Consider the following 55288-nt stretch of genomic DNA (forward strand, 5'->3'; position numbering starts at 1 on the left):
GCGGCAGCCGCCGAGTGCGGCACGGCGTTACGGACCAACAAGTCGACCATCGAGCACTGGATCGGCGGCGTCGTTCCCGCAGGCGACACCGGCCGTAACCTCGCCGTAGCGCTCTCCCGACAACTCGGTCGCCTGCTCACCCTTCATGACCTGGGGCTCGCGCCGCGTGACGAGGAGGACGACAGCCTCGGGCTGTCTCTCGGTGAGGATCCACTGGACACCCTGCTGCCGATGTGGAGGCACGAATTGGACCGGCGCGGCTTCCTCAACACGTTCGCCTACTCGGTCGCAGCCGCCGGCCTGCCGCTGGCGTACATCCGAGAAATCGCCGATCGCACCGCCGCCGCCGGCACGGGCCAGGCCATCGGCATGGCCGAAGTCGCCGCGGTCCGGGACATGGTGAGGCTCTTCTCCGAGATGGACGAACGTCACGGCGGCCAGCACGGCCGCAGTGCCCTCGTGCAATACCTGCGCGACGACGTCGCCCCCCTGTGCCGGGGCCGCTTCCGAAGCGAAAACATCCGCCAGCACATGCTCTCGGCCGCCAGCCGCGGCGTTCACCTGCTCGGTTGGAAGTCCTACGACGCGGGGCAGCAGGGTCTGGCCCAGCGCTATTACCTGCAGTCCTATGCTCTCGCCGTCGAGTCCGGTGTTCCCGGACACGACGGGTTCGTGATGCGCACGATGGCCATGCAAGGGCTCAAGCTGCACCGGCCCGAGCACTGCCGGGCCCTGGCTGAGACCGGCCTGAACCGGGCCAAGGGCAACGTCGACGTGCAGACGGAATCCCTGTTCCGCGTCGTGCACGCCCACACCCTGGCCAAGTCCGGGCAGCGGCGGGCAGCCATTGCCGAGGCTGAGCGGGCGCGGACCCTCCTGGCCGCCGACCGGGGGGACGAGGTGCCCTTCTGGGCCCTCGCCTGGGGGCCGCCTGCCGCGTCGGTCTATTCGCGCAACGCGAAGGTCTACGAGACGTTGGGCGACCGAAAGACAGCAGCGGAGCAGTACGCGCGGGCCGCCGCATCCCGCCCAGCAGGCTATGCGCGGATAGTTGCCCTCGACCTGGTGGCGAGCGCCGAAATGCAGATCAAGGGCGGCAGCATCGAGGAGGCATGTGCCACTTGGAATCGGGCGATGGACCACATGGACGGTGTGCGATCCGTCCGCACCCGCAAGGCCGTGACTCGGATGCGCACAGATCTCGCCCGCTTCCGCGCCCGCGGCGTGCGCTGTGCAGCAGACCTGGACGAGCGGGCTATCGAATTCCTGCGGCCGAGCTGATCAGTTCGCTTCCCGTCAGACTGGAATGCTGGCCAAGGCGAGTCACGACCTGGGGTGCCCACGCCGGCACCGGCTTCCGCTGCGTGAAGAGATCGCCGTCTTCAGCAATCACCGGTCACTCGCCCTACCGCGGTAAGCCGACCGGGGTAGAACCCGCTGGCATGTATCCGGTCAGACGCAGCAGTTCACGCCTGTCGCTTCGCGAATTCACTGTCGATGACGTCAACGCCGTCCACGCGATCTACGGAAGCGCCGAGGTCACCGAGCACCTGAGCTTTACCCCACGCACTCGCGACGAAGTCGAGAGCATCCTCGCCCGATCCATCTCATCAGCAGCCTTACCCCGGCGCGAAGAGTACGCCCTCGCCGTCATCAAAAACGACAGCGAGGAGCTGGTCGGATTTTCGCGCCTGGCCATTGATCCGCACCAACAGCGGGCAGCCACCCTCGGCTTCGCTCTGCGCGCGGACGCCTGGGGTGTTGGTTACGGCAGAGAAACCGTGCAGCTGCTCTTGGGACTCGCCTTTATCGACCTGGATCTACATCGCGTCTGGGCAGCGCGATCCCCACTGAACGTAGCCTCGGAAAAGACTCTGCTAGCTTGCGGAATGACCGAAGAAGGCAGAATTCGCGGACACGTTCACGTGCACGATCAATGGCGAGACTCGATCGTCTACGGAATTCTCCGCGGCGAGTGGAATGACGCAAGAGAAAAACCCGTCACTTAATATTCGGCAGTCGAATGCAGTCGAATATTTCGCACTAGCACGGCCTGGCTCCCGCCGGGCAACGGCCCGAGGCGATGACCGGTGCCCACACGCGCATCAGCGATGCGCGCTCGACGGGCCGCGCTGGCCCCTGGCGACTGGGCATGTCCTCGGCCCCTCGACGCCGGAGAACGTCCGATGGAGGCCCGGGTCAACCTGGCGGTTCTCGTCCGCGAGGAACTGGCGGACGAGAACCGCCACGGACCGCATCGCCCCGAGCCTCGGCATGAGCGGCACACTGCTCGACGTTCGCGGCAAGAACGCTTCGTCCGCCTCGACGAGGCCCGCACGCGGGGCCAGTCGCCGTACTGCGAAACATTGGTCGTTTCCTGGTCTGCCTCTCTCTGTTTGCTGGGCTCGCTCTGGAGCGCGGATTCCTAGGGTCATGGCTGTCCCCCGGAGGGCCGGTTCACGGACCTCCGCATCCCCACTGACCTGGAGACATCCGATGCGTGCTCTGCCCCGTCGTGCCCTTCTCGCCGCTCCCGCCGCCGTCCTGATGTTCACCCTCGTCGCCTGCGGTGGCGGTTCCGACGACAGCTCCAGCAGCTCCAACGCCGCCGACACCCAGCAGTCAGCCCCGAGCACGGGCGGTGCCGAGGCGGGCGGGGAGGCCGGAGGCGACGCCGACGACAAGAAGGAGCCGCCGCTGACCGGCGAGATCAAGCAGAAGGCCGAGGCCGCCGCGCTGGCCAAGTACCCGGGCACGGTCCTGAAGTCCGAGGTGGATGCGGAGAAGCCCGGCATGTACGCGGTCGAGGTGCAGAAGCAGGACGGATCGACGGTCGAGATCTACCTCGACAAGTCGTACAACGTCACCGGCACCAAGCAGGAGGGCACCGAGGAAGAGGAAAAGAACGCCGGCTGACGGCCGAGGGCCGAGGGCGACCCGCCGGAAGGGAGAAGCACATGTCGAGCCAGCCCCGGGTGAAGCCGGCCACCGAGACGACGGCCGTCCTCAACGTCCTCAACCAGTCGGAGGGAGCCTACGGTGCTCGCTTCGACGAGGACGCGTACAACTACCCGTCGCCCTCGGCCTCCCAAGCCTGGCCCGGCGACGAGCCGCCGCCGGAGCCCGCGGATGCCGCCGAGATCGACGAGCCGGACGCGGCGCGGCACGCACGCGACCGCAGCCACGAGCGGGAGGCGGGCGGGTGGCAGCAGCTGCTCGCCCGCCGCCGCCCGGTCCTGGCCGTGGCCGCCGCGCTGATGGTTGCGGGCGGCTTCGGCCTCGCCCTGTCGGCGGTCAGCGACACGGTCTCCTCGGACCCGACGCCCGCAGGCACCGCGCGGGTTCCCGAGCCGAAGTCGCCGACCGAGCAACCCCCGTTGCCAGGGGCGACTGCCTCCGCAACGTCTCCTCCCGGCGGTGGCGCCAGTTCGCTGCCGGCCACCGGTGACCGGCACGACGACGAGGAGGACGAGGAGCACGAGGAGGACGAGGACGGCGACCGGTCCGGCGATGACTGAACTCCCCCGGCCGGACTCCTCATTCCATGCCCCTCAGGCCCCAGGCGGGTTCTCGTGAACACCCCGACTCCCGTGGCACTGCTGTGCGAGCCTGTCGCCATGCGGCTGCTGCTGATCGAAGACGACGACCGGATCGCCGGACCGCTCACCGAAGGGCTGGGCCGCTACGGCTACACGGTGGACCGGGCCCGTACCGGCGCCGCCGGCCTGGCGGACGCCGCGGCCTCCCCGGACCTGGTGCTGCTCGACCTCGGCCTGCCGGATATGGACGGGCTGGACGTGTGCCGCAGCCTGCGGGCGAAGTCCGGCGTGCCCATCATCATGATCACTGCGCGCGGCGAGGAGGCCGATCGCATCGTCGGGCTCGAACTCGGCGCCGACGACTATCTGGCCAAGCCCTTCGGCGTACGGGAGCTGGTCGCCCGCATCCGTGCGGTCACCCGGCGCACCACGGGCGCCCTGCCCGTCGACTCGCCGGAACCCGCCGGACCGCCCGCCGGGCCGGGGGGCGGCGCACAGCGGCTGGGGCCGCTGGAGATCGACCGTCGAACCCGTCAGGTCCGCCTCGACGGTGGTGAGATATCCCTGACTCCACGGGAGTTCGATCTGCTCTCCTATCTCGCCCAGGACCCCGGCGCCGTGCACTCACGCCAGCAGATCATGGACGCGGTGTGGGACCCGCACTTCTTCGGCCCCACCAAGACCCTCGACGCCCATGTCGCCGCGCTGCGCCGCAAGCTGGAAGACCCCAGGTGGATCACCACCGCGCGCGGGGTCGGCTTCCGCCTCACCGACCCCGCCCAGGACATGCCGTCCGAGGCGTCGGGATGACCCGCCGCCTGCTGCTCAGCTACCTCGGCCTGGCCCTGCTGGTGCTGGCCGGGCTGGAGATCCCGCTCGGCGTCATCTACGCCCGCGCCGAGGTCTCCCGCGCCTCCCAGATCGTGGAGCGCGACGCCTCCATGCTCGCGGAGGTCACCGAGGAGAACATCGAGAAGGGCAACCTCGACGCGCTGCCCGACGTGATCGGAGACTACGCCACCCGTACCGGCGGCCGGGTCGTGGTGACCGACCGCACCGGCATCGTCCTCGCCGACTCCCAGACCCGGGCCGGCACGGGCACGGATCTCTCCGGCGAGCCGGACATCGCCCGCGCCCTGCGCAACGAGCCCACCGTGGTCGCCGGGGACGACGTCCTGTCGGCCACCATGCCCGGCGCCTCCGGCACCACGATCCGCGGCGCCCTGCGCCTGACCTACCCGATGGCCGAGGTCACCGCCCGCGTCCACCGCATCTGGGGCGCCCTCGCGCTGGCCGGCGCCTGCATCCTGGCCGGGGTGGCGCTGGTCGCCTTCACCCTGGCCCGCTGGATCACCCGCCCCTTGCGCACGCTGGAGGCCGCCACCGCCCAACTCGCCGACGGGCACCTCGCAAACCCGCCGGACGCGAGCACCGGCCCGCCCGAACTGCGCCGCCTGGCCGCCTCGTTCACCCACACGGCCACCCGGTTGCAGCACCTGCTCGAGGCCCAGCACGCGTTCGCCTCGGAAGCCTCCCACCAGCTCAAGACCCCGCTGACCGCGCTGCGCCTGCGGCTGGAGAACTTCGAGCCCTACCTCGACCCTCGCGCCCACGGCAGCCTGGAGGAGTCCGTCGGCGAGGTCGAGCGCCTCGGCCGTATGGTCCAGGGCCTGCTCGCGCTGGCCCGGCTCGAGAACGCGGCGACCACCGCCGAGCCGGTGGACCTGGACGCGGTCCTGACCGAGCGCGCCGCGATGTGGGAACCGCTCGCCGCCGAACAGCACGTCGCTGTCAGCATCACCGGCGTACCAGCGGGCCGGGTATGGGCGATTCCAGGCGCCCTGGAGCAGATCATCGACAACCTGGTGGCCAACGCCCTGCGCGTCTCACTGCCCGGCACCACCATCGCTCTGGCCCGCACCCCCGGCGCCGAACTCCACATCGTCGACCAGGGTCCGGGAATGTCCGCGTCCGACCGCGAGCGCGCCTTCGACCGCTTCTGGCGCGCCTCCGACACCCACCACGACGGCACGGGCCTCGGCCTGCCCATTGTCCGCCACCTCGTCCGCGCCTCCGGCGGCGAGATCACCCTGCACGACGCTCCCGGCGGCGGCCTGGACGCCCGAGTCCGCCTGCGTCCTATGGTCGGCGGGCGGTCGCGCGCAGGGAACGGAGCGTCGCGCTCGGCGCAGACAAGACGGCGGCAGCACGCTGATCACGGTACGTAGGGTGCGAGCGCCGCTCGCGCCCGCGTGAGCTGAGAGGAACCTCAGTCTGCTGTTCCGGACGGCACAACCCATCGCGTTGGCTGCCCCGTCACGGCTGCGATCATGTCGTAGTCGCCGTCGTAGTGCAGGACGATCGCGCTGTGACGTTCGGCGGTCGCCGCGATCACGAGGTCCGATACCGAGAGAGCCTTCCAGTTACCGGCCGCGATGAGCTGGGTCTGCACATCCAGGGCACGGTCCCATGCCTCATCAGGGGTCGGAAGCCAGTCGAAGCCGCGCATTTCGTCGCGGATGCGTTCCGCGTCGGCCTTGGACCGCGCACTGTGCAACACCTCGAGTTCAACCGCACCACACACGGCGAGCAGGCCCGCATTGTGCAGCGGCTCGATCACCGCACGAACGGCTGGCTTCGGGTAACGGGCAAGTGCGGACTTGTCGATGAGGTAGAAATCGGTCATGCGGCCTGGTGCGGGTCAGCCGGAGTCTCGACGGGACCCGTCAGGTCCGGCAGGCCACCTTCGGCAAGCCAGTTCAGGAACGATGCCCGTTTGCGGCGCTTGATCGCGTCTTCCAGCGCGGCGTTCACCGTGGCGACCTTGGTCGTGGTGCCAAAGATCTCCGCGGCCTCGGCAAGCATCTCGTCGTCGACATTGATGACGGTTCGTGCCATGAGTCCTCCTCCAAGCCAACGCCCACGACCTCCGAGGATATCAAAATTCACGCCACCAGATATCACGCCGCCGAGGATCACCCTTCCTTCCTGACCTTCGCGACTCGCATATCGGAGCCCATGCCGGTCAACTCCCGCACAACCAGCTCGGCTTCCTGCGGATCGCGGGCGAACTTCCCAGCCATCGGCTCGTGACCTCCCCCGTGAGATCTTTACGTGATGGCACCACTGGATAACCTGCTGCCAGGCCGGCACGCGGGGTGCCGGCCGGTGGGTGATTGCATGAGGAGCACGGTTGTGGGGACGGATTCCCAGGGGGCCGGGCGGCTGGTGGCCGGCCGGTACCGACTGGCAGGCGTGCTGGGCCAGGGCGGGATGGGAGTGGTCTGGAGGGCGACCGATGAGCTGATCGGACGGGTTGCGGCAGTCAAGGAGTTGCGTACTCCGCCAGGGCTGTCAGCCGAGGAACGGTCGACGTTCAGCGAACGGGCCTTGCGCGAGGCCCATACGGCGGGTCGGCTCAACCATCCCGGTGTTGTGGCGATCTACGATCTCGTGCCGGCGACGCCCGAGGACGACGCTGTCTACATCGTCATGGAGCTGGTGGAGGCGCCCTCGCTGGCGGAGCTCCTGGAGTGGTACAGGACCCTGCCCCAGGAGCGAGTGGCCCGTATAGCCGGTCAGTTGCTGTCCGCCTTGAACGCCGCGCACTCGATCGGACTCGTGCACCGGGACATCAAGCCCAGCAATGTCATGGTGCTGCCCGGCGACCACGTCAAGCTCGTCGACTTCGGCATCGCTCACGCCATGGACGACACCCGCCTGACCCGCGACGGCGTCGCCGGCTCGACCGGCTATATGGCCCCGGAACTGTTCCAGGGCGCTGGTCCCTCTCCCGCGACGGATCTATGGTCGCTCGGCGCCACCTTGTTCCACGCCGCAGAGGGACACGACCCATTCGCCCGCGAGACCCCGGCCGCCACCCTGCACGCCATCCTCCACGACGACCTGCCGCCGCTGAACAGCCACCCCCCGCTCTCCTCACTCATCACCGGCCTCCTCACTCGCGACACCACCGCCCGGATGACCAGCGAGGCAGCCGGCACCCTGCTCGCATCCGCCACCACCGCACCGCCCGCGGCAGAACCGCCCCACCCAGGCCAGGCGACGAGTGAGAGCCACGCCACCGCTGCCAGGCCGATGACGACACCACCGCATACGCCGTCAGCTCCACCAGCACACTCCCCCCAAGCCACCTTGCAGGGCCACCCCACCGCCATCGGACAGCACGCCTACGCCGCCCACGCGCCCGGCCCCATGCCGTACGCCCCACCGGCTCACCCCCCGACCCCGACGCCCGGGGCGGAGAAGCAAGGGGCCATGTGGATCGCCCTTGCGGTGGTGGTGGCGCTTCTTCTGGGAGGTGGAGCCTTCTTCCTCCTCAGAGACGACTCCGACAACGACGCAACGCGTGAACAGCAGGCGGAAAAAGCTACGCCCACATCCACGTCCACGCCCACGTCCACGCCCACATCCGCGCCCACGTCCACGCCCCAGGGGGCTGGGGCCGCCGGTGAGAAGACGTGGTCCAACCTGAGCCAGAACCACGTCGCCGACCCGGTCAGCTACCCCATGACGCCTCCCGCCGGCGGCGACCACGACCCCGCCTGGCAGAACTGCAACGGCGACGTCTACAGCAGCCAGATCCGCGACGAGAACGCCGTGCACTCCCTGGAACACGGTGCCGTCTGGGTCACGTACAACGACAAGGCCGCCCGCACGGACCTCACGGCGCTCGAGGCCAAGGTGGCCCAGACGCCGTACACCCTGATGAGCCCCTACAAGGACCAGTCGTCACCGATCACGCTGACGGCCTGGGGACACCAGCTCGACGTCCAGAACGCGTCCGACGCGCGGGTCGACGAGTTCCTCGACAAGTACGTCCAGGGCGCACAGACCCCCGAGCCAGGGGCTGCCTGCACCGGGGGCGTGTCCTCGTAGCCGCTGCCGGAACAGCTCGCCAACCTGCGGTAAGACCGGCGTGCGGGGCACCGACCGGTGAGCGACGTCGCCCGGTCCGGCTACGGCGCCCCGCGCGACCGGCCGCCCTCCGCCCGCACGGTGCGGCATGCCTGGCTGAGCGAGGCCGCTGGAGGCGCCGGAAGGCAGCCCTGGGTGCGCCTCGACAAGTAACACCCGCCGCCAGACATAGTGGATCATGTATATTGATATATGCCGCCGTATATACAAGGGAGGCGCCATGAGCCGCACCGTGATCGATCTCGACGACGAGGCGCTGGAGGCCGCCGCCAAAGAGCTCGGCACCACGACCAAGCGCGACACCATCAACACCGCCCTGCGGGAGGTCACCGCCCGCTTCCGACGACTGCGCGCGCTCGAAGAAGCTCGCGAACTGGTCGCCGAAGGCGCCCTGGATATCGACATCCTCCTCGACAAGAGCAAGCACCGGCCCACCGGCGGGCCGGACGGTGTCCGCAACACAGGAGCGGATGGGTGACCGTCGCCGACTACCTGATCGACACCTCCGCCCTCGCCCGCGTCCTCATCGGCCGGACCACGGCCGAGTGGGACGACAGGATCGGCGCGGGACTCGTCGCCCTCTGCGACATCACCGAACTGGAAGTCCTTTATTCCGCACGCTCGGCGGCGGACCGGGAACGCGTGAAGCGCACACTGGACGCCCACTACACCTGGTGCCCCACGCCCGAGGGCATCTACCGACGCGCACGCGTCGTCCAGGAACTGCTCACCGCCAAGGGCGAGCACCGCAGTGCGGGCCCCGTCGACCTGTTGGTCGCCGCCGCCGCGGAAGAGGCGGGGCTGACTCTGCTTCACTACGACCGCGACTTCGAGACGATCGCCCGTACGACCGGACAGCCGGCACGGACGATCGATCTCAAGGACTGATCGGTCTCAGGGACCGAGAGACGCCGCCCAGCACGCAGTGAGCGGGCGCAGGGCCCGCCCCCACTTTCGCGAGCCCCTCCGGCATGTTCGGCTGTCAGGGTGGGGTGATCTCACTTCGGGCGAGCATTGGCCGAGCTGACGATCTCGCTGGACGCGAAAAGCCCCCACGCGAGCGGGGGCCTCCACGTTTCCGCAGGTAGAACGGCTTCTGCCCGCGTAGCATCCGGTGGGGCGGGTGGGACTCGAACCCACGGCCGACGGATTATGAGTCCGCTGCTCTAACCGGCTGAGCTACCGCCCCGTAACGGCGCGTCGCGCGCATCCGCGCACGCCGTCTGCCGCAGCATAGCCGCTCATACGATCTGTTGCTTCGGGGGGCCGAAGTTGGGTACACCCATGCCCGCGCGCGGATGTCGGCCACACTGACGCGTGTCACTGTGCTCCGGAAATGAAAAAGGACCCCAATGGGGTCCTCTCCCTCTGCTCCCCCGACTGGACTCGAACCAGTAACCCTCCGGTTAACAGCCGAATGCTCTGCCAATTGAGCTACAGGGGACCGAGCTCCCCCGACTGGACTCGAACCAGTAACCTGCCGGTTAACAGCCGGCTGCTCTGCCAATTGAGCTACAGGGGATTGCTCCGTGTGCATCGACCGTGACCCCGTCCGGGGCTTCCGGACGGCGCTCGCTCGCTGCGACACATACATTAGCGCAAGCAGGGGGGTGCTCCGCCAATCGGTAACCTCGTGGGTGTCCACGGCGGGCCGCGGGTGATCTGCGGTCGGGACGGGTAGGCGCAGCGCGACCCCAGGGTCCGATGCGAGGGACAACCAGAAGGGCAGGTCGATGCGCTACCGGCTGACGTTCATCACGGGGCTGGCCGTCGGATACGTGCTCGGCACGCGGGCCGGCCGCGAGCGGTACGAGCAGCTGCGCACCTGCGCGCGGCAGTTCGTGGAGAACCCGGCGGTCCGCAATACCGCCGAGACGGCCGCGCTGGGCGGGCGGCAGGCGGCGACCAGGGCGTTCGAGCGGGTCAAGCCGCTGCGCGAGCGGATCGGGCAGCGGGAGAAGGCCGCCGAGGGCGAGGACGACTGGGGGACGAGCAACACCTAGCCCCCGCCGGTGGCATCATCTGGTCCATGGGGATAGTCGCCGGGTTGGACAGCTCGTCCGAGAGCACACGAATCGTCGTCTGCGATACGGACACGGGAGCCGTACTCAGGCAGGGCTACGCCCCGCATCCCGCGCCCTCCCCGGGGGGCTCGGCCGCGTCGCCGTACGACGTGGACCCCCAGTCCTGGCTGCTGTCGCTCGGCGAGGCGGCCGAGGGCAAGCTGCTGGAGGGCGTGCAGGCCATCGGCGTATCGGCGCAGGGGCACGGGCTGCTCGCCCTGGACGCGGGCGGGGGGCTCGTGAGGCCCGCGCTGGTGGGCAACGACAAGCGCGCCCAGTCCGCGGCCGCCGACCTCACCGAGGCGCTCGGCGGCCGCGCCGCGTGGGCGCACGCGGTCGGCTCCGTGCCGGCCGCGACCCAGGCGGTGGCCAAGCTGCGCTGGCTGGCCCGCACCGAGCCGGACGCGGCGCGGCGGGTGGCCGAGCTGATGCAGCCCCACGACTGGCTGGTGTGGCAGCTGCTGGGGCGGCCCGTGCGGCGCACCACCGACCGGGGTACGGCCTCCGGCACGGGCTACTGGTCCGCCGCGACCGGCTCCTGGCGCCCCGACCTCATCGAGCTGGCGCTCGGCCATCAGGTGCGGCTGCCCGAGGTCATCGGCCCGGCCGAGGCCGCCGGCCACACCCCCGAGGGGCTGCTGATCTCCGCCGGGACCGGCGAGACGATGGCGGCGGCGTTCGGCCTCGGCGTCGGGATCGGCGACGCGGTGATCTCGCTGGGCGCCTCGGGGTCGGTCTTCTCCGTCCACCATGAGGCGCTCGCCGACCCCTCCGGCACGATCATCTCGTACGCGGATGCCACCGGCATGCATCTGCCGGTCGTCCATACGCTCAACGCCGTACGGGCCCTGCGCGGTACGGCGGAGCTGCTGAGCGTCGATCTGGAGGGGCTCTCGGCGCTGGCGCTGAAGTCCACGCCCGGGTCGTACGGGCTGGTGCTGCTGCCCTACCTGGAGGGCGAGCGCACCCCGCATCTGCCGCACACCGCCGGGACGCTGACGGGTCTGCGGCGCGAGAGCATGAAACCCGAGCACCTGGCCCGCGCCGCCTTCGAGGGCATGCTGTGCGGGCTCGCGGACGCGCTGGACGTGCTGCGCGGGCGCGGCGTCGCGGTGCGGCGGGTGTTTCTGCTGGGGCCCGCGGCCGATCTCCCGGCGGTGCGCGCCGTCGCCCCCGCGCTGCTGGGCGCCCAGGTCGTGGTGCCGCAGCCCGCGGACTACGCCGCGCTGGGCGCCGCCCGGCAGGCCGCCTGGGCCCTGGGCGCCGCGCACGGCACCCTCTCGCCGCACCAGCCGCCGCTGTGGCCCGCCGCCGCGAGCCAGGTCTTCGAGCCGGGCGACGAGCTGGCGGTGGGGCAGGCGGTGCGGCAGCAGTACGTCGCGGTCCGCGAGCAGACCCACCCGGGCGCGTTCGAGGCGGGCCCGGGCGCCGGGCAGATGGGGTAGCGGTCAGTCGAGGTAGCCGCGGAGCTGGTCCGCGAACGCGTGGTCGCGGAGCTTGTTGAGCGTCTTCGACTCGATCTGCCGGATCCGCTCCCGCGTGACGCCGAAGATCCGCCCGATCTCCTCCAGCGTCCGCGGCCGCCCGTCGGCCAGCCCGTACCGCAGCTGCACCACCTTCCGCTCGCGCTCCCCGAGCGTGGAGAGCACGGCCTCCAGGTGCTCGCGCAGCAGCAGGAACGCCGCGGACTCGACCGGCGAGGCGGCGTCCCCGTCCTCGATCAGGTCGCCGAGCGCGACATCGTCCTCCTCCCCGACGGGCGCGTGCAGCGACACCGGCTCCTGGGCCAGCCGCAGCACCTCGCTGACCCGCTCCGGGGGGAGTTCGAGGTGGTGGGCGACCTCCTCGGACGTGGGCTCGTAGCCGCGCTCCTGGAGCATCCGGCGCTGCACCCGCACCACGCGGTTGATCAGCTCGACGACATGCACCGGCACCCGGATGGTGCGGGCCTGGTCGGCGAGGGCGCGGGACATGGCCTGGCGGATCCACCAGGTCGCGTACGTGGAGAACTTGTACCCGCGGGCGTAGTCGAACTTCTCCACGGCGCGGATCAGCCCGAGGTTGCCCTCCTGCACCAGGTCGAGCATGGTCAGGCCTCTGCCGACGTAGCGCTTGGCGACGGAGACGACGAGGCGGAGGTTGGCCTCGATGAGGCGGCGCTTGGCCATGCGGCCCAGGACGACCAGCCGGTCGAGGTCGAGGGCGAGCTGGCTGTCGAGGTCGGGCGTGTTGCCGAGCTTCTCCTCGGCGAACAGCCCCGCCTCGACCCGGCGCGCGAGGTCCACTTCGTCGGCGGCGGACAGCAGGGGGATCCGGCCGATCTCGCGGAGGTACTGGCGGAAGAGGTCGGAGGAGGGGCCGCTGGAGGTCTCGGCGCGGACCACCGGCTCCACGACTTCGACCTCCACGGCTTCCACGGCTTCCACGGTGTCTGCCGTCTCCACGGTTTCCGCCGCTTCCTCCACGGCTTCCGCTGCGGCTTCGGCGCCCGGTCTGCCTTCCGCGCCTGCTGTGCCCTCGGGGGCGTGCGCCGCGTCGGTGAGGGTCTGGGTCTGCACGGGGGCGACCTCCAGGGTGATCGCTGCTGAGGCGGCAGAACGATCGGGTACGGCTGCGGCGGCCACGCCACCGTCCGTCCCGTACATCATGAGTGGATCTGCGGGGGAATCCGGCCCTTCCTGGCCAACACCGCCGCGCTCCGAGGACTCAGGCACCGCAACCAGTGTGGAGTACGACGCACGCCCGCCACGAGGGGCGTGCGAGCACTTTTTGCGCAGCGGGCCGTGACCGGGCGGTTACAGCGCAGGACCACGGGCCCCCTACAGGGCCGCCACGCCCTTCTCGCGCAGGGACTGCCCGTACTGCTGGAGGACCCACAGCTCGTTCTGCACGGCGGCGAGGTGGGTGGGGTCGGCGCCGGCGCCGAGGCGCTGGAGGGCGCCCTGGACCTCGCCGATCCGCTGGTTCACCGCGGCCAGCCGGACGGCCACCAACTGGACGCCCGCGTACACCTCGTCGGGGTCGCGGCGGGTGTTGAGGGCCTCGACGGCGAGCTCGGTGACCATCGCGCGGACCGTGTCGTCGGGGGCGGCGTCGCGGACGCGCGCCAGATAGTCGCCGTCGGCGGCGCCCGCCCCGCCCGCGGCCTCGATGGTGCGGCGCACCGCCACGTACGGGGCGGCGGTGAACTCGTCGGTCCCGTAGGCGTCGAAGGCCGGGGAGACCAGCTCGGGGCGCTGGAGGGCGAGCTTCAGCAGCTCGCGCTCGACGCGGTGGGCGGGGCTGCGGAGGTTCAGCGCGGGGCCGCGCGGGGGCTGCGGCGCGCCGCCACCGGAGGCGGCTCCGCCGGCACCGCCGGGACCGCCGCGCCCACCGGGGCCGCCGGGGCCGTCGTAGCCGCCGCCGGGACCCGCCGGGCCGCCCGGCGCCCCGCCGCGGCGCCCGCCGCCCTGCTGCGGGCCGCCGCGCTGGCCGCGCTCGCGGGCCCACTGGGCGAGCTGCGCGACCCGGCGCACCACGAACTGGGTGTCGAGGATGCCGAGCAGCCCGGCCAGGTGCACCGCGGACTCGTGCTGGATCGAGCTGTTCTTGATCCCCGCGACGACGGGCGCCGCCTCGTCCAGCGCGGCGGCCCGCCCGACCGCCGTGTCCAGGTTGTGCCGGGCCAGGATCTGCCGGATCGCGAACTCGAACAGCTGCGTACGGCTGTCGACCAGCGACTTGACGGCCTCGTCGCCCTCGGCGAGGCGCAGGTCGCACGGGTCCATCCCGCCGGGCGTGATCGCGATATAGGTCTCGGCGGCGAACTTCTGGTCGTCCTCGAAGGCCCGCAGCGCCGCCTTCTGGCCCGCCGCGTCGCCGTCGAAGGTGAAGACCACCTCGGCGCTGGAATTGTCCATCAGCAGCCGGCGGAGGATCTTGATGTGGTCGCCGCCGAAGGCCGTGCCGCAGGTGGCGATGGCGGTGGTCACCCCGGCGAGGTGGCAGGCCATGACGTCCGTGTAGCCCTCGACGACGACGGCCCGGCTGGTCTTGGCGATCTCCTTCTTGGCGAGGTCGATGCCGTACAGCACATGGGATTTCTTGTAGAGCGGGGTCTCGGGGGTGTTCAGATACTTCGGGCCGTTGTCGTCGTCGCGCAGCTTGCGCGCGCCGAAGCCGACGACCTCGCCGGTGATGTCGCGGATGGGCCACATGAGGCGGCCGCGGAAGCGGTCGATGGGGTTCCGGCGGCTTTCCTGGGCGAGGCCGGAGAGGATCAGCTCCTTGTCGCTGAAGCCGCGGCCGCGCAGAAAGCGGACCAGGTGGTCCCAGCCCGCCGGGCTGTAGCCGACGCCGAAGTGCTGGGCCGCGGCCTGGTCGAAGCCGCGCTCGGCGAGGAATCTGCGGCCGATCTCCGCCTCGGGGCTGTCCAACTGCTCCACATAGAACTGGGCGGCCGCCTTGTGGGCCTCGACCAGGCGGGTGCGCTCGCCCTGCTGCCGGCCGGGCGTCGCGCTGCCCTGCTCGTAGCGCAGGGTGATGCCGGCCTGGGAGGCGAGCCGCTCAATGGTCTCGGCGAAGGAGAGGTGGTCGATCTTCATGATGAAGTCGACCGTGTCGCCGCCCTCCTGGCAGCCGAAGCAGTAGAAAAGCCCCTTGCTGGGGCTGACCTGGAAGGACGGGGACTTCTCGTCATGGAAGGGGCACAGGCCCTTGAGATTGCCTCCCCCCGCGTTGCGCAGCTGGAGGTATTCGGACACGACGGCGTCGATCGGGACCGCGTCCCGCACCGCCTTCACGTCGTCATCGTTGATCCTGCCTGCCACGCGTGAATTCTACGGCCGGGCTCCGACATCGCCGGAGCCCGGCCGGGCCCGCGCGCGACGCCTACGGCAGCAGGGACGCCAGCGGGACGGAGGGGTTCGCCAGGTCGTCGGGGTCGAGCCGGGCGCCACTGCGGATGAGGCGCTGGATGGGCTCCACGACATCCCACACATTCACGTTCATCCCCGCCAGCAGGCGGCCCTCGCTCAGCCAGAAGGCGATGAACTCCCGCTTGCCGACATCGCCGCGGCACACCACCTGGTCGTACGAGCCGGGCGGCGCGTAGCCGGAGTACTCCAGGCCGACGTCGTACTGGTCGGAGAAGAAGTACGGCACGCGGTCGTACGCGACGTCCTGCCCGAGCATGGCGCGGGCCGCGGCGGGCCCGCCGTTCAGCGCGTTGGCCCAGTGCTCGACGCGCAGCCGGCCGCCGGGCGGCCGGGCGCCGCCCGGGAACGCGAGGGGCGCCGCGGCCACGTCGCCCGCCGCGAAGATGTCCGGGTCGCTGGTGCGCAGCGCGGCGTCGACCACGATCCCGCCGCCCGCCGAGCGGTCCGCCACCTCCAGGCCCGAGACCTCGGCGAGGGCGGTGCGCGGGGCGGCGCCGATCGCGGCCAGCACGTCGTGGGCGAGGTGCTCCTCCCCGTCGTCGGTGCGGGCGGCCAGCACCACGCCGTCCTGCCCGGTGATCTCGGTCAGCCGGGCGCCGAAGTGGAAGCGGACGCCGTGCTCGCTGTGCAGATCGGTGAAGAGGCTGCCGAGCTCGGGGCCGAGGACCAGATGGAGCGGGGTGGGCTCGGGCTCGATGACCGTCACCTCGGCGCCGTACCCGCGCGCGGCCGCCGCGACCTCCAGGCCGATCCAGCCCGCCCCCGCGATGACCAGCTGGCCGTTGTCCCGGCCGAGGGCGGCCAGGACCGACCGCAGCCGCTCGGCGTGGGCGAGGCGGCGCAGATGGTGGACGCCGACCAGGTCGGTGCCGGGGATGTCGAGACGCCGCGGCTCGGCGCCGGTCGCCAGCAGCAGCCGGTCGTAGTGGATGCGGGTGCGGTCGCCGAGGACCACGGCCTTGGCGGCGCGGTCGAGCTGGACGGCGGTCTGGCCGAGGTGGAGCTCGATATCGGCCTGGGCGTACCAGGCGGGTTCATGGACGAAGACGGTGTCGCGCTCCTGGCTGCCGGTGAGAAAGCCCTTGGACAGGGGCGGTCGCTCATAGGGGTGGTCGCGCTCGTCACAGATCAGGATCACCCGGCCGGTGAATCCCTCGGACCGGAGGGTTTCCGCGGCTTTCGCCCCGGCCAGACCCCCTCCGACGATGACGAACGTCTGGTGTGCGTCGACCACTTGTCTCCTCCTCGCTGCCGCGCGGTGCCCGTGCGCCGTGCGCGGCTACGCCATGTCAAGGCCGGTCGTGTGAGCCCCGGTCGTGTGAGCCGATGTTCGAGCCTCCCGCACCGCGCGTGCGGCGGGAAGAGGCAGTACGCCGTACGGGCCAGCGCGCCGCGCCTCCGCGGACGCGGATCGTCGCCCTCCGAGCCGCGGGCCGGGGCCGCGGGCGGGCCAGCCCGCTCATGGGCGCCGCGCCGCGCGCGGCGCGGTCAGGCGGGTGTGCAGGGAGCGCGCGGAGGCGTCGGTGAGGGCGGCGATCTGGTCGACGACGGCGCGCAGGCGGCCCACGTCGTCCCCGGCCGCGTCCGCCTCGTCGAACAGCGCGCGGAACTGCGGGTCCAGGCCCACCGGGGCGCGGGCGGTCAGCGCCGCGCCGAGTTCGGCGATGATGACCCGCTGGTCGGCGCGGACCGCCTCCTGGTCGGCGCGCTGCATCACATAGCGGTCGGCGACGGCCTTGAGCACCGCGCACTCCAGCCGCGCCTCGCGCGGAACCACCAGCTCCGCCCCGTAGCGGGTGAACCGGCCGGTGCCGTACGCGGCGCGGGTGGCCCCCTCGGCGGCGAGGCAGAAGCGGCCGATGAGCTGGCTGGTGGCGTCCTTGAGCCGGGCCTGGGCGACGGAGGACCCGTCGTAGCCGTGTGGCCACCACTCCTGGTCCAGCAGCCGGTCCAGCGCCTCGGCCAGCTCGGCCGGATCGGCGCCCGGGGCGTAGCGGTCGGCGGCGACGGCGAAGACCTCGCGGCGCTCGGGCTCGGCGAGCAGCAGCCCGGGGTCGAGATGGCCGGCGTGCAGGCCGTCCTCGACGTCGTGGACCGAGTACGCCACATCGTCGGACCAGTCCATGACCTGGGCCTCGAAGCAGGTGCGGTGCTCGGGCGCGCCCTGCCGGAACCAGGCGAAGACCGGGATGTCGTCCTCGTAGACCCCGAACTTGCGGGAGCCGGGGTCGCGGGGGTGGCCGCCGCGCGGCCAGGGGTACTTGGTGGCGGCGTCCAGCGCGGCGCGGGTGAGGTTGAGGCCCACGCTCACCGGCGCGCCGGTCTCCGGGTCGGCGACGAACCGCTTGGGCTCCAGCCGGGCGAGCAGCCGCAGCGACTGCGCGTTCCCCTCGAAGCCGCCGCACGCCTCGGCGACCTCGTTGAGCGCCTGCTCGCCGTTGTGCCCGAAGGGCGGGTGGCCGAGGTCGTGGGCGAGGCAGGCCATCTCCACCAGATCCGGGTCGCAGCCGAGGGCGGCGCCGAGCTCCCGGCCCACCTGGGCGCACTCCAGGGAGTGGGTCAGCCGGGTGCGCGGGGTGGCGTCCCAGGCCGGGGCGCCGGGGCCGGGGTCGGCGGCGGGGGCCGCCGGGACGACCTGCGTCTTGCCGGCCAGCCGGCGCAGCGCGGCCGAGTGCAGCACGCGCGCCCGGTCGCGCTGGAAGGCCGTGCGGCCCGGGCGCTTGTCGGGCTCGGGCGCCCATCGCTCCAGGTCCGACGCCTCGTAGCCGGGGCTCGCCGAGGCCGTGGACTCGGTCGTCCGGGCCGGATCAGGTTGGTGGGTGGACTGGGGGGACTGGGTGGACTGGGGGGTCTCGGCTGAGGGGTCGGATGCCGTGGGTCCCGTGCGGCTCATACACCGACGGTAACCGCCGGGTGTGACATGGGTGCAGAGGCGAGCGCCTGTTCATAGCGGTGGACCACGAGCCGGGCGACGGCCGGATGGTCGCCGAGCGGACCGGAGGCGACGCCGGGCGCGGCGGCCGCGCACTGGGTCGCGAACCGCCCGGGAGCGGCGAAGTACGAGGCCACCGCGATCCGCCGGCGCCCCCGGTCGGTCAGGGCGCGCACCGCCTCGGCCACGGTGGGCCCGCCGGCGGAGGCGTAGCCGGGCAGCACGGGCACCCCTCCGAGCCGGGCGCTGAGCAGGGCCGCGGCGCGGGCCGTGTCGGCGGCCGAGTCCGGGTCGCGGGAGCCCGCCGCCGCCAGCACGACCCCCGTCTCCGACAGCCCCCGGGACCGCCGCCACCCGGCCTCGGCGAGGCGCGCGTGCAGGGCCTCGGCGAGCAGCGGGTGCGGGCCGAGCGGGGCGGCGATGCGGACGGACAGGTGAGGCGCGGCCGCGGCGGTGTCCGGCAGGTCCCGCTTGACGTGATAGCCGCGCCCGAAGAGGAGCGGTACGAGAACGGCCTCGCCGTGCAGCGCGGCCAGCGTGTCGGCGAGCAGCGGCTGGTTCAGCTCGATGTGGCCGAGCCGTACGGGCAGGTCGGGGCGGAGCGCGCGGACGCGGTCCACGAGCGCGGTGACGGTGCGCGGCGCCTCGGGGTCGCGGCTGCCGTGGGCCACGGCGACAAGGGTCGGCGGGCGGCGCGCCGCGCGGGGGCCGCTGAGGGTCAGATGGCCGAGTTGCGAGCTGAGCTGGGCGGTGATCCTGGTCATGAGCTGCGCCGTACTGTCGAGGGGGCCGGAAGGGGCTGCGGGACCGGGGCGGGGCGACGCCGTCATGACGAGAGCCTCGCAGCGGGACATTGCACCCCCGTTGCGCGGCCGTCACAGGTGATTGCCGCGAGTTCACCGCCCGCCGCCGCCCGCGCTGAGGTCCGGTTGCCCGGTGCGTAACGCGAGCGGACGCGGGCCGTAACACGGCCGTAGCACGCTGGCCGCATGCCGCACGCGACCCCCGTGACGACGCCCGACGCCGCCGTCGACACCGCCGCCGTCGACACCCACTGCCCGTACTGCTCGCTCCAGTGCGGCATGGCGCTGCGCCCCGCGCCGGGGAGCGAAGGGGGCGTGGCGGTGGTGGAGCGGACGGCGTTCCCCGTGAACCGCGGCGCGCTGTGTGGCAAGGGCCGCACCGCGCCCGCCGTGCTCTCCTCCCGGGTGCGCCTGACCGAGCCGCTGGTCCGCCGCCCTGACACCGGCAGGCTCGAACCGGCCACCTGGGAGGAGGCCCTGGACCGGGTCGCGGAGGGGCTGGCGGCCACGGCCCGGGCGCACGGGCGGGACGCGGTGGGGGTGTTCGGCGGGGGCGGGCTGACGAACGAGAAGGCGTACGCGCTGGGGAAGTTCGCGCGGGTGGTGCTCCGCACCTCGCAGATCGACTACAACGGCCGCTTCTGCATGTCCTCCGCGGCCGCCGCGCACAACAAGGCCTTCGGCCTGGACCGCGGGCTGCCGTTCCCGCTGGCGGACGTGGCCCGCACGGGGTGTGTGATCCTCGTCGGCTCGAACCTCGCCGAGACCATGCCGCCCGCGCTGCGCTATCTGACCGAGCTGAAGGAGTCCGGCGGCAGGCTGATCGTGGTCGACCCGCGCCGGACCCGGACCGCCGAGCAGGCGGATCTCCACCTGGCGCCGCGGCCCGGGACGGACCTGGCGCTCGCGCTGGGGCTGCTGCACCTGGTGGTCGCGGAGGGGCGGGTGGACGAGGAGTTCATCGCCGGGCGCACCAGCGGCTGGCCCGAGGCGCGGGCCGCCGCGATGGCCCACTGGCCGGAGATGGTCGAGCGGATCACGGGCGTGTCCGTCCCCGAACTCCGGGAAGCGGTACGGATGTTCTGCGACGCGGAGAACTCCATGGTGCTCACCGCCCGCGGGCCCGAGCAGCAGTCGAAGGGCACGGACACCGTCGGCGCCTGGATCAACCTGTGCCTGGCCACCGGCCGCGCGGGCCGTCCGCTCTCCGGCTACGGCTGCCTCACCGGCCAGGGCAACGGCCAGGGCGGCCGCGAACACGGCCAGAAGGCCGACCAGCTGCCCGGCTACCGCAAGCTCGACGACCCGGCCGCGCGCGCCCATGTCGCGGCCGTGTGGGGCGTCGAGCCCGACGCGCTCCCCGGGCCCGGGCGCAGCGCCTACGAGCTGCTGGACGCGCTCGGCGGCGACGTACGCGCCCTGCTGCTCATGGGCTCCAACCCGGTGGTCTCCGCTCCCCGCGCGGCGCATATAGAGGCGCGGCTGCGGTCGCTGGACTTCATGGCGGTCGCGGACGTGGTCCTCTCCGAGACCGCCGCGCTCGCGGACGTCGTCCTTCCGGTCACCCAGTGGGCGGAGGAGACGGGCACCACGACCAATCTGGAGGGCCGCGTCATCCTGCGCCGCGCGGCCGTTCCCCCGCCGCCCGGCGTCCGCTCGGACCTCCAGGTGCTGGGCGGGCTTGCCGCCCGGCTGGGCTGGGAGAAGGGCTTCCCGGCCGACCCGGAGGAGGTCTTCGAGGAGCTGCGGCGTGCGTCGGCGGGCGGGGTGGCGGACTACTCGGGGATCACGTACCGCCGGATCGCGGAGGAGGACGGGGTCTTCTGGCCCTGCCCGGAGGGGGCCTCGACCGGCCCCGGCGCGCACCCCGGTACGCCGCGCCTCTTCCTCGACCGCTTCGCGACCGACGACGGCCGGGCCCGCTTCGCCCCGGTGACCCACCGCCCGGCGGCGGAGGAGCCGGACGCGGACTATCCGCTGCTGCTCACCACGGGGCGGGTGCTCGCCCAGTACCAGTCGGGTGCGCAGACCCGCCGGGTCGAGGAGCTGAACCGGGCCGCCCCCGGCCCGTTCGTCCAGCTGCACCCCCAGCTCGCCGAGCGCCTGGGCGCCGCCGAGGGCGACCCCCTCGCGGTGACCTCCCGCCGCGGCCGGGCCGTCGCCCCGGCCCGCATCACCCGGGACATCCGGCCGGACACGGTGTTCATGCCGTTCCACTGGGCGGGCGAGGGGCGGGCCAACGCGCTCACGAACCCGGCGCTGGACCCGGTCTCGCGGATGCCGGAGTTCAAGGTGTGCGCGGTGCGGGTGGAACGGGCCCCGGGTTAGTCCCCCACCCCGCCCCTCCCCGATCCTGTGGCTGCGCCCCGGACCCCGCCGCCCCGGGACGCGACCCGGCGGGGCGGGGGCGGCCCCACCGGAGCCGCCCCCGGGCCGAGGCCATGTCCGGCGGAGCTTGACGCCTGCGGCGGGCCCACGCGGCGGAGCCGCTCATCGGACACTGCTCCTCCCCGCCCCCTGCCGATATGCGGCTCCGCCGCGTGCGGGGCTCCGCCCCAGACCCCGGCGTGGGCGAGGGCTCCCGGGGGCCCGCGGGTTTGCCCCCACCCGCGGCGGCGCGCCGGTGGAAGGGGCAGCGTCACGGCCCGGTGCGCTTTCCCCACCCCGCCCCTTCCCGCAGTGTCGATGTGCGGCTCCGCCGCGTGGCAGGGGCTTCGCCCCTGGACCCCGGAGTCTGGGGCGGGAGCCCCCCGCGCGGCGGAGACGCACATCGACAGGGGTCGGGAAGGGGCGGGGTGGGGAGGCCCGCCGCAGGCGTCAAGATCCACCGGACAGGGCCTGGCCGGGGCACCCGCGGCCCGGGGGCATGCCCCGTGGCTGGGCCGCCGAGGGCGTGGGGAGATCGGGGCGCCGTCGTCCGAGGCCTCAGGCCTCGTACGCGTCGAGTTCCTTCAGGTAGGCCGCCCTCGTCCCCTCGTCCAGGAAGGACGCGCGGAAGGAGTTCCGGGCGAGGGTCCGCAGCGTGGCGTCGTCCAGGCGCAGCGCGTCCCGTACCGCGTCGAAGTTGTCGCCCGCGTAGCCCCCGAAGTAGGCCGGGTCGTCGGAGTTCACGGTCACCAGCAGGCCCGCGTCCAGCATCGCCCGCAGCGGGTGGTCCTCGAGCCGGTCGACGACGCGCAGCCGGACGTTGGAGAGCGGGCAGACGGTCAGCGGCACCTGGTCGGTGACCAGCCGGGCGACCAGGGCCTCGTCCTCCAGGCAGCGCACGCCGTGGTCGACGCGGTCGACGCCGAGGATGTCCAGGGCCTCCCAGACGTACGCGGGCGGGCCCTCCTCCCCCGCGTGGGCCACGCACTTGAGCCCCGCTTCCCGCGCCCGCGCGTAGACCTCGCGGAACTTCGACGGCGGGTTGCCGACCTCCGCCGAGTCGAGGCCGACGGCCGTGAGGCGGTCCAGGTAGGGGCGGGCCGACTCGAAGGTCTCCAGGGCGGACTCGGCACTCTCGTCGCGCAGGAAGCACATGATCAGGCGGGTGGTGATGCCGTACGTCTCCTCCGCCGCGTCCAGCGCGCGCGACAGGCCGCCGATGACCGTGCCGATCGCGACGCCGCGCGCGGTGTGCGCCTGCGGGTCGAAGAAGATCTCGGCGTGCCGGACGCCCTGCGCGCGGGCGCGGGCGAGGTACGCGTTCGCGAGGTCGGCGAAGTCGTCCTCGGTGCGCAGCACCGCCATCAGCGCGTAGTAGAGGTCCAGGAAGTCCTGGAGGTCGGTGAAGGAGTACGCGGCGCGCAGCTCGTCCTGGGTGGCGTACGGCAGCTCGACGCCGTTGCGCTCGGCGAGCGCGAAGGCCAGCCCGGGTTCGAGGGTGCCCTCGATGTGGAGGTGGAGCTCTGCTTTGGGGATCGGGGGCGGGGTCGGGGTCGGGGGCACGACGGGATCACCTGCTGTTTTCGCTGACGGGGAGGGTCACCAGCCTAATGTGACTGCGTCTGCCGGCCGAACTGATCAAGCAACCGGTCGAGCAACCGATCGGCCGTGGCCGACGTCAGTCCAGTCGGGCAGCGGAGAAAGCGGTGGACGGATGGGTGTCGGCGAGCGGGTGCGCAGAGCGGTGCGGGCGGGGCGGGCGCGGCTGCGGCTCCCGAAGACGCGCCGCGGCCGGCGCCGCGCCGTCCAGGTGGTGATGGCGCTCAGCGTGCTCGCGCTGCTGCCCGCGACCTGGCTGCGGCTGGCCACGGACTCCCGGGTCCGCACGGTCGCGGACGTCCCGAGCGCCCCGGTGGCGGTGGTCTTCGGTGCCGGGCTGTGGAACGGCGAGCCGTCCCCGTATCTGGCGCACCGCCTGGACGCGACCGCCGAGCTGTACGAGCGCGGGAAGGTCCGCGCGATCCTGGTGACGGGCGACAACAGCCGGCACGGCTACGACGAGCCGGACGCGATGCGCACCTATCTCGTGCGGCACGGCGTGCCGGACGGGCGCATCGTCAGCGACTACGCGGGCTTCGACACCTGGGACTCGTGCAGCCGCGCCGAACGGATCTTCGGTGTGCGCCGGGCGGTGCTGATCAGCCAGGACTTCCATATCCGCCGGGCGCTGGCGCTGTGCGAGGCGGCGGGCATCGACGCGTACGGGGTCGGCGTCGCCGAGCCGCGCGACGCGACGTGGCTGTTCGGCGGGGCGCGGGAGGCCGTCGCGGCGGGCAAGGCGGCGCTGGACGCGGTCTTCAAGCCGGACCCGCAGTTCCTGGGCCCGCGCGAGCGCGGGATCCAGCGGGTGCTGGAGGGCTCCCGCTGAGCCGCACCCGTCGTCACGGCCGTCAGTCGATCGTCGTCTGCGCCACCACCCACGCCAGGTAGTCCTCGCCGCCCTGGGTGATGGGCGTCGCGATGATCTCCGGCGTCTCGTAGTCGTGTGCCTCGCGGAGGTGCGCCTCCAGCTCCCCGTACCGCGCCGCGGTCGTCTTGAACGCCACCTGCCACTCGGTCGCGGTCTCGATCTCGCCCTGCCACCGGTACACGGACGTCACGGGCTGGCTGATCTGCGCGCAGGCCGCCAGCCGCGCGGTCACCGCCCCGCGGGCCAGGGCCTCGGCCTTCTCGGGGGTGTCGGTGGTGGTCAGTACGGTCAGGAAGTCGGCCACGGCGGAAGAGCCCTTCTGTACGCGTTCCGGCTGTGCGACTGGCGCGCATCACGGTAGCCGGTGACGATTGAGGTGACCCGGCGACGATCGAGGGACAACATGGACGACCTCACCGCACTCGCACGCCACCACCTGGACCGGGCCAAGACCGACCCGCACGGCCGGAGCTCGCATCTGTTCCTGCACGACGGCCCGCTGCGGCAGAGCGTCATCGCCATGGTCGCGGGCTGCCAGCTCGACGAGCACAACGCGCCCCCGGCGGCCAGCCTCCAGGTGCTGCACGGGCATGTCCGGCTCACCGCGGGCAAGACCGGCCATGTCCGGATGGAGCTGATCGCCGGGCAGGTACAGCGCATCCCGCAGGAGCGCCATGGGCTGGTCGCGGTGGAGGACTCGGTGGTGCTGCTGACCGCCGTGACCGCCACGGTGGGCTGCCCCACGCCCACCGAGGAGGCCGCCGCGCACCAGCACGCGGCGCACCCCCATATGGCGGGCTGATCCGCCATACGGGGGCACGCCCTCACCGGATTCGGCTCAGCCCTTCACGGGGGCGAGCTGGACGCGGTCGATGTTCGGCGCGTACGAGCTCGGGTTGGCGAAGGTCAGCTTGTTCGCGCCCTTGGCCAGGTCGACCGGGACGCCCTGGCCCCAGTAGTCGTTCCAGGTCCAGGTGTTCTTGAACGCGACGCGCCGGGCCGCGCCGCCCCCGACCGAGATGTCGGCGGTGCGGGAGATGACGTTGGTGTTGTAGTCGTGCCCGTCCGCGCGCTGGTTGTTGGCGTAGTGGACGATCAGCATGTAGCGGCCCGCCGAGGGGGCCTGGACGGTCAGTTCGAGGTCGTTGGCCGCGCCGTTGCCGAGGAAGCCGACGTAGGCGCCGCCCGAGGCGTAGTCGCTCGCGGTCCTGGCGGCGGCCCCGCCGAGGGTGCCGCTCTCCGCCTCGTACGAGGCGAGCCCCTTGGTGTCGCCCGCGCCCGTCGCGTCCAGGGAGGAGAGCCGGACGGCGGACGTGGTGGCGGGGGCGGCGGTGACGCGGTTGTTGCCCGCGGTGAGGAAGAGCCGCTCGGCCCGGCCCGGGGCGGTGGCCATGGTGGTGCCGTGCAGGGACAGCTCGACGCGGCCGCCGGAGCCCTGCGGGGTGAGGGTGTAGTAGCCGTCGCGCGGCGCGTACACGTCGAAGACCGCGGTGTCCGAGCCGTCGAGGACCAGGGATCCGGTGCCGGTTCCGGCCGCGGAGGAGTAGTCGTAGCGGGGGCTGCCCGAGGGGTCGGCCAGGGTGGCCTCGTACGAGACGGACGAGGTGGCGGGGGTGGCGGCGGCGGTCAGGTCGATCTTGTCGAGGGTGGCCTCGCCCTTGTCGTGGGCCAGGGTGAGGGTGTGGCTGCCCGCGCTCAGCCGGACGGAGATGTGCTGGATGCCGCGGTAGGTCCAGTTGAGCGTGGAGGGGTAGGTGACCGGCTGCGCGGACTGGCCGTCCACGGTCAGGGTCTGGGTGGAGGGGGCGCCGGACTGGTTGCCGTAGAAGACCGCCAGGTCGTAGGTGCCGGTCTTCGGGACGTCGACGTCGAAGGCGACCTTGCTGGTGGGCTTGTTGAGGGAGCCGACGTCCTTGGTGCCCGAGGCTGCGTAGCCGTTGGCGTTGGAGACGGTGCCCTGGGTGTAGACCTGGCCGTCGGTAATCGCCGCGGACTCCGCTTCGTACGACGCGCTCCACGGCACCTCGGCCGCCCGCGGGGTGCCGGTGCCGGCCGGGGTGAGCGTGATCCGGTACGCGGACATCGTCTTCATACCGGTCAGCGGCACCGTCACCGAGCCGTCCGCGCCGACCTTGAGCTCGCTCCGGGACAGCACGCGCGGCGGCGCGGCCGCGCCCTCGTAGCCGGACCACTCGGCCTCGGAGACGGTCGCCACCACGCGCGAGCCGAACAGCTCGCGGTCGACGTGCTGGACCGCCACGTCCGCGTCGCCCGCCGAGCCGCCCACCAGGATCTGCGCCTGCTTGCGGGACGGGTCGTACGAGGCCAGGCCCTGGAGGGTGTCGATGGCGTTGGCGGTGGGCGGGGTGACCTTCACGGTCCGGCCGGTCATCCCGGCGTACCAGCGGAAGAACCACCAGCCGCCGTTGGGGATGTTCGACCGGACGACATTGCCGCTGAGGTTGCCCGCGGCGTCCCAGTACGCCTGGTTGGCGTACACCTTGTTGCGCTCGAACATCGACACCCACTGGACCAGCTGGCCCGGCACCGACAGGTCGCGGCGGTTGGCGTACTCGTCGATGCTGATCGGGAGCGGGGAGATCCCGACGCTCTTCTCCAGCGCCCGGTAGTGGTCGTAGTGGCCCTGGAAGTCCCGCAGCGAGCCGGACGACAGCTCATGCCAGGTCATCACGTCCGGCAGCACCTTGTTGGCCTTCGCCCAGGTGAGGAACTCCGGGAGGAAGCGGGTGTCGTAGCCCGCCTCGTTGGGGCCGGCGATCCGGGCGGTCGGGTCGATGGAGCGGATGCGCTGGTAGACCGTCTTCCACTCGGCGAAGAAGCGGTCCCGGCCCTTCTGGTAGGTGGCGGGGTCGGAGGAGTTGAGCTTGTACCAGATCAGATCGGGCTCGTTGAACGGCACATAGACGAAGCGCTCGCTGTTCGGCGCGCCCGCCACGTCCTTGGCGATCTTCTCGACCTTGGGGAGGTAGTCGTCGATGCCCAGGTCCTGGTAGGGCCACTGGGAGTAGGTGTCCTGGAGCAGGATGTAGACCGCGTCCCCGCCGTTGCGGAAGAAGGACTTGGAGACCGTCAGCGCGTCTCCGTTGGGGTGCTGTGCCCCGCCCTCCGGCTTCTGCGAGACGGTGGTCAGCTTCAGCGGGGCGAGGGCGGCGTCGCTGGGCACGCCGTCGTCGCTCAGCCCGTACAGCGCCCCGTTGGCCCCGTGCAGCACCGGGCCCTCGCTCGCGGCGAGGTCGACGGAGAGGCGCTGGGCCTGGGCGGCCTTGGGCTGGTTGTCCGCGTACGAGGCGGCTGGTAGCGCGGCGGCGACCAGCGCCGCCCCGGCTATGACGGCGGCGAGGGCTCGTCGCTTTCTCATCGGAACTCTTCTCACAGGACCTCCAGTTACTTGACGGCTCCACTGGTGATTCCAGAAACGATCTTTCGCTGGGCAATCAGGAACACCGCGACCATGGGCAGGCTCATGACCACCACATACGCGAAGACCAGATGCCAGTTGTTGAGGTAGAGCTGGGCACTTGCGACCTTGTAGAGGCCCAGCGGGAGCGTCGCCTTGTCCCCGCCGCCCAGGACGAAGAAGGCGTAGAAGATGTCGCTCCAGGCATAGAGCATCACCATGATCGTCGCGGTGGCGATCACGGGGCGCAGCAGCGGCAGGATGATCCGCGTGAAGACGCGCAGCGGCGAGGCGCCGTCCATCCGCGCGGCCTCTTCCAGCTCCTGCGGGATGGTGCGGATGAACCCGGTCATGAAGAAGATCGACGTGGACAGATACATCCCGGTGTAGACGGCGATCATGCCGGGCCGGCTGCCGGCCAGGCCCAGCTGCCGCAGCTCCATCACGATGGTGATCACGGCGGGCGGCAGCAGCAGCCCGCTGATGGTGAGGGCGTACGCGGCGGACACCAGCCGCCCCCGGCGCCGGGCGAAGACCCAGGCCGCCCCCGCGCCCAGCACCAGGACCAGCACCACCGAGGGCACCACGACCAGCAGGCTGTTGACGAAGCCGCGCACCATCTCGCCCTCGCTGAGGGCCTGGTCGTAGTTGGCGGCGGGCTGCCAGTGGCCGGGCAGGTCCAGGTTGGGCTTGACCGCCTCGCCCTGGGACTTGGCCGAGGTGGCCAGGACCAGCCACAGCGGTACGCCGACGGCGAGCGCGGCGATCAGCAGAACGAGGGCGGGCCGCGCGTACCGCCAGACGCGGGCGGTGGGAGTCATGACGAGTGCGCTCACAGCATCTGCTCCCTTCGGCGCAGTCCGATCACGAGCGGGATCGCGACGGCCACGACCACCAGGAAGAGCACCAGGCTCATCGCGGACGCCTGCGCGTACAGGCCCTGTCCGAAGACCCGGAACATGTAGATGTTGAAGACCTCGGTGGAGGACGCGGGACCGCCACCCGTGGTCGCCTGCACGATGTCGAAGGTGTTCATCGAGCCGATCAGCGCGGTGGTCACGTTGAAGGTGACCGCGGGCGCGAGCATCGGGAAGCGGATCGACCAGAACGTCCGCCAGGCGCCCGCGCCGTCGACCTTGGCCGCCTCCAGCGTGTCGCCGGGGATGCCCTTGAGCCCGGCGAGGTAGATGAGCATGGCCAGCCCCATCCACTTCCATCCGTGCACGGCGCTGACCAGCACCATCGTCCAGGTGGTGGAGCCCAGCCACGGGATGTCCGTGCCGAGGAACTGGTTGACCGCGCCGTCCTGGTCGAGCAGGGCCTGGAAGACATAGCCGACGGCGAGCGCCGAGATCAGCACCGGCAGGAAGAACACCGCGCGGAAGAAGCGGTTGAACCGGGTGTCCTGCTCCAGCAGCAGGGCCAGCGCCAGCCCGAAGCCGTTCTGGAAGAGCGCGGCGAGGACCGCGTACACCAGGGTGGTGCGGATGGCGCGGAGCAGCGAGCCGTCGTCGGCGATGGTGGTGAAGTTGTCGAACCCGGCGAAGGAGATGCCGGTGTGGTACGCCGACCAGTTGGTGAACGGGTAGAAGAAGTTCAGCAGGTTCGGCAGCAGGAAGAAGCCCGCGAAGACCACGACGGCCGGCAGCGCGAACCACCAGGGGTGGTGCACGGCCGCCCTGGGCAGCCGCCCCACGCTCTTGCGCCGCCCGGCCCTCTTGCCTCCGCTGCCCCCGGCGGCCCGGGCGCGCGTTCGTACGGCGGTGTCTGCCACGGCTGGCCCTCCTCGCTCAGAAGCCCGGAGCGCTCTGGGCCTTGGCCACCTGGGCGAACTGGCCCTGCACCCACTCGGCGACCTGCTTCGGCGACTTCTTGCCGTAGATCATGTCGGCGAGGGCGAGATGGAGATCGGGGGCGACGATGGCCTTGGCCTGGAACACCCCGATGGCCTTGGGGAGTTCGGCGACCTGGGACGTGGCGGTCTGCGGCAGCCCGTCGGGGGTGGGCACGGACGGCTCGACGGACGGGATCTTCATCGTCTTGATGTAGTCGGCGTAGTCGGGGCCGAGCCAGAAGGCGAGGAACTGGCGGGCCGCGTTCTGCCGCTTCTCGTCACCGGTCTTGAAGGCGACCACGCCGTTGGTCTGGTCCGGGGAGTACAGGCCGGTGGCGCCGGAGTTGGCGACGGGGAACCAGCCGAGCTTCTTGTCGATCTCGGCGGTGCTGTGCTTGGCCTGGATCTGGGTCTGGAAGGACGTGACGTTGAGGACCATGCCCGCGTCGCCGTTCCACAGGGCGTCCGCGGAGTCGGTGAAGGTCCCGGTCCGGTAGTTCTTCTGGGCGAGCCCGGCGCCGAGCAGCTTGTCCTTGTAGGTGGTGATGGCCTTGACGACGGCGGGGTCGGTCCACTTGTTCTCGTTCTTGTTGAGCCCTTCCCACCACTGCTGGTCAAGGTCGGTCAGCTGCACCTGGACCTGCCACTGAAGGGGCCATTTGTCGCCGCCCGCCTCGTAGAAGGGTGCGGTGCCCGGCACCTTGTCCTTGATGTGGTGGCCGAGGGCGAGCAGGTCCGCGTAGCTCTTGGGGAAGTCCTTCTCGGCGATCCCGGCCTTCTTGAAGACGTCCTTGTTGTAGTAGACGCCGAGCATGGCGGGGCTGGTGACGATGGCGGCGTAGCGCTTGCCGCCGATCACGCCCAGGCTCTTCTCGGTGTCGCCGAGCTTCGCCTCCCAGGGTTCGCCGTCGAGGGTGAGCAGATTCCGCGACGGCTGGATGAAGGGGAGGGTGGAGATGCTGGGCTGCCAGAACATCAGGTCCGGCCGGTCGCCCGAGGCGAGCTTGGTCGGCACGTTCTGCTCGTAGAGGTCGGGTATGGGCTGGACGTCGACCTTGGCGCCGGTGGCCTTCTCGAACGCCTCGATGACCTGCTTGGGGGCGTTGACCGTGTTCTGCGCGGTCCACATCGTCAGCTTGACGCCGTCGAGCCGGGCCGTGGGGTCGACCGTCGTCTTGGCCGCGCCGCCCGTGTCGTCGCCGCCCGCGGAGGTCGAGTCGCTGCATGCGGTGGCGGTCAGGGCGGTGGCGCAGATCAGCGCCAGGGCGGGGAGGACTCTTCTCATCGCGGTTCTCTGCCTCACTGCGTCGTCGGAGTGCGGGGCGGGGGGCGTACACGTAGTGGGGGGTGCGCGGAGGGGGCTGGACGGGACGGGGCGACGGGGACGGGGCGTGGTTACGGGGAAGGCGGCGGGCCGGAGCTCTCCCGGACGATCAGCTCGGGTACGGACATGGGGTGCGGGGCGACCGGCTCGGCCTGTTCGACCAGCCCGTACAGCAGCCCGAACGCGGCCCGGCCAAGCCCCGTGAAGTCCAGCCGCACGGTGGTCAGGGAGGGCGTGAGATACGCGGAGTGCGGGGCGTCGTCGAATCCGGCCACGCTCACCTCGCCGGGGATCGCCCGGCCCGCCTCGTGCAGCGCGCGGATCACGCCGAGCGCGAGGTCGTCGTTGCCGCACAGGATCGCGGTGACCGACGGGTCGCGGGCCAGCTTCTGCCCCGCCCGGTAGCCGCTGGCCGGGTCCCAGCTGCCCGCCACCGGGCGGGGCTCGACCGCCCCGGCCTCGCGCAGCGCGTCGCGCCAGCCGGCGGTGCGCTGGCCGGTGCGGCGGGTGCTGGAGGGGATCGCGACGTAGTGCACGGTGCGGTGGCCGAGGCCCAGCAGATGGCGGGTGGCGGCGCGGGCCGCCTCCCGGTCGTCGGTCCACACCCAGGGGCGGTGCTCGCCGGGCGGGCTCGCGGGGGTCTCCACCACGCCCACCACCGGCAGTTCCTCGGGGACCGCCGCCAGCGCCCGGACGCCCGCGGTGTCGTACGCCATCACGATCAGCCCGCCGCCGGTGTCGGCCGCGCGCTGCACCTGGTCGCGCACGGCGGCCTCGTCGGCGGTCTCCAGTACGCCGATGCCGACCGCGTAGGAGGAGGCGCGGGCGGCCTCCTCGATGCCCTGGAGGGTCGCGGCGTAGCCGTAGTGCGTGGTGTCGGCGGTCAGCACGGTGACCGAGCGCGTGCGGCCGCTCGCCAGCGCGAGGGCGGTGGCGCTGCGCCGGAAGCCCAGCTCCTCGATGGCGGCGAGGACGCGCTCGCGGGTCGACGGCTTGACGCTCGGATGGTTGTTGATCACCCGCGAGACCGTCTGGTACGAGACGCCCGCCGCCGTCGCCACATCGCGGATTCCGGGCCGTCTTGTGTGACCGGTCACATTCATGCCAGGATTGTGACCGGTCACATGGGGGTCGTCAAGAGAACGCAACGAGGAATCACGAGGCGGACCAGGAGGGGACACGTTGACCGATACGGCATCCGACACGACATCCGAGGCGACGTCCGAGGCGACATCCGAGGCGGGGTCAGGCGGCGCCCGGGACACGTTCACTTGGGGCCACGCGGGGCTCACCGCCCACTTCGCGACGGGCCCCGACGGGGTCGTACGGCTGGTGCAGCTGGCGATTCCGGACGACGGCGGGCCGTTCACCGACAGCGGCGCGCTGCCGCTCGTCGAGGTGCTGGCCCTCGGATACGGCAGCGAGTGGTCCGGGCAGCGCGGCATCGAGACCGCGCTGGGCGCCCGGCTGCGCCACCGCGGCCACCGGGCCGTACGGGACATGCGGGACGGACAGGACTGGCACCGGCTGACGGTCGACCTCCACGACCCCGACTCCGGCCTGGCCGCCGAGGTCCGGCTGTCCTCCCCCGACGGGCTGCCGGTGCTGCGCGGCGAGGTCCGGCTCACCAACGAGGGCACGGACCCGCTGGTCGTCCAGGCCGTCACCAGCCTCACCCTCGGCGGGCTCCCCTCCCCCGACGCGCTCGACGCGCACTGGGCCCGCAACGACTGGCTCGCCGAGTGCCGTTGGGACGGCGAACCCCTGCGCGACCGGATCGTCGACCTCAGCCGCGACGCCCACCAGCACGACAGCCGCGCCGCCCTCACCCGCCACAGCCGTGGCAGCTGGCCCACCGACGGCCATCTGGCCATGGGGGCGCTGACCGACCGCGCCACCGGGCGGGCGTGGGTGTGGCAGATCGAGTCGCCGGCCGGCTGGCGCTGGGAGACCGGGGAGCTGGCCCACGGCACCTACCTCGCGCTCCACGGGCCGACCGACGCCGAACACCAGTGGCGCACACGGCTCGCCCCCGGCGAGTCCTGCACCACCGTCCCCGCCGCGCTGGCCCTCGCCAGGGACGGCGGCTTCGATACGGCCCTGGCCCACCTCACCGGCTACCGCCGCGCCACCCGGCGCCCGCACCCCGACCACACCGCCCTGCCCGTGGTGTTCAACGACTACATGAACACCCTGATGGGCGACCCCACCACCGACCGGCTGCTGCCGCTGATCGACGCCGCCGCCGAGGCCGGGGCGGAGTACTTCTGCATCGACTCCGGCTGGTACGACGACGATGACCAGGGCTGGTGGGACAGCGTCGGCGCCTGGCAGCCCTCGGCCCGCCGCTTCCCCGGCGGCGGCATCCAGGCCGTGCTCGACCACATCCGCTCGCGCGGCATGGTCCCCGGGCTGTGGCTGGAGCCCGAGGTCGTCGGCGTGCGCAGCCCGGTCGCCGCCGAACTCCCCGACGACGCCTTCTTCCAGCGCGACGGGGTCCGCCTCGTCGAACACCGCCGCCACCACCTCGACCTGCGCCACCCGGCCGCCCGCGCCCACCTCGACAAGACCATCGACCGCGTCGTCGGCGAGTGGGGGGTGGGCTATCTCAAGCTCGACTACAACATCAGCGTGGCGCCGGGCACCGACTGGCACCCCGAGACCGGCCGCACCGCCCCCGGCGCGGGCCTCCTCGCCCACGCCCGCGCCTACCAGGACTGGCTGGCCGCCACGCTCGGCCGCCACCCCGGGCTCGTCATCGAGAACTGCGCGTCGGGCGGGATGCGCATGGACTGGTCCTCGCTGGCCGTGACGCAGCTACAGTCCACCAGCGACCAGCAGGACCCCCTCCGCTATCCGCCCATCGCCGCCGCCGCGCCCACGGTGGTGCCGCCCGAGCAGGGCGCGGTGTGGGCCTATCCGCAGCCCGAGTTCACCGACGACGAGATCGACTTCACCCTGGCCGGCCCACTGCTGGGCCGCGTCCACCTCTCCGGCCACCTGGACCGGATGTCCCCGGGGCAGCTGGCCCGGGTGCGGGCGGCCGTCGCGACGTACCGGCGGCTGCGGGGCGACCTGGCCACGGGGGCGCCGTTCTGGCCACTGGGGCTCCCGGGCTGGGACGACACTTGGGTGACGTTGGGCGTGCGGAGCGGCGAGGCCACGTATGTGACGGCGTGGCGGCGCGAGGGCGGCCCGCCGGAGTGCGCCCTGCCGCTCGCGCACCTGTCGGGCCGCCGGGCAGAGGTCGAGGTGCTGCACCCGGCGGCCGCGGCGGGCGGCGAGGCGCGGTGGGACGCGGCCCGCGGCGAGCTGGCCGTGACGCTGCCGCGGACGCCGATGGCGCTGCTGCTGCGGCTGACGCCGGCCGGCTAGGCGGGCCCGGCGTCAGGATCCGCCGTCCTGGCCGTCGTTCGCGCCGTCGTCGGGTACCCAGCGCAGCACATCGCCGGGCTGGCAGCCGAGCGTGCGGCAGATCGCGTCGAGCGTCGTGAACCGCACCGCCTTCGCCCGACCGTTCTTCAGCACGGCGATGTTGGCCGGCGTGATGCCGACGGCGGCGGCGAACTCGCCGACCGACATGTTGCGTTTGGCGAGCTGGAGATCGAGATCGACGACGATCGCCATCAGACCACCCCGGCGATCTCGGTCTCCAGATCCGTCGCCTTGCGCAGCAGGCTGCGCATGATGACGACGAGCATCGCGAACGCCGCCCCCACGCCCACGCACGCGATGGCGGCGGCCAAGGCGCTGATGACGTCCATGCTGTCGTCGGGAGAGGGGATGTCGGCCAGGGCCAGATGACCGGCGACCCCGATCGCCAGCAGCGTCGCCACGATCGAGGCCCCGATGATGACGTCGACCCACCGGAAGGCCCGCGAGGTGAAGATCGCCCCGCGCCGGACCATGGCGAGCAGCATCCACACCGCGCCGAGCGCCACTTGGACGCAGGCGACGCCGACGATGGCCACCGTCACGTACGGCGCGGCGAAGGGCTCGTACGGCGGGAAGCGGTCGACCTCGTCGGCCGCCGTCGTCGGGATGACGACGATCTGACCGAAGAGACCGAGCAGGATCGCCGCGGCGATGCCGGCCCGGAGTAAGGCGATGAGGACTCGATGCATCGATCGATGATCGATTGATTTCTATCGAAAGTCAATCGATCCCCTGCGGCGGCCCCCGTCAGTCGCCACCGCCACCACCGCCACCGCCGCCCCCGCAGGAGGCGTGGCCGCCACAGGAGTGCGACCCCCAGTCCGAGCCCGAATCCGAGCCCGAATCCGAACCCGAATCCGAGGCAGAGGCGGCATCCGAGGCGGAGTTCAGCTCGCGGTCGTATTCGTCGGCATCCTCGATCGCCTCGCCCATACGAACCAGGCTTGCGCCCAGCCCGTCCCCATACGGCGTCGCCTTCCAGACGGCCTTGCGCAGGCGCTCGTCCTCAACGGCGGCGAGGCCGTCGAAGACATACGCGGGAAGCGCCCCCTCCTGCCTGGCCGCCTCCAACTCCCGTTGGCCTGCGGGCGTGATGTGCTGCCTGGACCGGCTGAGCAGGCCGTACGAGGCGAGCCGTCGCCCGATCTTCTTCATCTCGGGGCCACGCCGAACCTTCTCGGCCGCGGAGAACGCGTACTCCCCCCTCGGGTGGCACTTCTTGATGATCGCGCGCTCGACCGCGTGGTCGGCCGGATCCACGGCCCTGAGGGCCCGCATCCTGGAGTAGATGAACTTGATCGCGCCGCGCTCGCGCAGCTGAATGAGAGCGGTCCGGGCCACGCGCCGCGGCCCGCCCGCCAGGTAAGCGATGTCGTAGATGTCCAGCGTCAGCGGCGCCGCCGATTCGCGGCGCCGGAATATCGTCCGCACAGGAATGCCCCCGTCCACCCCGTCCATTCCTTTACCGCCAGTATGTCCGCCCGGTGGCCCGCGAACCGGGGACGGCGCCATTCCAGAGGAAGACTTGAGCTTGGCGCCCACGCCCTCACCGAACTGGAGACGCTGCTTCGCAAGCGGCTCAAGGCGCTCCAGCACAGGAGGCATGGCGTCCTCGCTCACACAGGGGTGACGCCATCAGCCGAGGGCGCCTTCTCCGATGCCGGTGCGCGGTTGACGGTGCCTGTCCGGCCCGCTCCCAGGCCCGTCAGGGCCTGGGCGGCGCACGCGAGGAGCAGGGCGAGGAGCGTCCAGTGCCAGGCGCCGCTCATGTCATGCAGCACCCCGGCGCCAAGCGGGCCCAGGACGCCGATCAGGTATCCGATCCCCTGCGCCATGCCGGACAGTGCGGCGGTCGTCGGCGCGTCCGGCGACCGCAGCGCGAACAGGCTGATCGCCAGAGCGAACCCGGCGCCGAGCCCGAGCCCGAGCAGGATGACGGACGGCCACAGCAGGACCCGCGGCGCCAGCAGTACGCCGGCCAGACCCAGCCCGCTCAGGCACGCCACGGTCACCGCCGCCGGCCGCTGATCGGCGAACCGGCGCCCGGACACCGACAGCAGCGCCGCCCCGGCCATCCCCACGAGGTTGCACAGCGACAGCGCGAGCCCGCCGGACGCCGCGCTCATCCCCCGGTCCTGCCACATCGTCGGCAGCCATCCGAACGCCGTATACGACAACAGAGCCTGAGCGCCGAAGAACACCGTCACCCGCCAGGCGAGCGGATCCCGCCACAGCCGTGGCGCCGCTATGGGGACCGGTACGGCATCGGCCGGGAGCGCGCCCGCGTCCGCGCCCCGGTGGTCCATCGCGATCAGGACGGCCACGATCGCCGCCACCGCCATCGGCACCGTCAGAAGCACGAGCGGTGCCCGCCACGCCGACCCGGTCAAGTCCGAGAGCGGAACGACCAGCGCCGGACCGACGGCCGCGCCGAACGTCAGCATCGCCGAGTAGAACACGGAGACGCCGGCCACCGAGTCCGGGAACTCCCGCTTGATCAGCCCCGGCAGCAGCACGTTGGCCACCCCGATCGGGGCCGCGACCAGCACCGTCCCGAGGAGCAGTTGCGGCGCCGAGGAGCCTGTCCGGATCAGCGCCCCCGCCGCGAGCACGCCGAGCAAGACCGCCAGCAGCGTGCGGGATCGCACGCGCTCGCCCAGGCGGGGCGCCATGAACGCGAAGACGCCCAGGCAGAGGACGGGCAGCGAGGCCAGGACGCTGATCGTCACACCGGACAGCCCCAGGTCGCCGCGGACGCGCTCGAGCAGCGGGGAGACGGAGGTGATGGGCGCCCGCAGGTTGAACGCCAGCAGCGGGATGGCGATGAACAGCAGCGGTCCACCGCGCTTCGCCGCTGTCGGGGTGAACGCGGAACCACCCGATTTGGGCCGGACGGCCTTGCGGTCGGTTGACATGCCAGGTCTGCCTTTCACACGGCGACTCCATACCGATACAAGGCGTACCGAATCATTATTGAGAGGGCGAGCGCAACCGCCCGGCCCTCCGCACGGCACACTGGACAGCCGGCATCCACCCAGCCACGCGCCCCCAAGGCCCGACAGAACGGAAACGCAGTCCGTGACTCCCGTCTCGCAGCCCCCCGCCGACGCCGACGCGCCGCGCACCGCGGGCAGGAAGAAGGACCCGCAGATCGACTCGGCCGCGCTACAGGCCACCCTCGAACTACTGGAGGAGGTCGGATACGCCGAGACATCCTTCAGCAAGGTCGCCGCCCGCGTCGGTGTCCACCGCCCGGCGATCTACCGCCGCTGGCCCTCCAAGCAGCACCTGGTCACCGAAGCCGTCGGCGCCACCCTGGGACAGGAGCCCACCCCCGACACCGGGGACCTGCGCGCCGACCTGATCACGGGCATCACCACCCTGGTCGACGCCTTCACCGGAACCATGGTGGGCCAGGTGCTACCTGCGCTCGTCGCGGACCTCGCTCACCACCCCCGGCTGCGCGAGGACTTCCTTGCCTCCGTCTTCCACCCCCGCCGCGACTCCACCGCCCGCCGGCTGCGCACGGCGGCCGACCGGGGCGAGATCCGCCCCGACTTCGACCTGGAGTTCGTCCTGGACGCGCTCGCCGCCCCCGTCTACTACCGGACACTGTTCGGCCACGCCCCCGTGAGCCGGGACGTGGCCGAACAGAGCGTGGATCTGGTGCTGGCGTCGCTCACCCGGCCCTGACGGCAGCGAGCGGGCGGCCCCGGAGGCTCGGCGCCATGGCGTCACCCCCGGGGCCGCGCTCCGGGGCGAGGTCAGCACTTCTTTATGATACGGTCCGCACCGTATCGAAAAGGAGACAGCTCATGACCGTACACAACGAGCAAGATTGGCCCGGAGGGCTCGACGTCAAGCAGGTGCGCGTCGCGCGGCCGACCGATCGGCTGACCGAGGTCGTCCGGTTCTACCGCGACGGGCTGGGACTGGCCGAACTGTTCAGCTTTCAGGGGCACGCCGGCTACGACGGGGTCATGCTGGGCCTTCCCGGGAGGTCCTACCACCTGGAATTCACCCAGCACGTGGACGGCAGTCCGTGCCCCGCACCGACCAAAGACAACCTGTTGGTCTTCTACACCCCGGCCGTCGACGCCATGATGCTGATGGTGCACCGGCTGACGGCAATGGGACACCCTCCCGTGGAAGCGGAGAACCCGTACTGGGAGGAGAACGGCGCGGTCACGATCGAAGATCCCGATGGCTGGCGTGTTGTGCTCGTGCCGTCGGCAGGAATCTGAGGCCGCTGCGCTCGGCCGACGTGCTGTCAGCTCTCGGGACGGGCCGGCATCCGAGGCGGAGTTCAGCTCGCGGTCGTTTTCGTCGGCATCTTCGATCGCCTCGCCCATACGAACCAGGCTTGCGCCCAGCTCGTCCCGATACGGCGTCGCCTTCCAGACGGCCTTGCGCAGGCGCTCGTCCTCAACGGCGGCGAGGCCGTCGAAGACATACGCAGGAAGCAGGCCGTACAAGGCGAGCCGTCGCCCGATCTTCTGAACTTGATCGCGCCGCGCTCGCGCAGCTGAATGAGAGCGGTCCGGGCCACGCGCCGCGGCCCGCCCGCCAGGTAAGCGATGTCGTAGATGTCCAGCGTCAGCGGCGCCACCGATTCGCGGCGCCGGAATATCGTCCGCACAGGAATGCCCCCGTCCACCCCGTCCATTCCTTTACCGCCAGTATGTCCGCCCGGTGGCCCGTGAACCGGGGACGGCACCATTCCAGAAGAGAACGCGCGCGTCTGCCGGATTGTCGGCGCGGACGCCTTTGGTTTGGAGAAGGCATCCACGGTTCCGGAACTGGTAGGACGCGAGGTCGTGGAGCACGGTTATCTCTCCACGGAGGTCGGACGCACCCCACCGTTCACGATCAAGCCGCAAGAGCCCGTCGTCCTCCAGGTCACTGCGCCGCCGGGCACACCCGCCCTGCCGGTTCGCTCGCTCACCCAGGTCACCACGGAGAACGAGTTGCTGCTGGGGCGCGATCTGAGTTACTCGATCCTGTCATCGCGCTACGATGACCGCCTACGGATGTGGTCTTTGACAGTGTTCATCAGGCCCGGCTCGGGAGGCGCGTCGTGACACGTGATATGCGTGACGACGAACCGAAGTTCAACCTGATCGAAAATGAGACCTACGAAGACGCGGTCCAGCGGCGTGTCGAAGCAATGGACGCGCTCGGCGAATACATTCCGCCCTCCCCCTACGAACTTTTTCTCAAGCGGCGGAAGCGGAAGTCTGGCTCCGCGGCCTGATGATGTTCCTGGTTGCGGAGCCGGTCGCGCTGCGAGGGCCGCATCCTCGCACAACACCTACATCCGCGCCGCCACTCTCGGGCGCCCGCCTACGGCGCCCGAGAGCCCGCGGGGCTATTCCGGCTCCGGCCGTCCCCCGGCCACATCGCAGACCATCGCCCCGATCGTCAGCTTCATGTTGCGCCGCAACTGGTCCAGCCGCCCCTGGAGGATCGCCGTCGCGTTGACCGGGTCGGCCCGTACGGCCGCGCGGGCCCCGCTGTCGCCCGGGCCGTGCATGAACGACTGGCGGACGACGGTCTGCTCGGGCCGGACGGCGGGGCGCAGGTCGTAGCGCCAGGCGGCGAACGGCTCATGGGTTTCCGGGGCGCCGCCGTACACGTCCCAGCCGAACGAGTACGGCGGATGGGCGGCGGTGACCACGCACAGCACCTGCGTGACCAGGCCGTTCGGGAACCGGTTGCGGGCCTCGTACCGCGCGCCGACCGCCGGTTCCGTCCAGCCGTCCAGCCAGGCCGCGTGGGTGCACTCCGGGCTCCAGTCGCCGTAGCGCGAGAGGTCCGTGATCGCGGACCAGAGCTCGTCGACGGTCAGGTCGACGAGGAGTTCGACCTCGGTGTGGGCGCCCGTGACTCCGTAGTCTTCGTCCATGCGCGGGTAGACCGGCCGGGCACCGAAAACTCATCGCGGCGCCCAGGACAACACCGGACCGCGCCCCGCCGCGCAGCGGCGTCAGAGTTCGACGGATGAGGTGGCCAGGTCGAGCTCGACCCAGACTTCCTTGCCGACGGTCCGCTCGCGTACGCCCCAGCGGGTCGCCAGCGCGCGAACGATGAGCAGCCCGCGCCCGAACTTCTCATCGGGGGTGGGTCGGCGCGGCCGGGGGAGGCGTTCGCCCTTGGCATCGGAGACGGCGATGCGCAGGAGGGTTTTGGTGAGGGTGAGCTGGACGCGGAAGTTGCGCCCCGGGACGCCGCCGTGGAGGACGGCGTTGGTGGCCAGCTCGGAGACGATGAGCGCGGCGTCGTCCGCGAGGGCGGGGTAGCCCCAGTGGGCGACCAGCCGCGCCGTGTAACGGCGGGCGAAGGTCACGCTTTTGGGGAACGGGGAGTAGTCGACTCGGTCGTGATGGACGACGGGGTCATTGGGGTCGGGGATCCGTGGGTCTTGGGGCGCGAATGCCATCGCACACCTCCAGCAGGCGATTACGGGCCTGGGCACACGGAGGCAGGGCGGAGCACGTCCGCCAACCCACCTCGCTGCGCAAGCGGTTCATCACGGACCGTAAGCCCGCCGCCGAGATCAACTCAAGTTCCTCCCGGAGGATATCCTCCGAACGTGGCTTGCAAGGCGTCCCCGACCGGCTCCAGACTGACCACGCACCGCCCAGGAGGAGCGACAGTGACCACAAGTCAGCCGATGCAGGGGAACAGCACCTCGACCGTCTTGGGGCGCAGGCTCGGCGAGGAGCTCATCAAGCTGCGCACCGCAGCCGGTATGACCCAACCCCACGCCGCCAAGGCCCTCACCGCCTCCACCACCAAGGTCGCGAAAATGGAGCGCGGATGGGTGCCCATGCGCGACCCGGACATCCGCACCTTGTGCGAGCTCTATGGCGTGGCCGACCCGACAGTCGTCGGTGGCCTGCTCGAGTTGGCCAAGGTCGACCGCGAGCGGCGTAAGGCCAAGGGCTGGTGGAACGACTTCCCCGGACTCGGCGACATGCACGAGTACGTCGCCCTGGAGAGCGCCGCGACAGCCATCAACGCCTGGCAACTGACGTTCGTCCCCGGGCTGCTCCAGACCCCTGACTACATTCGCGCGCTCAGGCAAGACGCGCCGCCGGCGGAGCGCCGTGGTGACGACGAGGACTTCGTGGCCGCGCGGCTCGCGCGCCAGCGGCGACTCGACGACGGCCAGCCGCCGATTTCGCTGCGCGCGGTGATGTACGAGGCAGCGCTTCGTAACCTGATCGGTGGAGCCGAGGTGATGCGCGCACAGTTGGAGCACCTGGGGCAGGTGGCGCGACAAGCGAACGTCAGCCTTCAGGTCCTGCCCTTCAGCACGGGAGCACGTCACGGGATGAACTGCACTTTCAACGTGCTCTCGTTCGCCGAACCCGGCGCGATGGACGTGGTCTACATGGAAGTTCCGTTCACCCGGCTCTGGGTCGAGGGCGGGGAAGCGGCCGCACGGCACGTCGAGTTGTTCGAGAGAATCGCCGCACAAGCCCTCGGCGAGCACGACTCCCTGGAATTCATCACCAGCCTCAGCAGAGAACTGTGACCGATGCCTGATTTCGAGTACCGCAAGTCCACCTATAGCGACCCCGAGCGTGAGTGCGTCGAGGTAGCCACCAACGCGCCCAACGCCGTCGCGATACGGGACTCCAAGCACCCGGGAGGACCGATACTCCGCGTGCCGCCCGCCGCCTGGGCGGCCTTCCGGGCCGCCGTCGCCGACGGGCGGCTCGCGTAGCACGGCGAGTGATGCCCAACGGCGAGTAAAGTGCCTGAGCCCAGGGCCTGTACGGGAGCCGACTGACGGTCTGCCCGTTCCCTGGACCGTGCTTGGGACCAAACGGGGGTGGCCGTGACACGGAACGCGCAGCCGGGCCAGCTGATCGGGGGCCGGTACCGGCTGGTCTCCGACCTTGGCTCGGGAGGATTCGGGCGGGTCTGGAAGGCTCATGACGAGACGCTGCGCATCGACGTGGCGGTCAAGGAGCTGTGGCTGCTCCAGGCGGTGCCCGAGACAGAGCAGGCCGAACGGCTGGCGCGCGCCGAGCGTGAGGCCCGCAACGCGGCCCGGCTGCGCGACCACCCGAACATCGTCGCGGTCCACGATGTCGTCATCGAGGACGACCGCCCCTGGATCGTGATGCAACTGGTCGACGGCCGCTCGCTGGAGAAGCGTCTCGCCGAGCACGGACCGCTGTCGGCGGAGGGGGCCGCGGAGGTCGCCGAGCGGCTGTTGCACGCGCTCGGCGCGGCACACGACGCGGGGATCGTGCATCGCGACGTCAAGCCGGCCAACGTCATGATGGCCGAGGACGGCAAGGTCCTGCTCGCCGACTTCGGGATCGCGGTCCACCATTCCGACACCGCCCTGACCGCCACAGGGGCGGTCATCGGCTCGGTGGAGTACATGGCCCCCGAGCGGGTGCGCGGCACCGACGGGCTGGCCGCCAGCGACCTGTTCTCCCTCGGGGTGACGCTGTACCAGGCCGTCGAGGGCGTGTCGCCGTTCCGCCGCGACACCCCCACCGGATCGCTGACGGCCGTCCTGTTCGACCAGGCTCCGCCGCCCCGGCGAGCCGGACCGCTCGCACCGCTCATCACGAAGCTCCTGGAGAAGGACCCGGACCGGCGTCCGACCGTCCCGGCGGCCCTGGCCTCGCTCCGTTCACCGACAGCGGCCATGCCCACGCAGCCCGCTCGCCGCCCGGCACAGTCCAGCACCGTCACGTCGCGCCCCCGGCGCAGGGCAGGGGCGCTCGCCGTCGCGGGCGCCCTGGTTCTGGCCCTCGCCGTGACCGGCCTGGTAGTGAAGTGGCCGTTCGGGGGATCCGATGACAAGGCCGCCGGTAAGGAGGTGGGCGGTGGCACCCGCACCGGCACGATCGGCCTGGCGCTGCCGACCGAGGACTCCGAGCGGTGGACGACCGACGGCAACGCCATGAAGAAGCAGTTCGAGGCCAAGGGCTACAAGGTCGACCTCCAGTACGGCAACGGGGACGCCAACCAGCAGGCCTCGCAGATCGACAACATGATCGCCACGGGGCACAAACTGCTGGTGGTCGCCCCGGTCGACAGCGCCGCGCTGGCCGACGTGCTGAAGCGGGCCAAGGACGCGGGCATCAAGGTCATCGCGTACGACCTGCCGCTGCTGAACACCGACGCGGTCGACTACTACGTCAGCTTCGATATCCGCAAGGTCGGCCGGCTCCAGGGCGACTACATCGTCCACAAGCTGGGGCTCGACAGGGGCGAGAAGGGCCCGTTCAACGTCGAGCTGTTCGCCGGTGCGGCCACGGACCCGAGCACCCGGTCCTTCTTCAACGGCGCGATGGACGCGCTCAAGCCGTATATCGACAAGCACCGGATCGTGGTCCGCAGCGGCGAGACCCAGCTGTACCAGCTCACGACCGACCGCTGGGACGGCGCTGTCGCCCAGAGGCGGATGAACGACCTGCTGGTCGGGTCGTACACCAAGGCCAGGCTCGACGCGGTGCTCTCGCCGTACGACGGCATGTCCCTCGGCATCGTCTCCGCGTTCAAGAGCGCCGGCTACGGCATCAAGGACCGGCCGTACCCGATCGTCACCGGGCAGGACGCGGAGCTCGCCTCGGTCAAGTCGATCAACGAGGGCGAGCAGACGCAGACCGTCTTCAAGGACAGCCGCAAGCTCGCCAAGGCCACCGTGCGGATTGGCGACGCGATGCTGACGGGTGGCAAGCCGGAGGCCGACACCACCGCGTCGTACGACAACAACGAGAAGGTGGTCCCGGCCGAGCTGCTGCCGCCGGTGAGCATCGACAAGTCCAACACCCGGATTCTGGTGGACGAGGGCTACTACACCGCGGCCGACCTGGGACAGTAGGCGCCCCCTTAGGCCAGCCACTGGTCGTACGCCAGCTTGCAGACCAGCGAGACCACCACGACCACCAGCACCCCCCGTACGAACCCGCTCCCCCGCTTCAGCGCCATCCGCGCGCCCAGCATCCCGCCGCCCAGGTTGAAGAGCGCGAGCAGCCCCGCCATGCGCCACAGGACCGTGCCCTGGGCGGCGAAGGTGACCAGCGCGCCGAAGTTGGTGCAGACGTTGACGACCTTGGCCGTGGCGGAGGCGGTGACCAGGTTCATATGGAGGGCGGCGACCAGGGCGATGACGAGGAAGGTGCCGGTGCCGGGGCCGATCAGGCCATCGTAGAAGCCGATGCCGAGGCCGATGGCGAGGATCGCGGCCAGGACGCGCTGCCTGGTCAGGGGCTCCGCGGGGGCCGGGGCGGTGCCGAAGGCCGGGCGGAGGAGGACGAACGCGAGGACGGCCAGCAGGACCACCATGATCAGCGGACGCAGCACGCCGCTGTTGATGCCGGAGGCGAAGAAGGCGCCCGCGAGGGAGCCGGCGACGGCGGCGGCGCCGATGCGCACCGCGAGCCGTAGGTCGAGCGGGGTCTTGCGGGTGTACGTGATGGCGGCACCGGTCGTGCCGACGATGGCGATCGCCTTGTTGGTGCCGAGGATGTAGGTGGGCTGGAAGTTCGGCAGTCCGACCAGCATGGCGGGCAGCAGCAGGAGGCCCCCGCCTCCCACCACCGCGTCGATCCAGCCGGCACCGGCCGCGGCCAGGCAGAGCAGGAGCAACGTCACCAGCGATATGTCAGGCATGACTCAGGAGCCTAGAGCGGCCCGGAAACCCGGACCGACCCAGGCCCGGGACGACCGCCGGCCACCCCCGGGCCGACGGTCCGTCGTAGGCGCGCGGCCGTGTGCTACCGCTTCTTCGGGGTCGCCGGAACAGGGGTGACATGGCACTTCTTGCCCGCGATCCCCTTGAGGGCCAAGTCGGCGTTCTTGTGCGCCACGACCTTGCACGATACACCCGGCTTGCCGGGCTTGCCCGGGAAGGCCAGAACGGGGCACTTCACGGTGCGGATCGGCTTGCCGGGGACCCCCTTCACCACGGACAGCTCGATCCCGTCACCATTCTTGACGATCTTGATGGCCTTGGCAGGCTTGACGACCTTGGTGGCCTTGCCGGCCTTGGCGGCCGGGACGGCCGGGACCGCCTTGTCGAGCTCGAAGGCCTTGGCGGCCTGGACGGGTTTGCCGACCGCGACCACACAGAGCTTGGACCCCTTGGCCGCGCTCACCACAGCGGCACTCCCCTTCGAGGCGGTGTGCGACGGGCCGGCGGCCGAGGCGGAGGCGACGGCCCCCAGCGTCAGGACGCCGACCGCGGCGGCGAGCGCGACACCCCGGCGCTTGGTGGCGGTGGAGCTGGAGCGAGTCACAAGTGTCTCCTTGGGTAGGCGGGTTGGGCCCGGCGGACGCTCGGTCCGTCGGTGCACCCACCGTGGCGCACCGACGCTGAGTCCTCGCTGAAGGCTCTTCAGCGGAGGCTCAGCTTGCGCGTGCCATGCTGCTGCCGTGCGCATTCTCGTGGTGGAAGACGACGCCCGGCTCCGCGAACTCCTCAAGGAAGGCCTGGAGCAGGAGGGTTTCACCGTCGAGACGGCCGGTGACGGGCGCAGTGGCCTGGCGCTCGCCCAGGGCGCCGAGTACGCGGCGATCGTGCTGGATGTGATGCTGCCCGGGCTGTCCGGCTATCAGGTCTGCTCCCGGCTGCGGGAGGCCGGCATCTGGACCCCGATCCTGATGCTGACCGCCAAGGACGGCGAGTACGACGAGGCCGACGGCCTCGACGTCGGCGCGGACGACTACCTGACCAAGCCGTTCTCCTACGTCGTCCTGATCGCGCGGGTGCGGGCCCTGGTGCGGCGCGGCGGCCTGGATCGGCCCGAGGTGCTGGAACTGGGTGATCTGCGGCTGGAGCCGGCGGCCCTGGCCTGTAGTCGGGGGAGGGAGAGCGTCACCCTGACGGCCAAGGAGTTCGCCGTGCTGGAGTGCCTGGCCCGCCGCGCGGGACAGGTGGTCTCCAAGACCGAGATCGTGCACACGGTGTGGGACACCGCCTACGACGGCGGGGCCAATCTCGTCGAGGTCTACATCAGAACCCTGCGCCGCAAGATCGATGTGCCGTACGGCCGACAGGCGATCCGCACGATACGGGGCGCGGGATATCTGCTGGCCCGGGACGGGGGGTGACGCGGTATGAGCCCGCTGACCGGGATCAGTGTCCGAGCCAAGGCGGCGTCGGCCGCCGCCGGGACCGTCCTCCTCGCGATCGCCCTGTGCATGCTGGCCCTGGTGCTGACCCTCCAGCAGAACCTGCGCGACAGCGCGAAGGTGGACGCCGACCGGGCCGCCGCCGGCCTCAAGGGCCAACTGACGGGGTCCGGGGAGATACGGAAGGGGCGCGAGGTGGTGGTCCTCACGCCCAAGCAGGTGACCATCAAGGACGCGGCGGGGAAGGTGATCACGCCCGCATATCCGGCGGAAGCTCCGCGGAAGGCCAAGGCGGACAGCCGCGCGCCCGCCGTCCTCACCGTGGGGAACCACACCCCGTACAGCGTCGCCGTCGCTCCCTCGACCACCGCCCTCGACAACGCCACCCAGCTACTGCTGCGCCAGGTCGCCCCCGCGGCCGCCGGGCTCGTGCTGTTCGTGGCCGCCCTGACCTGGCTGCTGGTCGGCCGGGCCCTGCGCCCGGTGGCCGCCATACGGGAGGAGTTCACCGAGATCACCGAGCGCGATCTGCACCGCCGCGTCCCGGTGCCCAAGGCGCGCGACGAGATCTTCCGGCTGGCGCGGACCATGAACGCCACCCTGGACCGGCTGCACCGGGCCATGACCCGGCAGCGCCAGTTCGTCGCGGACGCCTCGCACGAGCTGCGCAGCCCCATCGCGGCCGTTCGCGCCCAGCTCGAACTCGCCCTGGCCCGCCCCTCGCGCACGGACTGGCCGACCGTCGTGCACAAGGCCCTCCAGGACACCGACCGCCTCCAGTCCGTCGCCTCCGACCTGCTGCTGCTCGCCAGGCTGGACGCCCAGGAGGCGCCGCCCCGCTCCCCCGTGGACCTCGGGGCGCTGGCGGCCGAGGAGGTACGGCGCCATCGGCGCCATCCCGGCACAGTCGTGGCGGCGGGCGAGGACGGCCACGCCGGGCCGCCCGCCGTGGTCCACGGCAGCCGCGTACAACTCTCCCGGCTGCTCACCAATCTCGTCGACAACGCCCGCAGACACGCCCGCACGACCGTCTCGGTCAGTGTCGCGGTCCGCGACGGCATGGTGGAGCTGTCCGTGGACGACGACGGGCCCGGCATCGCCGAGGCCGACCGCGAGCGGGTCTTCGAGCGCTTCACCCGGCTGGACGACGCGCGGGCCCGGCAGGACGGCGGCACCGGTCTCGGCCTCGCGATCGCGCAGGACATCGCCCATGCCCACGGCGGGACTCTGACCATCGGCACCAGCCCCCGGGGCGGGGCCCAGATACGGCTGAGGCTTCCGTCTGAGATGCGACTTTGACAACTACCAGACACAACTGATCAGTTGGTCAGTAGTATCTGCCCGTTCTTGGCCGCGTCGCGGGTGGAGGTGTACGAAGGTGCCGTCAGAGACCGTGACCGTCGTCGTGGTCGCGTCCGCTGTGCTGGCGCTGGTCTCGCTGTCGGGCGCGGTGTGGGTCGTCAAGCTGCGCAGAGCGGTCGCCGAGGAGCGTGGGGCGGCGGAGCGGGAGCGGGCCGCGGCCGCCGGGGCGCGGGCCGTCGCCGAACAGGAGCGGGCCGTCGCGGCCGAGCGGGCCGAGGAGGTGGCCCGGCTGGCCGCCCTGCGGGTCGAGTTGGACGAGGCGGCCCGCCGGGAGCGGAACCTGCGCGACTCCGTCCAGGCGTCGTTCGAGTCCGTGGCCAGGAATGTGCACGCCATGGCGGTGGTGCAGCAGCAGGTCCTCGACGGCCTCGAACAGCGGATCAGCGAGGCGGCCGTGATGGCCGAGGTGATGAAGGCCGACCACGCCGCGGCCCAGATGACGCGCAAGGCACAGACCCTGATGGTGATGTGCGGGATCTGGCCCGCGCGGCGCGAGACCCGGCCGGTGACGCTCTTCGACTGTGTGCGCGGCGCGCAGTCGCGGATCGTGGAGTTCGGGCGGGTGGAGGTGCACGGCGGGCAGACGCTGTACGTGGTGGCGCCCGCGGTCGAGGGCCTGATGCACTCCGTCGCCGAACTGCTGGAGAACGCCACCGTCTTCTCCCCCTCGCGCACCCAGGTCGCCGTCTCCGTCCGGGAGGTCGCGGCGGGCGCGGTCGTCGAGATCGACGACGCGGGGCTCGGGATGCCGCCCGATGTGCTGGAGCAGGCCGTCGCCCAGCTCCGCGAAGGGCTCGACCTGGCTCAGCTCGGGGCGGTGCCGCGGCTGGGCCTCGCGTGTGTCGGGCGCTGGTCGCGGGAGCTGGGCTTCGGCGTGGAGCTGTCGACGGCCTCGGCGTACGGCGGGACGCGGGCGGTGGTCTTCGTGCCGCACCGGCTGCTGGGCGGGGGCGCCGAGCCGGTCCTGGACGCGGAGCCGGTCGTCGTCGAGCCCGTGACCGCGCCCGCCCCCGCCGGGCCCGGATCCGGGGGCGGACCCGAGGGCGGGGCCGGGCTGCCGCAGCGGCGCAACCGGCGCCGTACGGCCCCGAAGGCGCCCGATCTCAAGGCGCCCGCGCCCGACGACGACCCCTGGACCCCCGAGGCCGCTCGCGCCTCGATCGCCAGCATCGTCTCCGGCACCCGCCGCGGCCGCGCGGAGCTGGCCGAGGAGGCCGGGGCCGAGGACGCCGAGGCCGAGCAGGACCCGGACACGGACCGACAGGACCCACAGGACCGACAGGACCGAGAAGGAGGCCGGTAGTGGCCGGAACCATATCCAGGCTCCCGGACGTTGGATGGATGCTGCGTCCGCTGACGCAGATCCCGGGCGTGCGGCATGCCGTCGTCGTCTCGGAGGACGGTCTGCGCATGGGGCACGACTCCGCCGAGGGGTTGACGGGGGAAGTGCCCTTACTGGACGTGGCGGAGGCCGAGTCCCTGGCCGCCGCCTGTGCGGCGCTCACGGTGACCGGGCAGTCCACGGCGGCGCTGTTGTTCGGGCACGAGGCGGGGGTGCGGCAGCTGATGGTCGAATCCGACAAGGGGTTCGTGCTGTTCACCTCGGCCGGCCGGGGGGCGTCCCTGGGAGTGGCCACCGATCCGGAGGCGGATGTCGGCCTGGTGGCCCAGCAGATGCAGCTGCTGGTGGCGAAGATCGGCTCCCATCTCTCGAGCCGCCCTCGGGAGTCGATGAACCCGGCGTCATGACGGAGCCCCGAGAGGAACGGACCACCGCGGCCGTGCGGCCCTACGTGATCACACGTGGCCGTGCCGGTTCCTCACGGGACGACCTGCCCTGGGAGACGCTCGTCATGGCCTCGGGGAGCACGCCGCCACCGGAACTCCAGCCGGAGTACCGGCGGATCGTCGACTTCTGCCAGGGCCTGCTGTCGGTGGCGGAGGTGGCCGCGCACCTCGGCCAGCCGCCGGCCGTGGTGCAGGTGCTGCTGGCCGACCTCATCGACTGGGGGCACCTCGTGGCGCGCCCGCCGGTCCGGGTCGTCCAGCGTGCCGATAGGGACTTGCTGAGGAAGGTGCTCGATGGGCTTGAGAGCAAGCTCTGAGGTCTGGGCCGGGGCGGCCGGAGGGACCAGAGCGGACGGCGTGGCCGGAGCGCCTGGAGCGGACGGCCCGAATGACATGAACAGTGCGAAAAACGTGGACAGCGTGGACAGCGGGGGCGGCGTGGACAGCAAGGGCGGCGTGGACGACATGAAGGACGACGCGGACGCGGACAAAGCCGACGACTCGGCCGACCCCGACGATCTGGCCGACACACCCGTCATATATGTGCAGTCCAGCGTGTCCGGCGCGGCCAAGATCCTTGTCGTCGGCCCCATGGGCGTCGGCAAGACCACGCTGATCGGCACGGTCTCGGAGATCAAGCCGCTGTCCACCGAGGCGACCATGACCAAGGCGGGCGCCCGGCTCGACACCGCCGTACGGCCATCCAAGATCACGACCACCGTGGCGCTGGACTTCGGCCGGATCACGCTCGGCGGCGAGTTGGTGCTCTATCTGTTCGGCACGCCGGGGCAGCAGCGTTTTCTACCCGCGTGGAAGGACCTGGCGCGCGGCGCCCTGGGCGCTCTCGCGCTGGTCGACACCCGCGACCTGGAGGCGTCCTTCGACGCCATCGGCCACCTCGAAGACCTGGACGTCCCCTTCTCCGTCGCGGTCAACGCCTTCCCCGACAGCGTGCTGCACAGCGAGGACGATCTGCGCTCCGCGCTCGATCTGCTCCCCCACACCCCGCTGGTCATCTGCGACGCGCGGGAGCACAAGTCCTCGGTCAAGGCACTGATCTCGCTGGTCACCCACCTCATAGAGACCATCACGGAGGCGTCATGACGGTCGGCGCGCCGTCCGGGCCGCCCGACCCGGTGCCGCTGTACGGGCCGGGGCTGGACGGCGACATGCCCGCGCGGTACGAGCGGATGCGCCGCGAGCACGGCCCGGTGGTGCCGGTGGCCATCGCCCCCGGCGTCGAGGCGTGGCTGGTGCTCGGCCATCGCGAGCTGCTCCATCTGACCCGCGACGAGCAGCACTTCTCGCACGACCCCAGGCGCTGGTCCGCGCTGCGCGACGGCCGGGTGCCGCCCGACTCGCCGCTGATCCCGCTGGTCGGCTGGCGCCCCGCGCTGCTGTTCGCCGACGGCCAGCAGCACCGCCGGATGCGCCAGGCGGTCGCCGAGGCGCTGGCCCGGCTCGACGGGCACGAGCTGATCCGCCGGGTGCGGGCCACCGCCGAGCGCCTGATCGCCGGGTTCGCCGACCGCCACGAGGCGGATCTGGTGCCGCAGTACGCGCGGATGCTCCCGCTCCAGGTCGTCACCCAGCTCCTGGGCCTCGACGAGGAGCAGGGGCCGCGGCTCGTCGAGGCGATCGCCTCCGTCGTCGCCCCCACCGCCGCCGCCACCGGCGCAAACCGGCGCATGGGCGGGATGCTGCTGGAGCTCATCGAGCGGAAGAAGCGGCAGCCGGGCCCGGATGTGACCTCCTGGCTGCTGGAGCACGAGGTCGGCCTCAGCGACCAGGAGGTGCTGCACAACCTCGTCGTGATCATCGTGGCGGGGAATCAGACCACCGTGAACTGGATCGCCGACGCCGTACGGGTCCTGCTCACCGACCCGGGCTTCCGCTCCTCGCTGAGCGGCGGCCATCTCACCGTCGACGACGCGCTGGACCTGGTGCTGTGGCGCTACCCGCCGACCGCCAACTTCCCCGGCCGCTACGCCACCCGCGATCTGCGCTTCGGCGGGCAGCACATCCGCGCCGGGGACATGCTCATCCTGGGCCTGGCGGGCGCCAACGCCGACCCCGAGGTGCTGCCCGAGGACGGGCGGCCGGTCGTCGGCAACCGCTCGCACCTCGCCTTCGGCGCGGGCCCGCACACCTGCCCGGCACAGGACCCGGCGCGGCTGATCACCCGGACCGCCGTGGACACGCTCCGGCACCGGCTGCCGGACCTCGAACTCGCGGTGACGAAGGACCAGCTGACCTGGATCACCTCGCCCTGGTCCAAGAACCTGGCCGGGCTGCCCGTGCGGTTCACCGCCCCACAGCTCGCCGCGGGCGCGGCGACGGCCCCCACCGCGGATCCGGATTCAGCGGATCCGGATTCAGGAGACCGACGATGACCGACGACGGCCGATGCCCCGTATCGCACGCCGACTTGGCACCGCACCGGCTGGACCCCACCGGAGCCGGCCAGCACGCGGTCAACGAGCGGCTGCGGGAGCGCGGGGCCGCGGTCCCGGTCCTGCTGCCCGGCGAGGTCACGGCCTACGCCATCACCCGGCACGAGGAGCTCAAGGAGTTCGTCGCCCACCCCGAAGTCGCCAAGGACGCCCGCCACTTCGCCGCGCTGCGGGACGGTGAGATCCCGCCCGGCTGGCCGCTCGCCACCTTCGCCACCGTACGGGGCATGACCACCGCCGACGGCGCCGACCACAAGCGGCTGCGGTCCCTGGTCACCCGGGCGTTCACCCCGCGCCGGGTGGAGCGGCTGCGCCCCGCCGTCGAGGAGCTGACCGCCACGCTCCTGGACCGGCTGGCCGAGGCCGCCGCCGCGGCCCCCGACGGCGTGGCCGATCTGCGCCGCCACTTCGCGCTGCCGCTGCCCATGGGCGTGATCTGCCGGCTGCTCGGCGTCGACGCCGAGCACCAGGACCGGCTGCACGCCCTCTCCAACGACATCGTCGGCACCCGCACCGCGCCCGAGCGGGCCCTGGCCGCCAACCGCGAGATGATCGCCATCCTGGGCCAGGTGGCCGCCGCGCGGCTGCGCTCCCCGGGCGACGACCTGACGAGCGCGCTGATCGCCGCCCGTGAGGAGGACGGCGACCGGCTCAGCGAGGAGGAGCTGATCGGCACCCTGCTGCTGATGATCATCGCCGGTCACGAGACCACGCTCAACCTGATCACCAACGCCGTGCGGGCGCTGTGCGCCCACCGCGACCAGCTTGAGCTGGTGCGCTCCGGCAAGGCGTCCTGGGGCGATGTGGTCGAGGAGACCCTGCGCCACGACAGCCCCGTCAGCTTCTTCCCCTTCCGCTACCCGACCCGCGACCTGCCCGTCGGCGACACGGTGATCCCCCAGGGCGCCCCCGTCCTCGTCTCGTACACCTCCGCCGGGCGCGACCCCCGGGCCCACGGCGCGGACGCCGACCGCTTCGACATCACCCGCCACGCCCGCCCGGACGCCGCCCGCCATCTGTCCTTCGGTCACGGCGCGCACTACTGCCTCGGCGCCCCGCTGGCCCGGATGGAGGCCACGATCGCCCTCCAGGCGCTGTTCACCCGCTTCCCCCGGCTGGACCTGGCCGTCCCCGACGAGCGGCTCGTCCCGCACCCCAGCTTCGTCGGCAACAGCCCGCGGGAGCTTCCGCTGCTGCTCACGGCGGCTCACAGCGGCTGACGGGGCGCGCTGAGGGCAGCGTTGCTTCAGGGAAACGGCGGTGATGCGGCCGGGTAACAGGCGGCCCGCACGCTTCCTGGCATGAGGTCGTACAAGGAGTCGGGCAACGGCCGGCGGGTGGTGATCGTCGGCGGCGGCATGGCCGGAACGCGGCTGGCGCAGCAGCTCGCCGCGGCCGCCGTCGGCTCCGTCGGCTCCGTTGACGTGACGGTCATCGGCGAGGAGCCGCACCCGGCGTACAACCGGGTGCTGCTCGCCGAAGTCCTCGCCGGGCGGTACGCCCCCGATGTCATCGCCCTCCCGGCCCTCGCCGTCGGCCGTCGACTCAGCGGCGTACGCGTGGTCCGGCTCGACCGGGACCCGGGCGAGGTCGTCTGCGACGACGGGCGCCGCGTGCCCTACGACTCGCTGGTGCTGGCCACCGGCTCCAACCCGGTGCTGCCGCCACTGCGCGGGCTCTTCGAGCCGCACGGCCACGAGCTGCCGGACGGCGTCCACGCCTTCCGCACCATGGACGACTGCCTGGCCCTCGGCTCGGCCATCCGCCCCGGCGTCCGCGCCGTCGTCATCGGCGGCGGCCTGCTCGGCGTCTCCGCGGCGCGGGCCCTGGCCCAGCGCGGCGCCCAGGTCGTCCTCGCCCACCAGGGCGAACACCTCATGGAGCGGCAGCTGGACGCGGGGGCGTCGCGGGTGTTGCGCCAGCACGTCGAGGCGCTGGGCGTGGAGGTCCACACGGAGTGCCGGGTGCGGGGGCTGCGGACGCGGTCCCCGGACGGCGGCGGGCGCGCGGTGAGCGCCGCGGAGCTGGCCGACGGATACGCGCTGGAGGCCGATCTGGTCGTCCTCGCCTGCGGGGTCCGGCCACGCGTGGGGTTGGCTCGCGCGGCCGGGCTCGACGTGGCGCGCGGTGTCGTCGTGGACGACGAGCTGCGCACGAGCGACCCGCGGGTGTTCGCGATCGGCGACTGCGCGGAACACGGCGGCGTCCTGTACGGCTTGGCCGGCCCGGCCCAGGACCAGGCGGATGTGCTGGCGCGGATTCTCTCCCCCACCCCGCCCCTTCCCGAAACTGGGAAGCTCCGCCCCCCAGCCCCCCAGGGCTCCGCCCCAGCCCCGGATCGAGGCTCCGCCCCGGACCCCGGTCGGGGCTCCGCCCTAGAACCCGCCCTGGGCCCGGCCCCAGACCCGGATCGAGGCTCCGCCCCGGACCCCGGTCGGGGTTCCGCCCCGGACCCCGGCCCGGGATCCACCCAGGTTGTGGGCAATCGTGCCGCTGGGCGGCACGGGTGGGCACAACCTGGCCACCGGGCGGCACACGGCAGCGATACCGGGCCGCGGTATACGGGGAGCCGCGCTCTGACCCGGCTGACGCTCGCCGCGACTTCCAGTCCCCTCGACCTCGCCGCGTTCGGCGAGACCACCCCCGCCCCCGGCGACGACGTCGTGCAGCTGGCCGACGCCACGCGGAACGCGTACCGCAAGGTCGTGGTCCGCGGGGACCGCCTCGTCGGGGGGATTCTGCTCGGCGATCTCGGCAGCGTCGGCGCGCTCGCCCGTACCTGGGAGGGTGACGAGCCGCTCCCCTCCACCCCCTTGCTGCACCTGCTGACCAACGATGGAGGCTCCTGACGATGAGCGCACAGAACCCCGCCACCGCCCCCGCCCCCACCATCGTGCTCGTCGGGCACGGCATGGTCGGCCAGCGCTTCCTGGAGGGCCTCGCCGAGCGCGGCGTGACCGAGCGCGCCCGGGTCGTCGTACTGTGCGAGGAGCCGCGCCCGGCCTATGACCGGGTGCAGCTGACCTCGTACTTCGCGGGCCGGACCCCCGAGGACCTGTCCCTCGTCGAGGACGGGTTCATGGCCCGCCATGGCATCGAGCTGCACCTGGGCGACCCGGCCGAGCACATCGACCGCGCCGCGCGCACGGTCACCGCGCGCTCGGGGCTGACCGTGGCGTACGACGCGCTCGTGCTGGCCACCGGCTCGTATCCGTTCGTGCCGCCGGTGCCGGGCAAGGACAGCCGGGGCTGCTTCGTCTACCGGACCATCGAGGACCTGCTGGAGATCGAGGAGTACGCCAAGAACTGCTCGTCCGGCACCGTGGTCGGCGGCGGGCTGCTGGGTCTCGAGGCGGCGGGCGCGCTCAAGGGACTCGGGCTGACCACGCACATCGTGGAGTTCAACCCGCGGCTGATGGCGATCCAGGTGGACGAGGGCGGCGGCGCCGCGCTGCGCCGCACCGTGGAGGACATGGGCCTGGTCGTGCACACGGGCGTCGGCGGCAAGGAGATCACCGCGGACACGGACGGCGCGGTC

Annotated in this window: 56 protein-coding genes, 3 tRNA genes and 1 pseudogene (1 of these 60 cut by a window edge); 34 read left to right on the plus strand and 26 right to left on the minus strand. The window is 71.9% G+C overall.

Features of this window, described 5'->3' with window-relative positions; all coding sequences use genetic code 11:
* The 6 genes from ABTY62_RS44785 to ABTY62_RS44810 all read left to right on the plus strand — a co-directional run.
* The coding region (locus ABTY62_RS44785) for an NsdA family TPR-like regulatory protein (protein ID WP_352135148.1) at positions 1-1281 on the plus strand (1281 nt) is incomplete at its 5' end.
* Positions 1282-1442: 161 nt separating this feature from the next.
* A complete protein-coding gene (locus ABTY62_RS44790; RefSeq protein WP_352135149.1) occupies positions 1443-2009 on the plus strand; it encodes a GNAT family N-acetyltransferase in 567 nt (188 codons plus the stop codon).
* A 487-nt stretch (positions 2010-2496) separates the two neighbouring features.
* Positions 2497-2916: a peptidase gene (locus tag ABTY62_RS44795; protein ID WP_352135150.1), complete on the plus strand. Its 420-nt coding sequence runs from the start codon at positions 2497-2499 to the stop codon at positions 2914-2916.
* A 41-nt stretch (positions 2917-2957) separates the two neighbouring features.
* Positions 2958-3518, plus strand: a complete 561-nt coding sequence (locus ABTY62_RS44800) for a hypothetical protein (protein WP_352135151.1) — start codon at positions 2958-2960, stop codon at positions 3516-3518.
* Positions 3519-3617: 99 nt separating this feature from the next.
* Positions 3618-4349 carry a response regulator transcription factor gene (locus ABTY62_RS44805; protein ID WP_352135202.1) on the plus strand — a complete coding sequence of 244 codons (732 nt, stop codon included), beginning with the start codon at positions 3618-3620 and terminating at the stop codon, positions 4347-4349.
* Positions 4346-5767, plus strand: a complete 1422-nt coding sequence (locus ABTY62_RS44810) for a sensor histidine kinase (RefSeq protein WP_352135152.1) — start codon at positions 4346-4348, stop codon at positions 5765-5767. The genes ABTY62_RS44805 and ABTY62_RS44810 overlap by 4 nt, the downstream gene beginning before the upstream one ends.
* Before the next feature lie 41 nt (positions 5768-5808).
* Here the strand turns inward: ABTY62_RS44810 and ABTY62_RS44815 are convergent, their stop codons facing one another.
* Complete coding sequence (locus tag ABTY62_RS44815) at positions 5809-6225, minus strand: PIN domain nuclease (protein WP_352135153.1); 417 nt, start codon at positions 6223-6225, stop codon at positions 5809-5811.
* Positions 6222-6437, minus strand: coding sequence for a type II toxin-antitoxin system VapB family antitoxin (locus ABTY62_RS44820; RefSeq protein ID WP_352135154.1), 216 nt, complete (start codon positions 6435-6437; stop codon positions 6222-6224). Before ABTY62_RS44820 ends, ABTY62_RS44815 begins: the two co-directional genes overlap by 4 nt.
* A 282-nt stretch (positions 6438-6719) precedes the next feature.
* Here ABTY62_RS44820 and ABTY62_RS44825 point away from each other — a divergent pair, with 282 nt between their 5' ends.
* The 4 genes from ABTY62_RS44825 to ABTY62_RS44840 all read left to right on the plus strand — a co-directional run bounded on the left by ABTY62_RS44825 (position 6720) and on the right by ABTY62_RS44840 (position 9365).
* Positions 6720-8438 carry a DUF3105 domain-containing protein gene (locus ABTY62_RS44825; RefSeq protein ID WP_352135155.1) on the plus strand — a complete coding sequence of 573 codons (1719 nt, stop codon included), beginning with the start codon at positions 6720-6722 and terminating at the stop codon, positions 8436-8438.
* A gap of 57 nt (positions 8439-8495) precedes the next feature.
* A complete protein-coding gene (locus tag ABTY62_RS44830) occupies positions 8496-8630 on the plus strand; it encodes a hypothetical protein (protein WP_352135156.1) in 135 nt (44 codons plus the stop codon).
* A gap of 67 nt (positions 8631-8697) precedes the next feature.
* Positions 8698-8955: a type II toxin-antitoxin system VapB family antitoxin gene (locus ABTY62_RS44835; protein ID WP_352135157.1), complete on the plus strand. Its 258-nt coding sequence runs from the start codon at positions 8698-8700 to the stop codon at positions 8953-8955.
* Positions 8952-9365 carry a PIN domain nuclease gene (locus ABTY62_RS44840; RefSeq protein WP_352135158.1) on the plus strand — a complete coding sequence of 138 codons (414 nt, stop codon included), beginning with the start codon at positions 8952-8954 and terminating at the stop codon, positions 9363-9365. The genes ABTY62_RS44835 and ABTY62_RS44840 overlap by 4 nt, the downstream gene beginning before the upstream one ends.
* A 227-nt stretch (positions 9366-9592) precedes the next feature.
* Here ABTY62_RS44840 and ABTY62_RS44845 read toward each other — a convergent pair.
* From ABTY62_RS44845 to ABTY62_RS44855, 3 genes are all read right to left on the minus strand, one after another.
* Positions 9593-9666: transfer RNA gene (locus tag ABTY62_RS44845), tRNA-Ile, on the minus strand.
* 182 nt (positions 9667-9848) lie between these two features.
* Positions 9849-9921 (minus strand) — tRNA-Asn (locus ABTY62_RS44850).
* A gap of 5 nt (positions 9922-9926) precedes the next feature.
* Positions 9927-9999, minus strand: a tRNA-Asn gene (locus ABTY62_RS44855).
* A 211-nt stretch (positions 10000-10210) separates the two neighbouring features.
* On the opposite strand from ABTY62_RS44855, the gene ABTY62_RS44860 reads away from it, so the two are divergent.
* Both ABTY62_RS44860 and ABTY62_RS44865 read left to right on the plus strand, forming a co-directional pair.
* A complete protein-coding gene (locus ABTY62_RS44860) occupies positions 10211-10480 on the plus strand; it encodes a YtxH domain-containing protein (protein ID WP_352135159.1) in 270 nt (89 codons plus the stop codon).
* Between the two features lie 26 nt (positions 10481-10506).
* Positions 10507-11985 carry an FGGY family carbohydrate kinase gene (locus tag ABTY62_RS44865; RefSeq protein WP_352135160.1) on the plus strand — a complete coding sequence of 493 codons (1479 nt, stop codon included), beginning with the start codon at positions 10507-10509 and terminating at the stop codon, positions 11983-11985.
* Between the two features lie 3 nt (positions 11986-11988).
* Here ABTY62_RS44865 and ABTY62_RS44870 read toward each other — a convergent pair whose 3' ends face one another.
* The 5 genes from ABTY62_RS44870 to ABTY62_RS44890 form a co-directional block, all read right to left on the minus strand.
* Complete coding sequence (locus ABTY62_RS44870; RefSeq protein ID WP_352135161.1) at positions 11989-13254, minus strand: RNA polymerase sigma factor; 1266 nt, start codon at positions 13252-13254, stop codon at positions 11989-11991.
* A gap of 105 nt (positions 13255-13359) precedes the next feature.
* A complete protein-coding gene (gene dnaG / locus ABTY62_RS44875) occupies positions 13360-15348 on the minus strand; it encodes a DNA primase (protein ID WP_352135162.1) in 1989 nt (662 codons plus the stop codon).
* 61 nt (positions 15349-15409) lie between these two features.
* A complete protein-coding gene (locus ABTY62_RS44880) occupies positions 15410-16690 on the minus strand; it encodes an NAD(P)/FAD-dependent oxidoreductase (RefSeq protein ID WP_352135163.1) in 1281 nt (426 codons plus the stop codon).
* 225 nt (positions 16691-16915) lie between these two features.
* Positions 16916-18349 (minus strand): deoxyguanosinetriphosphate triphosphohydrolase, encoded by a 1434-nt coding sequence (locus ABTY62_RS44885; protein ID WP_352135164.1) that lies wholly within the window; start codon positions 18347-18349, stop codon positions 16916-16918.
* Entirely contained in the window at positions 18346-19152 is an 807-nt protein-coding gene (locus ABTY62_RS44890) for a sirohydrochlorin chelatase (protein WP_502997647.1), read from the minus strand. Before ABTY62_RS44890 ends, ABTY62_RS44885 begins: the two co-directional genes overlap by 4 nt.
* A 225-nt stretch (positions 19153-19377) precedes the next feature.
* On the opposite strand from ABTY62_RS44890, the gene ABTY62_RS44895 reads away from it, so the two are divergent.
* Complete coding sequence (locus ABTY62_RS44895) at positions 19378-21519, plus strand: molybdopterin oxidoreductase family protein (protein WP_352135166.1); 2142 nt, start codon at positions 19378-19380, stop codon at positions 21517-21519.
* Between the two features lie 597 nt (positions 21520-22116).
* Here ABTY62_RS44895 and ABTY62_RS44900 read toward each other — a convergent pair.
* Entirely contained in the window at positions 22117-23121 is a 1005-nt protein-coding gene (locus tag ABTY62_RS44900) for an adenosine deaminase (protein WP_352135167.1), read from the minus strand.
* 151 nt (positions 23122-23272) lie between these two features.
* On the opposite strand from ABTY62_RS44900, the gene ABTY62_RS44905 reads away from it, so the two are divergent.
* On the plus strand, positions 23273-23986 hold the full coding sequence (locus tag ABTY62_RS44905; protein WP_352135168.1) for a SanA/YdcF family protein: 714 nt from the start codon (positions 23273-23275) through the stop codon (positions 23984-23986).
* A gap of 22 nt (positions 23987-24008) precedes the next feature.
* On the opposite strand, the gene cutA is transcribed toward ABTY62_RS44905, so the two are convergent.
* Positions 24009-24332 carry a divalent-cation tolerance protein CutA gene (gene cutA / locus ABTY62_RS44910; RefSeq protein ID WP_352135169.1) on the minus strand — a complete coding sequence of 108 codons (324 nt, stop codon included), beginning with the start codon at positions 24330-24332 and terminating at the stop codon, positions 24009-24011.
* A 99-nt stretch (positions 24333-24431) separates the two neighbouring features.
* Between cutA and ABTY62_RS44915 the strand changes: the two genes are divergently transcribed.
* The gene (locus ABTY62_RS44915) at positions 24432-24830 is read left to right on the plus strand and encodes a cupin domain-containing protein (protein WP_352135170.1); all 399 of its coding nucleotides are present in this window, start codon (positions 24432-24434) and stop codon (positions 24828-24830) included.
* A gap of 36 nt (positions 24831-24866) precedes the next feature.
* On the opposite strand, the gene ABTY62_RS44920 is transcribed toward ABTY62_RS44915, so the two are convergent.
* From ABTY62_RS44920 to ABTY62_RS44940, 5 genes are all read right to left on the minus strand, one after another.
* The gene (locus tag ABTY62_RS44920; protein ID WP_352135171.1) at positions 24867-27407 is read right to left on the minus strand and encodes a CBM35 domain-containing protein; all 2541 of its coding nucleotides are present in this window, start codon (positions 27405-27407) and stop codon (positions 24867-24869) included.
* A gap of 26 nt (positions 27408-27433) precedes the next feature.
* Complete coding sequence (locus ABTY62_RS44925) at positions 27434-28267, minus strand: carbohydrate ABC transporter permease (protein WP_352135203.1); 834 nt, start codon at positions 28265-28267, stop codon at positions 27434-27436.
* A gap of 11 nt (positions 28268-28278) precedes the next feature.
* Positions 28279-29220, minus strand: coding sequence for a carbohydrate ABC transporter permease (locus ABTY62_RS44930; protein WP_352135172.1), 942 nt, complete (start codon positions 29218-29220; stop codon positions 28279-28281).
* A gap of 16 nt (positions 29221-29236) precedes the next feature.
* Positions 29237-30565 carry an ABC transporter substrate-binding protein gene (locus ABTY62_RS44935; RefSeq protein ID WP_352135173.1) on the minus strand — a complete coding sequence of 443 codons (1329 nt, stop codon included), beginning with the start codon at positions 30563-30565 and terminating at the stop codon, positions 29237-29239.
* A gap of 110 nt (positions 30566-30675) precedes the next feature.
* Complete coding sequence (locus ABTY62_RS44940) at positions 30676-31707, minus strand: LacI family DNA-binding transcriptional regulator (protein ID WP_352135174.1); 1032 nt, start codon at positions 31705-31707, stop codon at positions 30676-30678.
* Positions 31708-31786: 79 nt separating this feature from the next.
* Between ABTY62_RS44940 and ABTY62_RS44945 the strand changes: the two genes are divergently transcribed.
* A complete protein-coding gene (locus ABTY62_RS44945; RefSeq protein ID WP_352135175.1) occupies positions 31787-33979 on the plus strand; it encodes an alpha-galactosidase in 2193 nt (730 codons plus the stop codon).
* A 12-nt stretch (positions 33980-33991) separates the two neighbouring features.
* On the opposite strand, the gene ABTY62_RS44950 is transcribed toward ABTY62_RS44945, so the two are convergent.
* The 4 genes from ABTY62_RS44950 to ABTY62_RS44965 are packed head-to-tail and all read right to left on the minus strand — an operon-like array spanning position 33992 to position 36954.
* Positions 33992-34231, minus strand: coding sequence for a helix-turn-helix domain-containing protein (locus ABTY62_RS44950; RefSeq protein ID WP_352135176.1), 240 nt, complete (start codon positions 34229-34231; stop codon positions 33992-33994).
* Positions 34231-34728: a DUF2975 domain-containing protein gene (locus ABTY62_RS44955; RefSeq protein ID WP_352135177.1), complete on the minus strand. Its 498-nt coding sequence runs from the start codon at positions 34726-34728 to the stop codon at positions 34231-34233. The genes ABTY62_RS44950 and ABTY62_RS44955 overlap by 1 nt, the downstream gene beginning before the upstream one ends.
* Positions 34729-34786: 58 nt before the next feature.
* Positions 34787-35659: a TIGR04222 domain-containing membrane protein gene (locus tag ABTY62_RS44960; protein WP_352135178.1), complete on the minus strand. Its 873-nt coding sequence runs from the start codon at positions 35657-35659 to the stop codon at positions 34787-34789.
* The gene (locus tag ABTY62_RS44965) at positions 35656-36954 is read right to left on the minus strand and encodes an MFS transporter (RefSeq protein WP_352135179.1); all 1299 of its coding nucleotides are present in this window, start codon (positions 36952-36954) and stop codon (positions 35656-35658) included. Before ABTY62_RS44965 ends, ABTY62_RS44960 begins: the two co-directional genes overlap by 4 nt.
* 163 nt (positions 36955-37117) lie before the next feature.
* Here ABTY62_RS44965 and ABTY62_RS44970 point away from each other — a divergent pair, with 163 nt between their 5' ends.
* Both ABTY62_RS44970 and ABTY62_RS44975 read left to right on the plus strand, forming a co-directional pair.
* A complete protein-coding gene (locus ABTY62_RS44970) occupies positions 37118-37732 on the plus strand; it encodes a TetR/AcrR family transcriptional regulator (protein WP_352135180.1) in 615 nt (204 codons plus the stop codon).
* Positions 37733-37854: 122 nt separating this feature from the next.
* Positions 37855-38283, plus strand: coding sequence for a VOC family protein (locus tag ABTY62_RS44975; RefSeq protein ID WP_352135181.1), 429 nt, complete (start codon positions 37855-37857; stop codon positions 38281-38283).
* Between the two features lie 62 nt (positions 38284-38345).
* Here the strand turns inward: ABTY62_RS44975 and ABTY62_RS44980 are convergent, their stop codons facing one another.
* Positions 38346-38759, minus strand: coding sequence for a TIGR04222 domain-containing membrane protein (locus ABTY62_RS44980; RefSeq protein WP_352135204.1), 414 nt, complete (start codon positions 38757-38759; stop codon positions 38346-38348).
* 52 nt (positions 38760-38811) lie between these two features.
* On the opposite strand from ABTY62_RS44980, the gene ABTY62_RS44985 reads away from it, so the two are divergent.
* A complete protein-coding gene (locus ABTY62_RS44985) occupies positions 38812-39120 on the plus strand; it encodes an ADP-ribosyltransferase (protein WP_352135182.1) in 309 nt (102 codons plus the stop codon).
* On the plus strand, positions 39117-39293 hold the full coding sequence (locus ABTY62_RS44990) for a hypothetical protein (protein WP_352135183.1): 177 nt from the start codon (positions 39117-39119) through the stop codon (positions 39291-39293). Before ABTY62_RS44985 ends, ABTY62_RS44990 begins: the two co-directional genes overlap by 4 nt.
* Positions 39294-39407: 114 nt before the next feature.
* On the opposite strand, the gene ABTY62_RS44995 is transcribed toward ABTY62_RS44990, so the two are convergent.
* Positions 39408-39944, minus strand: coding sequence for an SRPBCC family protein (locus tag ABTY62_RS44995; protein ID WP_352135184.1), 537 nt, complete (start codon positions 39942-39944; stop codon positions 39408-39410).
* Between the two features lie 81 nt (positions 39945-40025).
* Positions 40026-40478 carry an ATP-binding protein gene (locus ABTY62_RS45000; protein WP_352135185.1) on the minus strand — a complete coding sequence of 151 codons (453 nt, stop codon included), beginning with the start codon at positions 40476-40478 and terminating at the stop codon, positions 40026-40028.
* Positions 40479-40694: 216 nt separating this feature from the next.
* Here ABTY62_RS45000 and ABTY62_RS45005 point away from each other — a divergent pair, with 216 nt between their 5' ends.
* The 4 genes and pseudogenes from ABTY62_RS45005 (at position 40695) to ABTY62_RS45020 (ending at position 43895) form a co-directional block, all read left to right on the plus strand.
* A complete protein-coding gene (locus ABTY62_RS45005) occupies positions 40695-41579 on the plus strand; it encodes a helix-turn-helix domain-containing protein (protein ID WP_352135186.1) in 885 nt (294 codons plus the stop codon).
* A gap of 3 nt (positions 41580-41582) precedes the next feature.
* A complete protein-coding gene (locus ABTY62_RS45010; protein ID WP_352135187.1) occupies positions 41583-41771 on the plus strand; it encodes a DUF397 domain-containing protein in 189 nt (62 codons plus the stop codon).
* Positions 41772-41885: 114 nt separating this feature from the next.
* Positions 41886-42677, plus strand: a pseudogene (locus tag ABTY62_RS45015) (serine/threonine-protein kinase); the annotation flags it as partial.
* A gap of 36 nt (positions 42678-42713) precedes the next feature.
* Positions 42714-43895 (plus strand): substrate-binding domain-containing protein, encoded by a 1182-nt coding sequence (locus ABTY62_RS45020; protein ID WP_352135205.1) that lies wholly within the window; start codon positions 42714-42716, stop codon positions 43893-43895.
* Between the two features lie 8 nt (positions 43896-43903).
* Here ABTY62_RS45020 and ABTY62_RS45025 read toward each other — a convergent pair whose 3' ends face one another.
* Both ABTY62_RS45025 and ABTY62_RS45030 read right to left on the minus strand, forming a co-directional pair.
* Positions 43904-44686: a sulfite exporter TauE/SafE family protein gene (locus ABTY62_RS45025; RefSeq protein ID WP_352135188.1), complete on the minus strand. Its 783-nt coding sequence runs from the start codon at positions 44684-44686 to the stop codon at positions 43904-43906.
* A 104-nt stretch (positions 44687-44790) separates the two neighbouring features.
* The gene (locus tag ABTY62_RS45030) at positions 44791-45312 is read right to left on the minus strand and encodes a hypothetical protein (protein ID WP_352135189.1); all 522 of its coding nucleotides are present in this window, start codon (positions 45310-45312) and stop codon (positions 44791-44793) included.
* 136 nt (positions 45313-45448) lie between these two features.
* Here ABTY62_RS45030 and ABTY62_RS45035 point away from each other — a divergent pair, with 136 nt between their 5' ends.
* The 10 genes from ABTY62_RS45035 to nirB all read left to right on the plus strand — a co-directional run.
* Complete coding sequence (locus ABTY62_RS45035; RefSeq protein ID WP_311722649.1) at positions 45449-46126, plus strand: response regulator transcription factor; 678 nt, start codon at positions 45449-45451, stop codon at positions 46124-46126.
* A 6-nt stretch (positions 46127-46132) separates the two neighbouring features.
* Positions 46133-47446 carry a sensor histidine kinase gene (locus tag ABTY62_RS45040; protein WP_352135190.1) on the plus strand — a complete coding sequence of 438 codons (1314 nt, stop codon included), beginning with the start codon at positions 46133-46135 and terminating at the stop codon, positions 47444-47446.
* 79 nt (positions 47447-47525) lie between these two features.
* Positions 47526-48812, plus strand: coding sequence for an ATP-binding protein (locus tag ABTY62_RS45045; RefSeq protein WP_352135191.1), 1287 nt, complete (start codon positions 47526-47528; stop codon positions 48810-48812).
* Positions 48812-49258 carry a roadblock/LC7 domain-containing protein gene (locus ABTY62_RS45050; protein WP_311722646.1) on the plus strand — a complete coding sequence of 149 codons (447 nt, stop codon included), beginning with the start codon at positions 48812-48814 and terminating at the stop codon, positions 49256-49258. Before ABTY62_RS45045 ends, ABTY62_RS45050 begins: the two co-directional genes overlap by 1 nt.
* Positions 49255-49614, plus strand: a complete 360-nt coding sequence (locus ABTY62_RS45055) for a DUF742 domain-containing protein (RefSeq protein ID WP_352135192.1) — start codon at positions 49255-49257, stop codon at positions 49612-49614. Before ABTY62_RS45050 ends, ABTY62_RS45055 begins: the two co-directional genes overlap by 4 nt.
* A 148-nt stretch (positions 49615-49762) precedes the next feature.
* A complete protein-coding gene (locus ABTY62_RS45060) occupies positions 49763-50401 on the plus strand; it encodes a GTP-binding protein (RefSeq protein WP_502997648.1) in 639 nt (212 codons plus the stop codon).
* On the plus strand, positions 50398-51690 hold the full coding sequence (locus ABTY62_RS45065; RefSeq protein ID WP_352135194.1) for a cytochrome P450: 1293 nt from the start codon (positions 50398-50400) through the stop codon (positions 51688-51690). Before ABTY62_RS45060 ends, ABTY62_RS45065 begins: the two co-directional genes overlap by 4 nt.
* On the plus strand, positions 51687-52970 hold the full coding sequence (locus ABTY62_RS45070; protein ID WP_352135195.1) for a cytochrome P450 family protein: 1284 nt from the start codon (positions 51687-51689) through the stop codon (positions 52968-52970). Before ABTY62_RS45065 ends, ABTY62_RS45070 begins: the two co-directional genes overlap by 4 nt.
* Before the next feature lie 117 nt (positions 52971-53087).
* Positions 53088-54599, plus strand: coding sequence for an FAD-dependent oxidoreductase (locus ABTY62_RS45075; protein ID WP_502997649.1), 1512 nt, complete (start codon positions 53088-53090; stop codon positions 54597-54599).
* Between the two features lie 2 nt (positions 54600-54601).
* Positions 54602-55288 carry the beginning of a nitrite reductase large subunit NirB gene (nirB, locus tag ABTY62_RS45080; RefSeq protein ID WP_352135197.1) on the plus strand. It continues 1941 nt past the right edge of the window, so only the first 687 of its 2628 coding nucleotides appear in the window; it begins with the start codon at positions 54602-54604; its stop codon lies off the right edge, out of view.

The organism is Streptomyces sp. NPDC097640 (genome assembly GCF_040302705.1).
Classification (GTDB): Bacteria; Actinomycetota; Actinomycetes; order Streptomycetales; family Streptomycetaceae; genus Streptomyces.

Excerpts from the sequence above, each read along its gene's own strand:
- ABTY62_RS44790 (WP_352135149.1), top strand. The coding sequence starts at position 1,443 with ATGTATCCGGTCAGACGCAGCAGTTCACGCCTGTCGCTTCGCGAATTC.
- ABTY62_RS44795 (WP_352135150.1), top strand. The coding sequence starts at position 2,497 with ATGCGTGCTCTGCCCCGTCGTGCCCTTCTCGCCGCTCCCGCCGCCGTC.
- ABTY62_RS44800 (WP_352135151.1), top strand. The coding sequence starts at position 2,958 with ATGTCGAGCCAGCCCCGGGTGAAGCCGGCCACCGAGACGACGGCCGTC.
- ABTY62_RS44805 (WP_352135202.1), top strand. The coding sequence starts at position 3,618 with ATGCGGCTGCTGCTGATCGAAGACGACGACCGGATCGCCGGACCGCTC.
- ABTY62_RS44810 (WP_352135152.1), top strand. The coding sequence starts at position 4,346 with ATGACCCGCCGCCTGCTGCTCAGCTACCTCGGCCTGGCCCTGCTGGTG.
- ABTY62_RS44815 (WP_352135153.1), bottom strand. The coding sequence starts at position 6,225 with ATGACCGATTTCTACCTCATCGACAAGTCCGCACTTGCCCGTTACCCG.
- ABTY62_RS44820 (WP_352135154.1), bottom strand. The coding sequence starts at position 6,437 with ATGGCACGAACCGTCATCAATGTCGACGACGAGATGCTTGCCGAGGCC.
- ABTY62_RS44825 (WP_352135155.1), top strand. The coding sequence starts at position 6,720 with ATGAGGAGCACGGTTGTGGGGACGGATTCCCAGGGGGCCGGGCGGCTG.
- ABTY62_RS44835 (WP_352135157.1), top strand. The coding sequence starts at position 8,698 with ATGAGCCGCACCGTGATCGATCTCGACGACGAGGCGCTGGAGGCCGCC.
- ABTY62_RS44860 (WP_352135159.1), top strand. The coding sequence starts at position 10,211 with ATGCGCTACCGGCTGACGTTCATCACGGGGCTGGCCGTCGGATACGTG.
- ABTY62_RS44865 (WP_352135160.1), top strand. The coding sequence starts at position 10,507 with ATGGGGATAGTCGCCGGGTTGGACAGCTCGTCCGAGAGCACACGAATC.
- ABTY62_RS44885 (WP_352135164.1), bottom strand. The coding sequence starts at position 18,349 with ATGAGCCGCACGGGACCCACGGCATCCGACCCCTCAGCCGAGACCCCC.
- ABTY62_RS44890 (WP_502997647.1), bottom strand. The coding sequence starts at position 19,152 with ATGACCAGGATCACCGCCCAGCTCAGCTCGCAACTCGGCCATCTGACC.
- ABTY62_RS44895 (WP_352135166.1), top strand. The coding sequence starts at position 19,378 with ATGCCGCACGCGACCCCCGTGACGACGCCCGACGCCGCCGTCGACACC.
- ABTY62_RS44905 (WP_352135168.1), top strand. The coding sequence starts at position 23,273 with ATGGGTGTCGGCGAGCGGGTGCGCAGAGCGGTGCGGGCGGGGCGGGCG.
- ABTY62_RS44915 (WP_352135170.1), top strand. The coding sequence starts at position 24,432 with ATGGACGACCTCACCGCACTCGCACGCCACCACCTGGACCGGGCCAAG.
- ABTY62_RS44920 (WP_352135171.1), bottom strand. The coding sequence starts at position 27,407 with ATGAGAAAGCGACGAGCCCTCGCCGCCGTCATAGCCGGGGCGGCGCTG.
- ABTY62_RS44925 (WP_352135203.1), bottom strand. The coding sequence starts at position 28,267 with ATGACTCCCACCGCCCGCGTCTGGCGGTACGCGCGGCCCGCCCTCGTT.
- ABTY62_RS44935 (WP_352135173.1), bottom strand. The coding sequence starts at position 30,565 with ATGAGAAGAGTCCTCCCCGCCCTGGCGCTGATCTGCGCCACCGCCCTG.
- ABTY62_RS44940 (WP_352135174.1), bottom strand. The coding sequence starts at position 31,707 with ATGAATGTGACCGGTCACACAAGACGGCCCGGAATCCGCGATGTGGCG.
- ABTY62_RS44950 (WP_352135176.1), bottom strand. The coding sequence starts at position 34,231 with ATGGCGATCGTCGTCGATCTCGATCTCCAGCTCGCCAAACGCAACATG.
- ABTY62_RS44955 (WP_352135177.1), bottom strand. The coding sequence starts at position 34,728 with ATGCATCGAGTCCTCATCGCCTTACTCCGGGCCGGCATCGCCGCGGCG.
- ABTY62_RS44965 (WP_352135179.1), bottom strand. The coding sequence starts at position 36,954 with ATGTCAACCGACCGCAAGGCCGTCCGGCCCAAATCGGGTGGTTCCGCG.
- ABTY62_RS44975 (WP_352135181.1), top strand. The coding sequence starts at position 37,855 with ATGACCGTACACAACGAGCAAGATTGGCCCGGAGGGCTCGACGTCAAG.
- ABTY62_RS44980 (WP_352135204.1), bottom strand. The coding sequence starts at position 38,759 with ATGGTGCCGTCCCCGGTTCACGGGCCACCGGGCGGACATACTGGCGGT.
- ABTY62_RS44995 (WP_352135184.1), bottom strand. The coding sequence starts at position 39,944 with ATGGACGAAGACTACGGAGTCACGGGCGCCCACACCGAGGTCGAACTC.
- ABTY62_RS45000 (WP_352135185.1), bottom strand. The coding sequence starts at position 40,478 with ATGGCATTCGCGCCCCAAGACCCACGGATCCCCGACCCCAATGACCCC.
- ABTY62_RS45010 (WP_352135187.1), top strand. The coding sequence starts at position 41,583 with ATGCCTGATTTCGAGTACCGCAAGTCCACCTATAGCGACCCCGAGCGT.
- ABTY62_RS45020 (WP_352135205.1), top strand. The coding sequence starts at position 42,714 with ATGCCCACGCAGCCCGCTCGCCGCCCGGCACAGTCCAGCACCGTCACG.
- ABTY62_RS45025 (WP_352135188.1), bottom strand. The coding sequence starts at position 44,686 with ATGCCTGACATATCGCTGGTGACGTTGCTCCTGCTCTGCCTGGCCGCG.
- ABTY62_RS45040 (WP_352135190.1), top strand. The coding sequence starts at position 46,133 with ATGAGCCCGCTGACCGGGATCAGTGTCCGAGCCAAGGCGGCGTCGGCC.
- ABTY62_RS45055 (WP_352135192.1), top strand. The coding sequence starts at position 49,255 with ATGACGGAGCCCCGAGAGGAACGGACCACCGCGGCCGTGCGGCCCTAC.
- ABTY62_RS45060 (WP_502997648.1), top strand. The coding sequence starts at position 49,763 with ATGAAGGACGACGCGGACGCGGACAAAGCCGACGACTCGGCCGACCCC.
- ABTY62_RS45065 (WP_352135194.1), top strand. The coding sequence starts at position 50,398 with ATGACGGTCGGCGCGCCGTCCGGGCCGCCCGACCCGGTGCCGCTGTAC.
- ABTY62_RS45070 (WP_352135195.1), top strand. The coding sequence starts at position 51,687 with ATGACCGACGACGGCCGATGCCCCGTATCGCACGCCGACTTGGCACCG.